Source organism: Hyphomonas sp. GM-8P, from assembly GCF_003263315.1.
In the GTDB taxonomy this organism is placed as follows: domain Bacteria; phylum Pseudomonadota; class Alphaproteobacteria; order Caulobacterales; family Hyphomonadaceae; genus Hyphomonas.
Window position 1 is genome coordinate 1 of record NZ_AWFE01000094.1, and the last position, 54,214, is coordinate 54,214.

General features: G+C 62.7%; 59 protein-coding genes, 1 other RNA gene and 1 pseudogene (1 of these 61 cut by a window edge). 32 read left to right on the top strand and 29 right to left on the bottom strand.

Going from position 1 to position 54,214, the window contains the following annotated elements; genetic code table 11:
• The 5 genes from HY26_RS14125 to HY26_RS14145 form a co-directional block, all read left to right on the top strand.
• Nucleotides 1-305, top strand: a 305-nt coding sequence (locus tag HY26_RS14125) for a low molecular weight protein tyrosine phosphatase family protein (protein WP_112073864.1), incomplete at its 5' end; no start/stop codon positions are given.
• A 46-nt stretch (nt 306-351) separates the two neighbouring features.
• Nucleotides 352-723: RNase P RNA component class A (gene rnpB, locus HY26_RS14130), an RNA gene on the top strand.
• 125 nt (nt 724-848) lie between these two features.
• Nucleotides 849-1,394 (top strand): AAA family ATPase, encoded by a 546-nt coding sequence (locus tag HY26_RS14135; protein WP_112073865.1) that lies wholly within the window; start codon nt 849-851, stop codon nt 1,392-1,394.
• 69 nt (nt 1,395-1,463) lie between these two features.
• Nucleotides 1,464-2,177, top strand: a complete 714-nt coding sequence (locus tag HY26_RS14140) for an SGNH/GDSL hydrolase family protein (RefSeq protein ID WP_112073866.1) — start codon at nt 1,464-1,466, stop codon at nt 2,175-2,177.
• Between the two features lie 422 nt (nt 2,178-2,599).
• Nucleotides 2,600-3,223 (top strand): TetR/AcrR family transcriptional regulator, encoded by a 624-nt coding sequence (locus HY26_RS14145; protein WP_112073867.1) that lies wholly within the window; start codon nt 2,600-2,602, stop codon nt 3,221-3,223.
• On the opposite strand, the gene HY26_RS14150 is transcribed toward HY26_RS14145, so the two are convergent.
• The 3 genes from HY26_RS14150 to HY26_RS14160 are packed head-to-tail and all read right to left on the bottom strand — an operon-like array spanning nt 3,220 to nt 5,983.
• A complete protein-coding gene (locus HY26_RS14150) occupies nt 3,220-4,242 on the bottom strand; it encodes a low specificity L-threonine aldolase (protein ID WP_112073868.1) in 1,023 nt (340 codons plus the stop codon). The two genes, HY26_RS14145 and HY26_RS14150, sit on opposite strands and share 4 nt — an antisense overlap.
• Nucleotides 4,239-4,991 carry an SDR family oxidoreductase gene (locus HY26_RS14155; protein ID WP_112073869.1) on the bottom strand — a complete coding sequence of 251 codons (753 nt, stop codon included), beginning with the start codon at nt 4,989-4,991 and terminating at the stop codon, nt 4,239-4,241. Before HY26_RS14155 ends, HY26_RS14150 begins: the two co-directional genes overlap by 4 nt.
• Nucleotides 4,988-5,983 carry a calcium/sodium antiporter gene (locus HY26_RS14160; RefSeq protein WP_112073870.1) on the bottom strand — a complete coding sequence of 332 codons (996 nt, stop codon included), beginning with the start codon at nt 5,981-5,983 and terminating at the stop codon, nt 4,988-4,990. The genes HY26_RS14155 and HY26_RS14160 overlap by 4 nt, the downstream gene beginning before the upstream one ends.
• Before the next feature lie 293 nt (nt 5,984-6,276).
• Here HY26_RS14160 and HY26_RS14165 point away from each other — a divergent pair, with 293 nt between their 5' ends.
• Nucleotides 6,277-6,747: an NUDIX domain-containing protein gene (locus tag HY26_RS14165; RefSeq protein ID WP_112073871.1), complete on the top strand. Its 471-nt coding sequence runs from the start codon at nt 6,277-6,279 to the stop codon at nt 6,745-6,747.
• A 33-nt stretch (nt 6,748-6,780) separates the two neighbouring features.
• On the opposite strand, the gene HY26_RS14170 is transcribed toward HY26_RS14165, so the two are convergent.
• The 4 genes from HY26_RS14170 to HY26_RS14185 form a co-directional block, all read right to left on the bottom strand.
• Complete coding sequence (locus tag HY26_RS14170; protein WP_112073872.1) at nt 6,781-7,542, bottom strand: murein L,D-transpeptidase family protein; 762 nt, start codon at nt 7,540-7,542, stop codon at nt 6,781-6,783.
• Between the two features lie 255 nt (nt 7,543-7,797).
• Nucleotides 7,798-8,466 carry a CDP-alcohol phosphatidyltransferase family protein gene (locus tag HY26_RS14175; RefSeq protein ID WP_051599557.1) on the bottom strand — a complete coding sequence of 223 codons (669 nt, stop codon included), beginning with the start codon at nt 8,464-8,466 and terminating at the stop codon, nt 7,798-7,800.
• Nucleotides 8,467-8,563: 97 nt separating this feature from the next.
• Nucleotides 8,564-9,487, bottom strand: coding sequence for an Hsp33 family molecular chaperone HslO (locus HY26_RS14180; protein WP_034761899.1), 924 nt, complete (start codon nt 9,485-9,487; stop codon nt 8,564-8,566).
• An 86-nt stretch (nt 9,488-9,573) separates the two neighbouring features.
• A complete protein-coding gene (locus tag HY26_RS14185; RefSeq protein ID WP_112073873.1) occupies nt 9,574-10,524 on the bottom strand; it encodes a radical SAM protein in 951 nt (316 codons plus the stop codon).
• Nucleotides 10,525-10,647: 123 nt separating this feature from the next.
• Between HY26_RS14185 and HY26_RS14190 the strand changes: the two genes are divergently transcribed.
• Nucleotides 10,648-11,997 carry an MFS transporter gene (locus HY26_RS14190; RefSeq protein ID WP_233351637.1) on the top strand — a complete coding sequence of 450 codons (1,350 nt, stop codon included), beginning with the start codon at nt 10,648-10,650 and terminating at the stop codon, nt 11,995-11,997.
• A 3-nt stretch (nt 11,998-12,000) separates the two neighbouring features.
• On the opposite strand, the gene argF is transcribed toward HY26_RS14190, so the two are convergent.
• Nucleotides 12,001-12,927, bottom strand: coding sequence for an ornithine carbamoyltransferase (gene argF / locus HY26_RS14195; protein ID WP_034761895.1), 927 nt, complete (start codon nt 12,925-12,927; stop codon nt 12,001-12,003).
• 111 nt (nt 12,928-13,038) lie between these two features.
• On the bottom strand, nt 13,039-13,293 hold the full coding sequence (locus HY26_RS14200; RefSeq protein WP_034761894.1) for a GlsB/YeaQ/YmgE family stress response membrane protein: 255 nt from the start codon (nt 13,291-13,293) through the stop codon (nt 13,039-13,041).
• A gap of 201 nt (nt 13,294-13,494) precedes the next feature.
• On the opposite strand from HY26_RS14200, the gene HY26_RS14205 reads away from it, so the two are divergent.
• The 3 genes from HY26_RS14205 (at nt 13,495) to nspC (ending at nt 16,205) form a co-directional block, all read left to right on the top strand.
• Nucleotides 13,495-13,686, top strand: coding sequence for a hypothetical protein (locus tag HY26_RS14205; protein WP_034761892.1), 192 nt, complete (start codon nt 13,495-13,497; stop codon nt 13,684-13,686).
• Between the two features lie 163 nt (nt 13,687-13,849).
• Entirely contained in the window at nt 13,850-15,064 is a 1,215-nt protein-coding gene (locus HY26_RS14210) for a saccharopine dehydrogenase family protein (protein ID WP_112073875.1), read from the top strand.
• A gap of 1 nt (nt 15,065) precedes the next feature.
• A complete protein-coding gene (gene nspC / locus HY26_RS14215; RefSeq protein WP_233351638.1) occupies nt 15,066-16,205 on the top strand; it encodes a carboxynorspermidine decarboxylase in 1,140 nt (379 codons plus the stop codon).
• A 158-nt stretch (nt 16,206-16,363) separates the two neighbouring features.
• On the opposite strand, the gene HY26_RS14220 is transcribed toward nspC, so the two are convergent.
• Together HY26_RS14220 and HY26_RS14225 are read right to left on the bottom strand one after the other, a co-directional pair.
• The gene (locus tag HY26_RS14220) at nt 16,364-17,200 is read right to left on the bottom strand and encodes a carbon-nitrogen hydrolase family protein (RefSeq protein WP_112073876.1); all 837 of its coding nucleotides are present in this window, start codon (nt 17,198-17,200) and stop codon (nt 16,364-16,366) included.
• A gap of 44 nt (nt 17,201-17,244) precedes the next feature.
• Entirely contained in the window at nt 17,245-17,751 is a 507-nt protein-coding gene (locus tag HY26_RS14225) for a hypothetical protein (protein ID WP_112073877.1), read from the bottom strand.
• Nucleotides 17,752-17,864: 113 nt separating this feature from the next.
• On the opposite strand from HY26_RS14225, the gene HY26_RS14230 reads away from it, so the two are divergent.
• The gene (locus tag HY26_RS14230) at nt 17,865-18,521 is read left to right on the top strand and encodes a cytochrome b/b6 domain-containing protein (protein WP_112073878.1); all 657 of its coding nucleotides are present in this window, start codon (nt 17,865-17,867) and stop codon (nt 18,519-18,521) included.
• Between the two features lie 15 nt (nt 18,522-18,536).
• On the opposite strand, the gene HY26_RS14235 is transcribed toward HY26_RS14230, so the two are convergent.
• The 3 genes from HY26_RS14235 to HY26_RS14245 form a co-directional block, all read right to left on the bottom strand.
• The gene (locus HY26_RS14235; RefSeq protein WP_112073879.1) at nt 18,537-19,373 is read right to left on the bottom strand and encodes a thioesterase family protein; all 837 of its coding nucleotides are present in this window, start codon (nt 19,371-19,373) and stop codon (nt 18,537-18,539) included.
• 86 nt (nt 19,374-19,459) lie between these two features.
• Entirely contained in the window at nt 19,460-19,873 is a 414-nt protein-coding gene (locus tag HY26_RS14240) for a GFA family protein (protein WP_112073880.1), read from the bottom strand.
• A 4-nt stretch (nt 19,874-19,877) separates the two neighbouring features.
• Entirely contained in the window at nt 19,878-21,068 is a 1,191-nt protein-coding gene (locus HY26_RS14245) for an aspartate aminotransferase family protein (RefSeq protein WP_112073881.1), read from the bottom strand.
• A gap of 148 nt (nt 21,069-21,216) precedes the next feature.
• Here HY26_RS14245 and HY26_RS14250 point away from each other — a divergent pair, with 148 nt between their 5' ends.
• The gene (locus HY26_RS14250; RefSeq protein ID WP_112073882.1) at nt 21,217-21,630 is read left to right on the top strand and encodes a hypothetical protein; all 414 of its coding nucleotides are present in this window, start codon (nt 21,217-21,219) and stop codon (nt 21,628-21,630) included.
• Nucleotides 21,631-21,898: 268 nt separating this feature from the next.
• Here the strand turns inward: HY26_RS14250 and hisG are convergent, their stop codons facing one another.
• The 8 genes from hisG to HY26_RS14290 form a co-directional block, all read right to left on the bottom strand.
• A complete protein-coding gene (gene hisG / locus HY26_RS14255; protein ID WP_112073883.1) occupies nt 21,899-22,621 on the bottom strand; it encodes an ATP phosphoribosyltransferase in 723 nt (240 codons plus the stop codon).
• Nucleotides 22,618-23,748: an ATP phosphoribosyltransferase regulatory subunit gene (locus HY26_RS14260; RefSeq protein WP_112073884.1), complete on the bottom strand. Its 1,131-nt coding sequence runs from the start codon at nt 23,746-23,748 to the stop codon at nt 22,618-22,620. Before HY26_RS14260 ends, hisG begins: the two co-directional genes overlap by 4 nt.
• Nucleotides 23,745-25,226, bottom strand: coding sequence for a histidine--tRNA ligase (gene hisS / locus HY26_RS14265; protein WP_112073885.1), 1,482 nt, complete (start codon nt 25,224-25,226; stop codon nt 23,745-23,747). Before hisS ends, HY26_RS14260 begins: the two co-directional genes overlap by 4 nt.
• A gap of 269 nt (nt 25,227-25,495) precedes the next feature.
• The gene (locus HY26_RS14270; RefSeq protein WP_034761868.1) at nt 25,496-25,972 is read right to left on the bottom strand and encodes a PaaI family thioesterase; all 477 of its coding nucleotides are present in this window, start codon (nt 25,970-25,972) and stop codon (nt 25,496-25,498) included.
• A 71-nt stretch (nt 25,973-26,043) separates the two neighbouring features.
• Complete coding sequence (locus HY26_RS14275; RefSeq protein WP_139068872.1) at nt 26,044-26,694, bottom strand: CPBP family intramembrane glutamic endopeptidase; 651 nt, start codon at nt 26,692-26,694, stop codon at nt 26,044-26,046.
• A gap of 148 nt (nt 26,695-26,842) precedes the next feature.
• A complete protein-coding gene (locus HY26_RS14280; RefSeq protein WP_112073886.1) occupies nt 26,843-27,331 on the bottom strand; it encodes a hypothetical protein in 489 nt (162 codons plus the stop codon).
• A gap of 137 nt (nt 27,332-27,468) precedes the next feature.
• On the bottom strand, nt 27,469-27,648 hold the full coding sequence (locus HY26_RS14285) for a rubredoxin (RefSeq protein ID WP_034761866.1): 180 nt from the start codon (nt 27,646-27,648) through the stop codon (nt 27,469-27,471).
• A 14-nt stretch (nt 27,649-27,662) separates the two neighbouring features.
• A complete protein-coding gene (locus tag HY26_RS14290; protein WP_158531513.1) occupies nt 27,663-28,316 on the bottom strand; it encodes a TetR/AcrR family transcriptional regulator in 654 nt (217 codons plus the stop codon).
• Between the two features lie 96 nt (nt 28,317-28,412).
• Here HY26_RS14290 and HY26_RS14295 point away from each other — a divergent pair, with 96 nt between their 5' ends.
• Nucleotides 28,413-29,687, top strand: coding sequence for a cytochrome P450 (locus tag HY26_RS14295; RefSeq protein ID WP_112073888.1), 1,275 nt, complete (start codon nt 28,413-28,415; stop codon nt 29,685-29,687).
• 18 nt (nt 29,688-29,705) lie between these two features.
• Here HY26_RS14295 and HY26_RS14300 read toward each other — a convergent pair whose 3' ends face one another.
• On the bottom strand, nt 29,706-31,070 hold the full coding sequence (locus HY26_RS14300; RefSeq protein ID WP_112073953.1) for an AarF/ABC1/UbiB kinase family protein: 1,365 nt from the start codon (nt 31,068-31,070) through the stop codon (nt 29,706-29,708).
• A 285-nt stretch (nt 31,071-31,355) separates the two neighbouring features.
• On the opposite strand from HY26_RS14300, the gene HY26_RS14305 reads away from it, so the two are divergent.
• From HY26_RS14305 to recF, 5 genes are all read left to right on the top strand, one after another.
• Nucleotides 31,356-32,138 carry an enoyl-CoA hydratase gene (locus HY26_RS14305; protein ID WP_034761858.1) on the top strand — a complete coding sequence of 261 codons (783 nt, stop codon included), beginning with the start codon at nt 31,356-31,358 and terminating at the stop codon, nt 32,136-32,138.
• Nucleotides 32,139-32,263: 125 nt separating this feature from the next.
• Nucleotides 32,264-32,527 (top strand): 30S ribosomal protein S20, encoded by a 264-nt coding sequence (gene rpsT, locus HY26_RS14310; RefSeq protein WP_034761856.1) that lies wholly within the window; start codon nt 32,264-32,266, stop codon nt 32,525-32,527.
• Nucleotides 32,528-33,162: 635 nt separating this feature from the next.
• Nucleotides 33,163-34,653, top strand: a complete 1,491-nt coding sequence (locus HY26_RS14315) for a DnaA ATPase domain-containing protein (protein ID WP_158531514.1) — start codon at nt 33,163-33,165, stop codon at nt 34,651-34,653.
• Between the two features lie 188 nt (nt 34,654-34,841).
• The gene (dnaN, locus tag HY26_RS14320; RefSeq protein WP_112073954.1) at nt 34,842-35,963 is read left to right on the top strand and encodes a DNA polymerase III subunit beta; all 1,122 of its coding nucleotides are present in this window, start codon (nt 34,842-34,844) and stop codon (nt 35,961-35,963) included.
• Nucleotides 35,964-36,000: 37 nt separating this feature from the next.
• Nucleotides 36,001-37,116: a DNA replication/repair protein RecF gene (recF, locus tag HY26_RS14325; protein WP_034761853.1), complete on the top strand. Its 1,116-nt coding sequence runs from the start codon at nt 36,001-36,003 to the stop codon at nt 37,114-37,116.
• Nucleotides 37,117-37,119: 3 nt separating this feature from the next.
• Here recF and HY26_RS14330 read toward each other — a convergent pair whose 3' ends face one another.
• Nucleotides 37,120-38,649, bottom strand: a complete 1,530-nt coding sequence (locus HY26_RS14330) for a pilus assembly protein (protein ID WP_158531515.1) — start codon at nt 38,647-38,649, stop codon at nt 37,120-37,122.
• A 266-nt stretch (nt 38,650-38,915) separates the two neighbouring features.
• On the opposite strand from HY26_RS14330, the gene HY26_RS14335 reads away from it, so the two are divergent.
• The gene (locus HY26_RS14335) at nt 38,916-39,710 is read left to right on the top strand and encodes a thymidylate synthase (RefSeq protein ID WP_112073891.1); all 795 of its coding nucleotides are present in this window, start codon (nt 38,916-38,918) and stop codon (nt 39,708-39,710) included.
• A 6-nt stretch (nt 39,711-39,716) separates the two neighbouring features.
• On the opposite strand, the gene HY26_RS14340 is transcribed toward HY26_RS14335, so the two are convergent.
• Nucleotides 39,717-40,070 carry a carboxymuconolactone decarboxylase family protein gene (locus tag HY26_RS14340; protein ID WP_233348591.1) on the bottom strand — a complete coding sequence of 118 codons (354 nt, stop codon included), beginning with the start codon at nt 40,068-40,070 and terminating at the stop codon, nt 39,717-39,719.
• A 122-nt stretch (nt 40,071-40,192) separates the two neighbouring features.
• Here HY26_RS14340 and HY26_RS14345 point away from each other — a divergent pair, with 122 nt between their 5' ends.
• From HY26_RS14345 to nadS, 4 genes and pseudogenes are all read left to right on the top strand, one after another.
• Nucleotides 40,193-40,882, top strand: coding sequence for an SOS response-associated peptidase (locus HY26_RS14345; RefSeq protein ID WP_112073892.1), 690 nt, complete (start codon nt 40,193-40,195; stop codon nt 40,880-40,882).
• A 107-nt stretch (nt 40,883-40,989) separates the two neighbouring features.
• Nucleotides 40,990-41,673, top strand: coding sequence for an aquaporin Z (aqpZ, locus tag HY26_RS14350; protein WP_112073893.1), 684 nt, complete (start codon nt 40,990-40,992; stop codon nt 41,671-41,673).
• A 52-nt stretch (nt 41,674-41,725) separates the two neighbouring features.
• A pseudogene (locus HY26_RS19440) lies at nt 41,726-42,066 on the top strand (type II toxin-antitoxin system RelE/ParE family toxin).
• The gene (gene nadS, locus HY26_RS14360) at nt 42,063-42,359 is read left to right on the top strand and encodes a NadS family protein (RefSeq protein ID WP_034761837.1); all 297 of its coding nucleotides are present in this window, start codon (nt 42,063-42,065) and stop codon (nt 42,357-42,359) included. The pseudogene HY26_RS19440 and the gene nadS overlap by 4 nt, the downstream one beginning before the upstream one ends.
• Nucleotides 42,360-42,368: 9 nt before the next feature.
• On the opposite strand, the gene HY26_RS14365 is transcribed toward nadS, so the two are convergent.
• On the bottom strand, nt 42,369-43,040 hold the full coding sequence (locus HY26_RS14365) for a hypothetical protein (protein WP_233351639.1): 672 nt from the start codon (nt 43,038-43,040) through the stop codon (nt 42,369-42,371).
• A 145-nt stretch (nt 43,041-43,185) separates the two neighbouring features.
• On the opposite strand from HY26_RS14365, the gene HY26_RS14370 reads away from it, so the two are divergent.
• The 4 genes from HY26_RS14370 (at nt 43,186) to HY26_RS14385 (ending at nt 46,955) form a co-directional block, all read left to right on the top strand.
• Nucleotides 43,186-43,725, top strand: coding sequence for a dihydrofolate reductase (locus tag HY26_RS14370; protein WP_034761835.1), 540 nt, complete (start codon nt 43,186-43,188; stop codon nt 43,723-43,725).
• Between the two features lie 95 nt (nt 43,726-43,820).
• A complete protein-coding gene (locus tag HY26_RS14375; RefSeq protein ID WP_034761833.1) occupies nt 43,821-44,729 on the top strand; it encodes an SMP-30/gluconolactonase/LRE family protein in 909 nt (302 codons plus the stop codon).
• A 22-nt stretch (nt 44,730-44,751) separates the two neighbouring features.
• Nucleotides 44,752-45,828 (top strand): MBL fold metallo-hydrolase, encoded by a 1,077-nt coding sequence (locus tag HY26_RS14380; RefSeq protein ID WP_112073894.1) that lies wholly within the window; start codon nt 44,752-44,754, stop codon nt 45,826-45,828.
• A 29-nt stretch (nt 45,829-45,857) separates the two neighbouring features.
• Complete coding sequence (locus tag HY26_RS14385; protein WP_112073895.1) at nt 45,858-46,955, top strand: serine hydrolase; 1,098 nt, start codon at nt 45,858-45,860, stop codon at nt 46,953-46,955.
• On the opposite strand, the gene HY26_RS14390 is transcribed toward HY26_RS14385, so the two are convergent.
• A complete protein-coding gene (locus HY26_RS14390) occupies nt 46,952-48,115 on the bottom strand; it encodes an Mrp/NBP35 family ATP-binding protein (protein WP_233351640.1) in 1,164 nt (387 codons plus the stop codon). The genes HY26_RS14385 and HY26_RS14390 overlap by 4 nt on opposite strands.
• A 142-nt stretch (nt 48,116-48,257) precedes the next feature.
• On the opposite strand from HY26_RS14390, the gene hflK reads away from it, so the two are divergent.
• The 4 genes from hflK to HY26_RS14410 all read left to right on the top strand — a co-directional run bounded on the left by hflK (nt 48,258) and on the right by HY26_RS14410 (nt 52,021).
• On the top strand, nt 48,258-49,361 hold the full coding sequence (hflK, locus tag HY26_RS14395; protein WP_034761825.1) for an FtsH protease activity modulator HflK: 1,104 nt from the start codon (nt 48,258-48,260) through the stop codon (nt 49,359-49,361).
• 11 nt (nt 49,362-49,372) lie between these two features.
• A complete protein-coding gene (gene hflC, locus HY26_RS14400; protein ID WP_034761823.1) occupies nt 49,373-50,266 on the top strand; it encodes a protease modulator HflC in 894 nt (297 codons plus the stop codon).
• Nucleotides 50,267-50,285: 19 nt separating this feature from the next.
• A complete protein-coding gene (locus HY26_RS14405) occupies nt 50,286-50,486 on the top strand; it encodes a DUF2065 domain-containing protein (protein ID WP_034761820.1) in 201 nt (66 codons plus the stop codon).
• Between the two features lie 83 nt (nt 50,487-50,569).
• A complete protein-coding gene (locus HY26_RS14410; RefSeq protein WP_112073897.1) occupies nt 50,570-52,021 on the top strand; it encodes a Do family serine endopeptidase in 1,452 nt (483 codons plus the stop codon).
• Nucleotides 52,022-52,023: 2 nt separating this feature from the next.
• On the opposite strand, the gene HY26_RS14415 is transcribed toward HY26_RS14410, so the two are convergent.
• Both HY26_RS14415 and serB read right to left on the bottom strand, forming a co-directional pair.
• Complete coding sequence (locus HY26_RS14415) at nt 52,024-52,437, bottom strand: biopolymer transporter ExbD (RefSeq protein ID WP_112073898.1); 414 nt, start codon at nt 52,435-52,437, stop codon at nt 52,024-52,026.
• Between the two features lie 169 nt (nt 52,438-52,606).
• Nucleotides 52,607-53,491, bottom strand: coding sequence for a phosphoserine phosphatase SerB (serB, locus tag HY26_RS14420; protein WP_112073899.1), 885 nt, complete (start codon nt 53,489-53,491; stop codon nt 52,607-52,609).
• A 71-nt stretch (nt 53,492-53,562) separates the two neighbouring features.
• Here serB and miaA point away from each other — a divergent pair, with 71 nt between their 5' ends.
• A protein-coding gene (gene miaA, locus HY26_RS14425) for a tRNA (adenosine(37)-N6)-dimethylallyltransferase MiaA (RefSeq protein WP_112073900.1) crosses the window boundary here: on the top strand, nt 53,563-54,214 show its 5' portion. Its footprint extends 299 nt past the window's final position; 652 of the gene's 951 nt are visible here — the first part of the coding sequence; its start codon is at nt 53,563-53,565; its stop codon lies beyond the right edge, outside the window.

Here is a 54,214-nt window from a genome sequence, read left to right on the forward strand (position 1 = left end):
ACAACAAATGGCGCAGCCCGACAGGCGAAGCCATGTTCTCCCGCGCCCCCGGCGTTGCCACCCGGTCTGCCGGCACGGCGCACAATGCCCGTCACAAGATCACCGTGGCGGACATCCGCTGGGCCGACATGATCCTCGTCATGGAGGACAAGCATGAACAGCGCCTGCGCGCCGATTTCCGCCAGGAAGTCGCGTACAAGGCGCTGCACGTGCTGGATATTCCGGACGACTACCAGTTCATGGAAGACGAACTGATCGACCTGCTGCGCGAAAAGTGCGAACCGCTGATCTTTGGCCAGGCGTAAACGCGGCTGGCCACGGGCGGCCCTTGGCCCTATATACCGCGCCAGACCAGACGGCCGGGCAGCCGCTGGCATGCTGGTAACGGCATGCTGGAGGAAAGTCCGGGCTCCAGGGATACAGGGCGACGGCTAACGGCCGCCCGGCGCAAGCCGAGGGAAAGTGCCACAGAAAGCAAACCGCCTCCCCTCGTGGGAGGTAAGGGTGAAAGGGTGGGGTAAGAGCCCACCGCGGGACTGGCGACAGGACCGGCACGGTAAACCCCGCCCGGAGCAAGACCGAATAGGGGGCGCGCATGGGCTGTATCCCGCCTGCGCCCCGGGTGTGTCGCGTGAGGTGCCTGGCAACAGGCATCCCAGAGGAATGGCTGCCAGACCTGAGCAATCAGGCGAACAGAACCCGGCTTACAGGCCGTCTGGTCTTTTCTTCCGGTCGCGCAATGCGCGACAATTCGATCGAGGATCGAATGAAGGAAAAAAAAAAGCCTTAAGCGCAAGCGAAGGCTTACACTCCGCACCCGCACAGATTTCACAGTGGGAGAGCCCCCCATGGACAATTTTATCCTGATTTCCGGTTGCTCCGGTGGGGGCAAGTCGACGCTGCTGACGGCGCTGAAGGCGCAGGGCCATCAGGTCGTGGAGGAACCGGGCCGGCGCGTCGTGGAGGCAGAACAGGCAAGCGGCGGCAATGCCCTGCCCTGGACGGATATCGAGGCCTTCCTGCACCGCACGCTGGACCTTGCGATCGCCGACCACAAGGCCGCACAGGACCTCACCGGGCCGGTCTTCTTCGACCGGGGTGTCTTGGATGCCGCCATGGCGCTGGCCCATGTGACCGGCAATCCTGCCGCCGCTGATCCGGCAGGCGAATACCGGTACAATCCGTCAGTGTTCCTAGCCCCGCCCTGGCCGGACATTTTCACAGGCGACGAAGCCCGTCGGCACGGCATGGGCGAGGCCGTCGCGGAGTATGCCCGCCTGGAAGCCGCCTTCCCGGCGCTTGGTTATTCCACGCACATCCTGCCCAAAGCTTCCGTGGAAGATCGAATAGCATTTGTTCTATCAGCCCTGATAATGCAGCAAAAAATGGAGTAGAGTGGCACGTACCCTGCACAGCACGAGGGTAATTTCGCGCTGGACCGGCTAAAGGAAACGGAATCCACCATGCTGAAACACATTCTTATGAGCGCGCTGCTGCTGGCATTGCCCGCCTGTGCCAATCAGGATTCGCCTCAGGGTGCCCTGCCGGACCTGCCAGGCAAGGTGTTGATCGTCGGGGATTCGATTTCCCTCGGCTTTGGCGCGATGGGACCGAATCAGAACTGCCCGCTGACCCCGGAATTCAATTCGGTCAGCCACTCCTATGGCGTTCAGGTCGCCGAAGCCCTGGGCGTTGATTATGTCATGTTCGCATGGCCGGGCATTGGGTTGGTGCACAATTATGGGGAAGATCAGACCAATACGATGTCGATACGCCTGGCCCGCGAAGATGAGACCGCGCGTCTGGACGCCGCCGACCCGGTGCAACTCGTCCTGGTGAACCTCGGCACCCACGATTTCTATCAGAATGACCCGTCTGACCAGTTTGTCCCGGCGATGGAAGACCTGCTGTCCCAGATGAGCACACGCTATCCCGATGCAACGATCTATGCCTTGACCGGACCGATGCTGAGCGGAAACGACAGGATTTTCTTCAATCATGCCGTGGAAACAGCCGTCGAGGCGGTAAATACGGAAAAAGACACGGCCATCCGCTATCTCGCGCTGGATGGCGGCGATCCGTCCGTTGCCTTTGGCTGCCAGTGGCACCCGTCCGTGCCGGCGCACGATCACATGGCGGAATTGATCCTCGACGATCTGCGCGCGCACAATAAATAGGGATACCTGCAACCAGGAATACCCGGCAGGAATCATATTCAGCCGGGGCACACACATACGGCGCAACTTACATACCGGTATATCCTTTTTCGGTCGCTGGACCGAGTGCCGCCAGATGCGCAAATATGCTAACCTGTCTGTTGGACGCCGCAACGCGGTGCAGAGACTTACGGCAATCCGTGCCGGACAGGAGGCAGCAAAGATACACGCAAAAATGGCACGCAGACTTAGTGCAGCAAACGCCGTCAGTGGTGCAAATCAAGGCAAAGTGACGCAAATTATCATGCCGCCTGACAGTATCTGACGACCGACAGCCCTTGCATCGTTGACACCATTCAGCGCATTACACTAGTTGCAACTATTGGATGAGCGCTTCGACCAGAAGTTTCCATTCAGTGTCGCTAAGAGAGGCAGGTCCATTCATGGCCCGAACACCCGGTGCCCGGAACTACAACTTTGACGCGAAGCGTTTGGCACTGCTGGACAGTGTGATCAACTTCGCCTTGTCCGGAGAGATCCATCGTCCCTCCCTTCGCCAGTTGGCGCTCGCCGCGGAAACATCCGAGCCGACTCTGCGCCATTATTTTACGGACCGCAAAGGCCTGGTGATTGCCATGATGGTCGAACTGGGCGAACGTGCCCAGCCCATCTGGCAGCAACTGGAAGAGCCGGCACCGAGCGTTGAAGAGGCCGTTGCCGCCTGTTTCCGGCATGCCTTGGCGCGGATGGAAGACGACATTTTCGTCCGGATGCACGCCTTCGGAATGGTCGAGGGCATGGCAGAGCCGGATGTCGGACAAGCCTATCTGGAACACATTCTGGAACCGTCGATGGATTGCGTGTGCCGCAAGCTCGCTGGAACGCCTGGGTCTCCAACCGATGGAAATGAAATCCGAACCGCCGCCATCGCCATGTTCTCGCCCGTCATCATGATGAGCCTGCACCAGCACCTGCTTGGCGGCCGCGCAGTCGCGCCGCTGGACAATCAGTCAGCCGTGGAACAGCTCAGCAACTGGCTGGGCGGCGCCATAGCCGAGACGGCTTAGGCCGCCAACGCCTCTGCCACGGCGGCGATCTCCGCCTCCGGTGTGCTCCAGGAACAGACGAACCGGTAAGCCCCGCCCGGCCAGGGATAGAAGACACCACCGGCTGCTTGCAGGCGGCGGGCGACCTCTTCGGTCAGCATCGGGAAGACTTCATTGCCATCAACCGGATAGGCCAGATCGAACCCGGCCCCGGTGAATACGTCCGCCAGCGCCTGCGCGCGGGCATTCGCCTGCCCTGCCAGTTGCAACCAGAGCCCGTCCTCCAGCATGGCATGGGCCTGCGCGGCCAGGAACCGCATCTTGGGCGGCATATGACCGGACCGCTTGGCGCGGGCTTTCAGCTCACCAAATTTCTTCCGGGCACCGCCGAACAGAAGAATGATTTCGCAGCCGATGGCGCCGGTCTTGGTGAGGCCGAAGGTCAGCACATCGATGCCGGCCTGCCAGGTCATTTCCGCTGCCGTCGCCTTGCCGCTGGCCAGCACATTGCCAAGCCGCGCGCCGTCGAGGTGCACGTCGAGCCCCTTCTCTTTCGCGAGGCCGGCATAGAGGGCAATCTCGGCCGCACGGTAGGCCGTGCCGCATTCGGTGAGATTGGTTAGCGACAGTGCCTCAGCCGGCGTCTCGTGCACAAAGGATGGATTGATCTGACCGAGCGCCGTTTCCAGCGCCTCACGGTCGATCCGTGCGCCGAACCCGGTCAGCAGCTGCAGCTTGCCGCCGCCTGTGAAAAACTCCGGCGCGCCGCGCTCATCCCGCGCGATGTGAGCTTCCTCATGGCAGAGCACCGCGCCGACAGACGAGCAGAAGCAGGACAGCGCCAAGGCATTGGACGCAGTGCCCGACGCGGTCAGCCAGTAATCGAAATCTTCTGTTTCGAACACGGCGGCAAGCTTATCCCGCAGAGCCGCCGTGACGGTGTCGCCGCCATAGCTCGCTTCCATGCCGCTGTTCACAGAGGCCAGCGCCTCGATCACGCGCGGATGCGCTGACGCCGACGTATCGGAGGAAAAATTCATATCTGGACGTCCGGGGTCTGCCACATCAAATGCTGGCCGCCATCGCTGGCGATCATCTGGCCGGTCACGCTGGCCGCCGAAATGAGATAACGCATTGCGCGTACGATCTCTTCCGGCGAGGAGCCCTCCCCCGTCAGCGTTGCCGCTTTCTCCGCCGCAAATTCTTCCGGTGTCTGATGAACACTGGCGAGGGTTGGTCCGGGGCCGATCCCGTTGACCCGCACATCGGGCGCGAGCGCCTGCGCCAGCGTCTGCGTCGCCTGCCACAGCGCGGCCTTGGACAGCGTGTAGGTGAAAAAGACGGGATTCAGCTTCCAGACTCGCTGGTCGATCATATTGATCACGAGACCCTTCTGCCCATCCGGCAGGTTTGATGCGAGTTGCTGGGCAAGATGGATGGGCGCGCGCAGGTTCGGCTCCATATGCGCATCCCAGTCTTCCCGGGAATGAGTCAGCGCGGTATCGTCATGGAAGGTTGAGGCTGAATTGATCAGCAGGCTGACCGGTCCGCCCAGCACCTTGGCTGCACGGGCGACAAGCTCGCCGCGGGTCTCTTCATCAGAAAGATCAGCCTGTATGGCTTCTGCGATGCCACCCGCCTTGCGGATCATCTCGCAGGTCTCATCCGCACCGTCAGAAGAGCTGTGATAGTGGACAGCGACCTTCCAGCCATCTTCGCCCAGAGCGAGGGCCATGGCGCGGCCGAGGCGGGCCCCGGCGCCGGTGACGAGCGCGATACCGGGCGTCATGTCCCGGCCGGCTGGAACAAGCCGGTGATGTTGAGCCCGGTGATCAGGCCGTAAATGTAGGCTGAGTAGACCAGCAGGAGCAGCACGGCCGTCAGGCGGCTGATACGCGCCTTGGTCAGGATCACGATCCCGATCACCAGCGTGGCGAGCGCCAGCGCCCAATGGTCATATTGCTGAAAGGTCGGCGCCATCCGGATCGGTCCGAAAAGGGAGAGGATGCCGCCTGCCCCGAGTATGTTGAACACGTTCGAGCCGAGCACGTTGCCGATCAGCACTTCGCCCTGCTTCTTCACCACGGCGACAAGGCCCGCGCCGATTTCCGGCAGCGACGTCCCGATCGCGAGCAGGGTGAGGCCGATATATTCCTCCGGCACATTCAGGAACATGGCTATGCCGACACCGCCCTCGATCACGAGGTCCGCGCCGAGGATCAGCCCAAGGATGCCGAGCGGGACATAGACAAGCGCCAGCCAGAGCGGCAGGTGCGGGTCTTCCTCCTCCGTCACGCCGGGATCCTTGCCTGCGGCCACCGCGCGGCGCGCCGCAATGAAGGTGAGGCCCGAATAGGCAATCAGAAGCGCGATGAAGCAGAGGCCGACCAGTGGCGTCAGCGGCATCAGGGCCGTGATGCCGATCCAGGCCACCGCCGCGACGACGACGGCGATCAGGCCGCGCTTTTCTCCTACACCGCCCGCCGCAATGGGTGCGATCAGGGCCGGCAGGCCCAGAACGAGGAAAACATTGGCAATATTGGATCCGACAATATTGCCGAGGGCGAGACCGGAACGGTCCGACAGGGCCGCATCGAGCGACACGATCATCTCAGGAGCGGAGGTTCCGAAACCGACAATAAAAATGCCCGCAACGAGGGGCGAAACCCCCATGCGGGCAGCAAGGGACACAGCTCCGCTGACCAGCGCATTTCCCGCCAGTGCCATGATCACAAGTCCCCCGACGAGGGCTGCGATCAGAGAGAGCTCCGGGATGGGCAAGCCTAGCGTTTAGTCCAGTCGCTTGAATTCAATCAGATTCAGAACGCCGAAGACGACGACGATGGCAGCAATGGCAAGCAGGGACGGATGGATCATGTCGCTTTCTCGCTTGTGTTATCTTTGTCACGTGATTGTGTTCGTTGGCGTGTGCATAGCGCGGTGCGCCGCGCATGGCGAGCCCAATTCGGCAGGGTTTCCACCCGATTTTTCGCCGAAATACCGTATTTTGGTCCGATTGCAGGAAAATTTTTGCATTCACGTCTTCTTGGGACGATTTCGCTAGGAGGAACGCCATGGCCCGCATCCGCACCCGCGTCTTCCAGTCCTGGTTCCGCCTGTCCCGGCCAATGACCCTGGGCGTGCGCGCCGTGGTGGAGAATCAGGACGGAAAAGTCTTCATGATCCGCCACACATACACGCCGGGCTGGTACCTGCCGGGCGGCGGCGTGGAGAAGGCTGAAACCAGCCTGGAATCGCTTGAGCGGGAATTGCTGGAGGAAGGCGGTTTCCAGCTGACGGCCTCGCCGGACCTGATCGGCATCTATTCCAACCATTTCGTGTTTCCGAATGATCATGTCGTGCTTTACCGGGCCTGCCCCGGCACCTGGACACAGGGCGAAGCGACCTCTCGCGGCGAAATCGCGGAAGCCGTCTGGGCGGACCCGCTCGCCCCGCCGGAAGGCACAACGCCGGGCACATTCAGCAAACTTCAGGAAATCTATGCCGGGACCCCGCCCTCACCCTACTGGGCGCCGGGACGCTAGGACCAGAATGCCGGTATGAGGCGCTGAGCCAGATCAGCTGGCCGGGGAGATTTCGTACTTCCCGCCGGAGACCTGCACCACAGGCACGTGACCTGTCTTTTCGAATGCTTCCCAGGCCGGGGCGAGCGATCGCCAGAAGGCGGCGTTCGGGTCCCCGGCATGACGCTGCAGGTTCGCCGCCGTCATCGGGAACGGATAGATGTGCACCGGAACGGATTTCTGCCCCTCGCCCATCGCCGCCTGCATCAGGGTCCAGATCTCCTCGATCGCTTCATCGGTCATGGCGTAGCATCCGATCGAAACGCAGTCTCCATGCACCATGAGGTAGGAGCCCGTGCGGTCGTGGGCGCGGTCATAGGCGTTCGGATAACCGAGATTGAAGGCGAGGTGATAGTCCGATGCCGCATTCATCTGGCCCGGGGCGACCGAATAGAAGCCTTCCGGCGCCTGCATGTCGCCTTCGGCCAGTTTTGGCCCAAGCTTTCCGGAATAGGCACACACCGGCCAGGAACGGAACGGTTCGTACACCCCTTCTTCATTCGCCACATAGGCCGTCAGGACAGCAGGATCCTTGGTAAGCCGGAGGTAAACGGGCGCGCCAAGGTGAGAGTCCTGTTCCGCCAGCGCTTCGCTGAGTGCCTCGGTATGCGCTTCGACAACGGCACGCGAGCGCGGGGTTTCACGCACGTCGTCCACCCCCGCCACGGCCAGAACGGCCGGCAGGCAGAGGAACGCCATCGCCGCGCTGAAGACGGCCACAAGCTTCCAGGCATCGACGGGGCGTTTACGTTTCATAAACTCAGTGGTCTGCCTCGAATGCGGCAGCACAGAGGCCAGTCTCGTGGCAGTTTCGTGGAAATGGCGCCCCATTTCCGCCCCGAGCATTAAGTTGCTTTTAATTTACCGGTGAGACGCTTTTGTCGTGACGGGGGAGTGAACCAGTTCTCGTCATCAACAGACAATCGGTGCAGCGGGTTTCCCTTTGCCCTGCGCGCCGGTGACGCAAACGGAACGCCGGCTCTTTTTCCCCTAGGGCCGGCGTTCTTGCGTTCAGCCCTTCCGGCTGCCCACCGCCGCCACCATGTACCGCCAGCCGGTCCACAGGGAAAGGAACGCCGCGATCCAGAGCAGGCCGACCAGCGCAACCGCAGCAAGTTCCGCCAGATTCGCTGTCGTGGCGCCTTGCGTCACGGCATTCTGCGGAATGGCCGCCAGCGGCAGCATCAGGCCGATAATCGCGGCCATCTCGAACGCGGTTTTCCATTTGGCGAGGTTGGATGGATCCACCACCGCCTTGCCGGCCGGTGTCGTGCGCAGCCAGGTCATGAAGGCATCGCGGGCAATGATCGCTGCGGCCGGAATGTAGATCAGCCAGGTGTGGAAGATCAGCGCGAGACCGAGCAAGGCGAAGCCGACCAGGAATTTGTCCGCAATCGGATCGAGCCAGACGCCGAAACGGGACTGGGCCTGAAGTTTGCGGGCCAGCCAGCCGTCAAGAAAATCCGTCAGTGCCCCGGACAAAAAGGACAGGAGGGCAAACTGGTACCAGAGCTGCTGCACCGCGATCCGGTTTTCCTGATCCGTTGCGGCGATCTCCTGCGTCGTGCCGAGGTCGATCAGGTCCTGCACGCGCAGGGCCTGAACAATGCCGCCAAGGCAGAGCAGCGCGAACACGCAGCGCGCAACCGTCAGCGCATTGGGGAGCCATTTGAAGTTCATCCGCGCGGTGTGCCAGCGAGCGGGCGCCGAGGCAATGCGGAATGTAGGCAGGGCCCCATCTCCCGCCGCAATTGCGGAGGGAGATGGGGCGGCTATTCTAGTTCGACGCGCCGGTCACCTTTTCGATCGGCACAGTGTAGTGCCGGCCGCAGAACTGGCAGTCGATGGACAGATTGCCGTCGTCTTCGACGAGATCCCGCAGGCCATCGTCGGGCATGTTCTGCAGCGTCGCAATGAGGCGCTCCTCATTGCAGGTACAGCGGTCGTCCAGCACCTGTGGCGGCTCCATCCGCACTCCCTGCTCATGGAACAGGCGGAAAAGCAGCTGTTCCATCGGCAGGTCCGGATCGGCAAGTTCGGCATCGGTGATCGTGGCGAACAGGGCCTGCGCCTCGTCCCACGCCTCTTCCGTGTCGCCTCGGGCTTCATCCCCGGCGATCCGCTGGATCATCATGCCGCCTGACACCCAGAGCGCCGGATCGCCCGGCCGCTCAAACTCTGCCAGCGACAGGCGGATGCGTGTCGGGACCTGTTCGGACTGGTCGAAGTAATCCTCCGCGCATTCCGCCAGCGTCCCTTTCACGAGCGGGACGATGCCCTGATAAGGCTGGATCGCCGGATTGTCCTGAATGATGATCAGGCCAAGCCGACCGGCAGGGCCGAATAGCTGGGGCATGTGCGGGGCTGCGCCCTTGTTCAGCTTGTCGAGATGCGCCCAGGCGTCGGCATCGAAGCGTGCATAGCCGCGCACACCCCCGTCGGAGCGGTATTCGCCGACCAGCATCTTCACCGGTCCGTCGCCCTCGGCTTGCACCAGAAGGCGCCCCTCGAACTTGAGGGACGACCCGACCAGCGCCGCAAGCGTAACCGCCTCGCCCAGGATGCGGGCGAGATTGTCGGGATAGTCATGCCGGTGAAGGATCGGCGAAATGCTCGCCGGGCCCATGCGCACGGCCCGGCCGCGTACGGGCCGGTTCTCGATCTGGAAATTTGCGACGAAATCGCTGGAGGTAATAGACATGGCGGGAGTCCTTGTAGCGCCCCCATGTGGCAGTCCACCCCCCTTGCATCAAGAGCAGGCTCTGCGATCGCGCGCGGCCTCGTGAATCAGGCCGAGCAGCTGCCGCCGCCAAGGACGCAGAAACTGGCGCACCAGGGGTGGTTCAGCTTCACCGGCTCGGCGGTCGCCTGCTTCAGCGTGTGCCCCAGCTCAAACGCCGGATCGTCCACAAGAAGCGTGCAGGCCGTCACGCTCGCCCGTCCCGCGCCCTTGCGGCGGATCACCATGCGCTGGTCTGCGCACATGATGCTGTCGGGTGACTTGCCCAGGATTCCCCAGCACGCGGTGGTGATTTCCGGCGGATCATCCTGCGGGATCATCTCCGGGAACAGGACCAGCTGTTTCGGATCGGCCGGGTCCAGCGACAGGCCGAGCGAGGCAGCCAGCGCGCCATAGCCGGCGCGGGCCTCGGTCTCGTCTTCGTGCAGGGACTGGCGTCCGGCAATGGCGACCTGAAAGCCCTCCTCCGCCAGCCAGCGCAGGCCGGTGCAGGCCTCCTCAAAGGCCCCTTCCCCGCGTTCGGCTTCGTGCAGGGCCTGGTCATGACTGTCGAGGGAAACCCGGAGGATCAGTTTGTCCGCCAGGCCGTTCTTGCGCAGGCGCCGGAGGCCTTCCTGGATGCGGGGCCGCATCATCGGGCGCATCGCATTGGTCAGGAACAGCAGGCTGTGCCCGCGGAACAGGATGGCCTCCATGATCGGCAGGATGTCCGGGCACATGAAGGGCTCGCCGCCCGTGATGCCGATCTCCACCTCGCCTGAGGTCATCCGGTCGACCTCATCCAGGTAGGGCATGACATCGGCGAGCGTCAGGTAGACCAGCCGGTCATTCTTCGGGGACGAGAGAATGTAGCAGTTCCGGCACTCGATATTGCAGAGCGTTCCGGTGTTGAACCACAGTGTTTTCAGCCCCGTCCACGCCACGGTGGCACGGGTCTCACCCTTCGCCGTGATGTCCGGATGAGAAAATTTCTGCGCGGGAAAAAGTGTGTCTGGCATGTCCGCACCCTACCCGTGTGCGCGATGCATTCCAGCGGGAAAATACCGATCTGACAAAGGTTTGATCGGCGCGTGTGGCGGAACTGTCGGCGTGCCTTTGCAATTGCCTTTTATGCACGAAACATGATCCTTTCGGGGTCCGAACGGCTGAGGGCAATCCGGGCGATGGCGCAAGACAAGAAGAGGGCGGTCTTCCGCCTGTTGACCTCAACGAGCGAAACGCCCGGCAATCTGGATATTTCCGATATCGCCCGCGAACATGAGCCGGACAATTTCTTCCGGCACGTCACCAGCCTGTCGGCCAGCAAGATCGCCGATGGCCTGATCGATCCGAAACTCGTACTGAGCTGGCTGCTGACCGCGCTGGGCGCGCCGGCCGGCCTGCTGGGTCTTCTGGTGCCGATCCGCGAAGCTGGCGCGCTCTTCCCGCAAATGTTCACCGCCGGGGCGCTGCGCCAATTGAAGCGCCGGAAATGGGCCTGGGCAGGCGGCGCGCTGGTGGAAGGCATGGCCGCCATCGCCATGGGACTGGCGGCCCTGCTGCTGACCGGTGCGGTGGCGGGCTGGGTCATCCTCGGCGCACTGGCCATGCTGGCGCTCGCCCGGTCGGTCTGTTCGGTCACCTACAAGGACGTGCTCGGCAAGACGATTGCGAAATCCCGGCGCGGCACTGCGACCGGCACGGCGGGCACGATCGGCGCGGGCGCGGTGCTGGCCTATGGCGTCCTGTTGGCCTTTGCGGGGGAAGACCGGCTGGCGCTGGTGACCGGCGGTCTCGTTCTGGCTGGCGTCCTCTGGATCGCAGGCGCCGTGGTGTTTGCCAGCATCGCCGAAGAGGCAAGCGAGCAGGAAACGGGCTCCGGCCCGGCTCGGCGCCTTGCGGAAGATCTCGGCCTGCTGGCCCGCGATGCCCAGCTGCGCCGGTTCATCCTTGTGCGGGCCCTGCTCACGTCCACCGCGCTGGCCCCACCCTTCATGGTGGCGCTGGGGACGCAGGCGCAGTCGGCGCGCAACATGTTCGGCGGCCTTGGCCTTCTGGTCGTCGCCTCGGCAGGCGCAGGCCTGCTCAGCTCCTATGTCTGGGGCCGCCTGGCCGACCGGTCGAGCCGCAAAGTCCTGATCCTGACGGGACTTGCCGGGGCGCTTGCCCTGTTCGGCACGCTGGGCCTGAATGTTGCTGGCCTGCTTGCCGCGAATGCTGGACTGCCGGTGATGATCTTTATCCTGATGATTGCCTATCAGGGCGTGCGGCTTGGACGCTCCACCCATCTTGTCGACATGGCAACAGCGGAAACGCGCGCGGCCTATACTGCACTCTCCAACACAATCATCGGCATGGTGCTGATCCTCGGCGGGGGCTTCAGCCTTGTGGCGAGCTATGCCGGATTGGCGACCGTCATCGCCATTCTCGGCGTCATGAGCGCGCTCGCGGCCGTATCTGCGCTGGGGCTGGAAGAGGTCCAGTCCGGCTGAGGCTTATTTTTCGAGGCACCAGCGCAGCACGGCCTTCTGGGCGTGCAGGCGGTTTTCCGCTTCGTCGAAGACAAGGCTTTGCGGGCCGTCGATCACTTCGGCATCGACTTCCTCGCCCCGGTGCGCCGGCAGGCAGTGCAGAAAGTATGCGCCCTTGTTCGCCAGATCCATCAGGTCTTCGGTGACGGCATAAGGCTCCAGGATTTCGAGGCGGCGCTCGGCATCCTTGTCACCCATCGAGACGAACGTGTCGGCGATGACGACGTCTGCCCCTGCAACGGCTTCTTCGGCTGTTTCATAAAGATCGATCTTGCCCTGCAATTCGCGGGCAATGTCGAGATCCTCATCGTCCGGCGCAAACCGGGCGGGCGTGCCGACGGCCAGCGAGAAGCCGAACTTTGCCGCCGCATGAATGAAGCTCGCGCAGACATTGTTGCCGTCGCCGACCCAGGCGAGGCGCGCGCCGCGCAGCTCCAGCCCCTTCTCTTCCAGCGTCTGCAGGTCCGCCATGATCTGGCAGGGGTGCGAGCGGTCGGTCAGGCCGTTGATGACGGGGACGGAGGAAAACTCTGCAAATGCCTCGACATCTGAATGGTCATTCGCCCTGATCATCACCGCGTCGACATAGCGGGAGATCACGCGGGCCGTATCCTCGATCGTCTCGCCCCGGCCGAGCTGCATGTCACCGGACGATGTGGTGATCGACGAGCCGCCCAGCTGGCGCATCGCCATGTCGAAGGAATAGCGCGTCCGGGTCGAGGATTTCTCGAAGATCATCGCCAGCGTATGGCCTTCCAGCGGGGCGCCGTCATCGACGCGGCCCTTCGGCCAGCCGGCGCGCGCTTTCTTCATGGCGTGGGCCATGTCGAGAATTTCGCGCAGTTCGACATGGTCGAGATGCCAGAGATCGATGAAGTGACGGCCTGCCATGGAGAGTCTCCCCGTTAAAGGGCCTGGAAAAGGAAGCGCGGGCCATAGCGCATTATGGCCCGCGGTACCAGTCTGTTGCAGGAATTGCTGGTTTACACCTGTCGGAGCAGATCAGGCGCGCTTCAGCACACGCACAATCAGGAGCAGGACCACTGCGCCGATCGTGGCATGCACGATGGACCCGACAATGCCGCCGGCGAGGCTGATGCCGATAACCGGGAAAAGGAACCCGGCAATGAACGCGCCGACGATGCCTACGGCAATATTGCCCACGATGCCAAAGCCGCCACCGCGCACGATCAGCCCGGCCAGCCAGCCAGCCACGCCGCCGACCAGCAGAAAAATGATAAGCCCTTCAAGGGTCATCTGGTGTCTCCTCATGGTTTTCCGGCACCGGGAACAGGCCGGACTGTTAAGCGTACAACCCTCAGGACCGGCATTCGTTCCCCCTCGCAAGGCAGGTCATCGCATCCGCCATCTATGACATTTTTGAGAATGACTTGCAAAGAAGGGTGGCTTATGCATATTCATTTCTGCGAATGCTTCGCAGTTGCAAGGAATTGTGTCATGTGTGTTCCAGTCGATGACTCCGCCATGCTGTGCTGGCTGCAGACGCAGCTGCGTGTGATCGAAGCCTGGCAGGCCGAGCTGTCCAGCCGGCCCGACGCCGATCTACAGCAGGTTGAGCGGCTGGCCCGCCATTATGACTGGTTAAACGAGGAGCTCTCCCGCCTGTCGACCTACCGGCAGGCTGCCTGAGCCTTCTCACGGCCGCAGCGCGGGCGGAGCCTTGTTTCCTCCCCCTAAAGCGATCTGCCTGCGCTGCGCCACCCCTTCATGTCTCCACTGGCGAAGCCCCCCGGTTTGCCCTATGTGACGGGTCAATTCAGGAACCCCGCAGAGTTTTGGAGGCCCTCCCATCATGGACCGCGTTCTCATCATCGGTGCCGGCGCTGCCGGTTCGGTCGTCGCCCAGAAATGCGCGATGGACCGCGACACCTTCAAGCACATCACGCTCGCCTCGCGCCGCCTCGAAAGTTGCGAGAAGGTGGCGACGCTCTGCAAGACGCCGATCGAGATCGCGCAAGTCGATGCTGACAATGTGCCGGAAGTCGTCGCCCTGATCGAAAAGGTGAAACCGGACCTGCTGATCAACATGGCCCTGCCCTATCAGGACCTGCCGATCATGGACGCCTGCCTCGATACCGGCTGCAACTATATGGACACGGCGAACTATGAGCCGCGCGATGTGGCCAAGTTCGAATATCATTGGCAGTGGGCCTATCACGACCGCTTCAAGGAGAAGGGCATCACCGCCATTCTCGGCTGCGGCTTCGACCCCGGCGTGACCAACGTCTACTGCGCCTATGCGCAGGAGCACCTGTTCGACGAGATCGAATATATCGACATTGTGGATTGCAATGCCGGCGACCATGGCAAGACCTTCGCCACGAACTTCAATCCGGAGATCAACCTGCGCGAAGTCACGCAGGACGGAAAATACTGGAAGAATGGCGAGTGGATCGAGATTCCCGCCCTCTCCATCAATTGCGACATCGACTATCCGGAAGTCGGTCCGAAGGATTCCTACCTCATCTATCACGAGGAAGAGGAAAGCCTTGTGAAGAACATCAAGGGCCTGAAGCAGATCCGCTTCTGGATGACGTTCGGCGCGGAATATATCAAGCACCTTCAGGTGTTCAAAAGCATTGGCCTGATCGGCCTCGAACCGATCAAGCACAAGGGCATGGACATCATTCCGATGGAGTTCCTGAAGGACTTGCTGCCGCCGCCGTCCTCCCTCGCCGAAAACTATACCGGCAAGACCAGCATTGGCGTGATCTTCCGTGGCAAGAAGGATGGCAAGCCGCTGACCAAGATGATCTACAACGTCTCGGACCATGCCGAGACGAACAAGGAAGTCTCCGCCCAGGCCGTCTCCTACACGACGGGCGTGCCGCCTGTGTCCGGCGCGGCCATGTTCTTCCGCGGTGAATGGGCCGGCAAGGGCGTGTTCAATGTGGAGCAATTCCCGGCGAAACCCTTCCTCGAAGACGTCGCCAAGCGCGGCCTGCCTTGGCACGTCATCGACGTGAAGCCGGGCGACCAGGAAGAGCTGTTTGCGGTGGAGACCTGATTTGACCACCTTGCCGTCGGACATTCCAACTCCCATTTTCGTCCTCGACATTGCCCGCCTCCGGAAGAATCTGGAGACGGCAAAGCGCGTGCGGGAGGAGGCTGGCTGCAAGGTGCTGCTGGCCACCAAGGCCTTCGCCATGCCGGCGGCTTTCCCGGTGATGACCGACTATCTCGACGGCACCACGGCCAGCGGCGAGCATGAAGCCATCATGGGGCATGAGAGCTTCGGAAAGGAAGTGCATGTCTACTCCCCGGCCTATACGGAGGATGAAGTCCGCCGCCTGACGAAAATTGCGGAGCACATCTATTTCAACTCGGCCGAACAGCTTGCGTGCTTTGGCGACATCGCCCGCGATGCAGGCGCCCATGTCGGCCTGCGCGTAAACCCCGGCTATTCCAACGCGACCCTCGGCGGCGATCTCTACGATCCCTGCGCACCGGGCAGCCGGTTTGGCGAAGTCCCCGCAAAGCTGGCCGATGTCGACTGGTCCGGCGTCGACATCTTCCATGTCCACGCCCTGTGCGAGAGTCTGCACGGCGGCTCCGCCGGACTGATCCAGCATGTGGCCGACAAGTTCGGACAATATATCGAGCAAGTCTCTGCCGTGAATTTCGGCGGCGGGCACTTCATGAACAAGCCGGGTTATGATGTCGACGTCCTCATCGAGGCGATCAAGGCCTTCAAGGCGCGCTTCGGCGTCGACGTCATCCTCGAGCCGGGCGCTGGCCTCGTCGTCAACACGGGCGAACTTTATTCGACGGTGCTCGCCCTGCACTGGAACGAGATGGATCTCGCCATTCTGGATGCCTCCGCCTCCACGCACATGCCGGACGTTCTGGAAGTCCCCTACCGGCCGGACATTGTCGGCGCAGGCCAGCCGGGCGAGAAACCGCACACTTACCGCCTCGGCGGCAAGACCTGCATGACGGGTGACGTGATCGGGGATTACTCCTTCCACAAACCATTGCAGCCGGGCGACCAGATCGTCTTCACAGACCAGATGCACTACAGCTTCGTGAAGACAAACACATTCAACGGCACGCCGCTCGCCAATCTCGCCATCCGCTGGGAAGACGGCCGCGTCGAACAGGTCTCGCATTTCGGCTACGAAGAATTCCGCCGCCGCCTCGGCAGGTAGAATTCCTTTAAATTTCCCAGAACTCTTTCACCGGATCTTCCTCACTTCGTGCCAGTCTAAGGGCTCGGAGGAATGCGCATGGCTGGGCGTATCGCACTCGGATGTCTTGTACTCTGCCTTCTGGCAGTGTGCCTGCTCGCGCCGGGTGCCGCGACCATTTAACCGCCCATCCGTGTAACGTCTATTTCCCGGTCGTTCCCGAGCGACGGAATGCGCGCGCGGGCCTTCGCCACCTCATCAAGGTCCAGCTCCGCCAGTACGATACCGGGCTCGGCGCCTTTGGCCTCTGCGATCTCCTCGCCCCAGGGTGAGACGATCAGGGAATGGCCGAAGGTTTCTCGCCCGTCCTCATGCTTGCCACCCTGCGCCGGGGCAACGACGAAACAGCCCGTCTCGATCGCCCGCGCCCGGACCAGCACGTGCCAATGCGCCTCGCCCGTCACGCGGGTGAAGGCCGCCGGGATGGTCAGGATGTCCGCCCCCGCCTGCGCGAGCTTCCGGTAAAGATGCGGGAAGCGAAGGTCGTAGCAGATCGTCATGCCGACCTCGCCGAACGGCGCCTTGGCCAGCACAGCCGTCTCGCCCGGTCGGTAAGCCCGACTCTCGCGATAGTTCTGCCCGTCGCCGACCTCCACATCGAACATGTGGATCTTGTCGTAGCGGGCAATCACGCCGCCATCCGGCCCGATCAGGAAGGAGCGGTTGGCGAAGCGCTCTTCGCTCTCCAGCGTCACCGCAAGCGAGCCGATCAGAAGGGTCACGCCGAGCTCCACAGCCAGCGCCTGGAAGGCATGCAGGGGAATATCGTCCTGTTCCACAATCTTCGGTCGCGCCATGCCGGGGCGGATGTCGAGCAGGTTCGTCATCTCCGGGGTCGCGATGAATTTCGCGCCGTTCCCGGCCGCTTCACGGATGAGCGCGGACGCCGCCGCAATGTTCGGGGCAACTTCCACACCAGAACGCATCTGGACACAGGCAGCAGTAATCTTGGTCATGTTCCGATCCTAGCGCCGCGCGCGAAGAGCGCCAGCCGACATCCTTATCCACCGCTTCCGGGAAGCAAGTCTTCCAGAAAATAGGCAGACAGCGCGTTTCGCCCGGCAAGACTGCTCTTGCGGTAAACGGCCCGCGCCTGTTCGCGAACCGTGCGTTCACTTGTCTCGCGCAGGTCGGCGATCTCCTGCAGCGAAAGCCCCTTCAACAGCAACAGGCCAACGTCGGACTCGGCATCCGTCAGCCCCCAGGCCGAAAACTGGCGCGCGATGGCGATGCCCAGTCCTTGCACAAGCTCACGGTTTTCCGCCTGCCAGCGCCCGGCGTCCTGCCGCGCATCGGCCAGTGCACGGCGCAGGCGTCCGAGACGCCACAGCATGGCCCCCAGCCCGAAGGATGCGGCGACCAGTACGACCAGTTCGGTCGCAAGATGCCCTGCGCCTGCGCCTTCTCCACTGTCGGTGATCAGGTCTGCCCCGATGAACAGGGCAATCGCGCCAAACAGCGCGGCGATGCCCAGAAGGCCTCTGCGTCCGGATACGTCATCTGACATACGCCCTTCTCCCCCAAAGCGCGGGCAAAGGGAATGCGTCAATTGACGGATGGTTTTGGCACCATGTTTCCGCCAGGTTTTCCCGGTCAGCAGGTAGCGACGGAGACATTCGCATGAGCCAGACCAATACCTCCACTCGTCCGGCCCCCACCCGCCCGGTATGGGACCCCCTTGTCCGTATCGGGCACTGGACGCTGGTGATCGCGTTTTTCACCGCCTACCTGTCTGGCGACGACCTGTTCAACATCCACAAATGGGCCGGCTATGTCGTGGCGGGCTATGTGCTGGTCCGCATCGTCTGGGGCGTGATCGGCACAAGGCATGCGCGGTTTACAGATTTCGTGCGCGGCCCCGGCGCCGTCCTCGGATACCTGCGCAGCCTTTTCTCAGGCAAAGCGAAGGACTATGCCGGCCACAATCCGGCGGGCGGCGCCATGGTCATCGCCCTGCTCTTCAGCCTGCTGGTCACAACATCGGCCGGCATGGCGCTCTACGCAGTTGAAGACAATGCCGGGCCGCTGGCCGGGATCGTGACGGAAGAAACCTTCGCGCCGCTCGCTTCTGCCTTCGGAGAGGAAGGCGAGCATGGAGGCCATGAGGAATCCGGGGCCGAGGAATTGCTCGAAGGCGTGCACAAGGCCTTCGTCTACATCACGCTGGCCCTGGTCGGCCTGCACCTTGCCGGTGTCGTCGCCTCAAGCCTCGCCCACAAGGAAAACCTCGCCCGCGCCATGGTGACCGGCCGCAAGCAGGTGCACGAGGAGGCCTGAACTTCAGGCCTCTTTTCACCCTCCTGGCCGGGGCAGGCACATCAGCTGTGATGATCCGGTCACCAGCAGCCTGCCCTGCGCATCCCGGATTTCCCCATCGGTTGCCATCAGCCCGTTTTCCGCGACCGGCGCCCGCACCCGCATGTGCAGCCAGTCTGCATGACTGGTGGGACGGTGAAAGCGGTAGTGATAGTCGATGTTCGGCGCGATCCAGGGCGATGGGCCGTCGGTCGGATGGGCCGGATACTGGGCCAGCCAGCCGAACGTATCCAACAGGATGATCGCGCGCCCGGCATCAGCGAAGGCATCCTCCGCCACGGCTCGCGGCGTGAAGCGGTAAAAGCCGGTCAGTTCCGGATCGCGGGCCGCTTCACCCTTGCGCGGCGTCCCCCGGATCGGGCGCTGTTCGAAATGCCGGAAGAATGGATGCGAAGGTTCGTCGGGATACTGTTCTTCAAAAGTGGGTACGCTTTCCGGGTCCGGCAGCTCTTCCTGCGTATCGTCATGTACCAGCCCGGGCAGCATGTCGGATACGGTCCAAACATGACACAGCAGAAGCGTCTTACCCTCCTGAACCAGCTCAGCTCTCAGTAGCTCGCTCCGCTTGCCCGCCTTCACAGGCTCGACGCGGATTTCCGCCGGGGCATATTTGCCCATGCGGAGGAAATGACAGGACATGCTGGCCGGGCGGGACAGGCTGCTCGCCTCACCGGTCGCCCGCAAGGCAAGCGTGGTGATGAATCCGCCCGCCGGGCTCCACAGGCTCCAGCTTTCCGGAAGGTCGACAGCCCAATGCCCTTTTCCGATCGGCTGAAGCCGCGTCGCCTGTTCGAAATCGTCCGACGCCTGCATGAAAGTTCCTCCCGGACATTCTGTCTTCTGACCGCCAGATTAGCCGCGCGGCACAAAGACAGAACCCCCAAAGGGAGAATTTCACATCAATCTTTGCGGGTGGCCGCGTCTGTTCTCGGTCCCGGCCAGATAGCGCGGTCGCCGTCGGGATTGACGGTCATGCCCTGGCCTTCGGTCTGGCGGATCTTGATGGCGCTCACGTCGAAGCCCTTCAGGCAGTTCACGTTGACGCCGTAATGGTCCGGCATCGCCCGCTTGCTGTGAAACGGATAGATGCCGCAGGTCGAGCAGAAATAGTGCCGGGCCACGCCGGTGTTCCAGCGATATTCGCTGAGTGACTCTTCACCGGAGACCAGCGTGAAGCGATCCTTCGGAACGCTGGTCATGGTCGCGCCCTTCATGGCGCAAAGGGAACAGTCGCACTGGTAGACATCCGTGATGTCAGCCTCGAAGCGGAACCGGACGGCCCCGCAATGACAAGACCCTTCCCAGTGCGTCATGATCCTATGCCGGGTCCCATTCGCCGATGGCCTCGTCCATGATGCGGGTAGCTTCGCGGACGTTTTCATCCGTGATCACCAGCGGCGGCGCGAGACGCAGCACATTATTTCCGGCAACACCGGTCAGAAGGTTCTTGTCGCGGCAGACGCCCTGCAGGCCTTTTGGATCAGCCTTCATCTTCAGGCCAGTCAGCAGGCCCTTGCCGGTCACGCCTTCCACCTTGTCGGGATGGCTGTCGGCGATGCTCTTCAGGCTTTGCGCCATGGTGCCGGACACGCGGCGCACTTCTGCCAGGAAGTCCTCGTCCGAGATGATGTCCCAGACGACATTGCCGACGGCCATGGCCAGCGGGTTGCCGCCATAGGTCGAGCCGTGGCTGCCCGGCTGCATATGTTCGCCGCAAGCCTCTGTCGTCAGGCACGCGCCGAACGGGAATCCGCCGCCGATGCCCTTGGCCGAGCATAGGATGTCCGGCGCCGCGCCTTCGGCCCATTCATGGGCGAACAGCTTGCCGGTCCGGCCCATGCCGCACTGGACCTCGTCAAAGATCAGCAGCACGCCGTGTTCGTCGCACAGGTCACGCAGGCCCTTCAGGCACTGTTCCGGCATGGCGCGCACGCCACCTTCGCCTTGAACCGGCTCGACCAGGACAGCCGCAGCGGTCGGCCGGGCCACGGCTTCCTTCAGCGCGTCGTGGTCGCCCCATTCGAGATGGACGAAACCAGGCAGCGCCGGGCCGAAGCCTTCCAGGTATTTGGGATTGCCGCCGGCATTGATCGCGCCCAGCGAACGGCCGTGGAAGGCGCCTGTGAAAGTGATGATGTCGATCCGGTCTTCATGGCCATTGGCCCACTGATACTTGCGCGCGGACTTGATCGCGCACTCGATCGCTTCGGTGCCGGAGTTCGTGAAAAAGACGCGGTCGGCGAAGGTGTCGCGGCAGATCTTGTCGGCCAGCTCTTCGGCGCCGCGTACACGGAACATGTTGGACGTATGCCACAGCTTGCCCGCCTGCTCGCGCAGGGCGTCCACCATGGCCGGGTGCGAATGGCCAAGCGCGTTGACCGCAATGCCTGCAATGAAGTCCAGATATCGCGTGCCGTCTTCGGTGTAGAGGTAGACACCCTCCCCTTTGTCGAAGACCTGTTCCGGCGGCCGGTAGACCGGCATGATATGCTGGCGGGGATCGCTCATCTTTTGCCCTTCCGATGTCGCGAGGATTTCTCTCAGGGCGCCACGCATGACGGGGGGCTGACCGGAAGTCAACACACAGCGCACCTGTGCATGTGACAGTGGGTTCGATTCACGCTTATGTACGGCTGAAATGAACGGGAGTCAGAGGATGAAGACGCTCGCCAGCCTGGCCACGGGGCTCGGCCTGCTTGTGCTGCCGACAGCCGCCCAGTCGGTTGGAGGACGGCTGTCTCCGCCCCTGAATGTCGTGCAGGCCCCGGCCGTTCCGGAGAGGTCTGACAGCCCGGAAGTGTCGCAGCGTCAATCCATGGTGATCGAGGAAGACGGAACGGTCCGGTTCCTCACACCGGCTGAAGCTGCAGAGCTGTTTGTGCCGTCCGACCGGGCCAGCGAATTCAATGTCGAGCTCGATCAGCCGGATGACGCACCCGATTCCCTGAAGATCGAAGTGTCGGGCGCAGAGATCAGCGAAACCCTCACGCCCGACGGCGACACGCGAATCCTGAGGGTCGTTCCGGAAGACGGAAGCCCTAGCTGGCTGATCACTATTACAAAAGATTAATCGAAAAACGATAATAGAACTTGACGATAAACGATAAGTACTTATTGTTAATCGTGAAGCCGGGCGGGACGGATGTGATGTCCAAACGCCCCCTACCTCACCTGAGCCGTTGCTCCGGTCTGCCCGGTCTTCACTTACCCTGAGTTATACCCACCAAACGGAAGAGGCGCGGACCCTTGGTCCGCGCCTCCCACCGTTTGCAGCGTTTCCTCCCAGAAACTTGCTGGGACATAAGGCCGCGCATTTCCGGATGTGTCAAGATTGTGTCCTAGATTTTTTCTAGTAATTCCTTACCTTTAATTGCTGCACCTGCGAACAAGACCTCCAGGCTGGCCTTGGCTTCAGCTGACCATACGGCACCCGGTGACACCGCAAAGACCGCCTCGCTTTTCAGAATCAGCCCGTCTGACAGGATCTTCAGCCCGTTGGCCTTCAGCGTCGCCCCGGTGGAGGTGATATCCACGATCACGTCGGCCGAACCTGTCGTTGGGGCAGCTTCAGTCGCTCCCGCGCTCTCGACGAGGCGGTATTCGCCGACCGACCGCGCCGCGAAGAAGCGCCGGGTCAGGCGCATATATTTGGTCGCAACCCGCAGGCGGCGGTGGTGCGCCTTGCGGAACGCAGCCCCGGCGGCTTCAAGGTCGGACATCGTGTCGACATCCACCCAGGCCTGCGGCACGGCGACGATCACGTCTGCCCCACCGAAGCCCAGCCGTTTCACGACGTCGAAATCGCTCTCCCCGGTCGGGGCGAGGTCATGCAGCAGGTCTTCGCCGGTTACGCCCGCATGCAGGCTGCCATCGACAAGGCCTTGCGCGATCTCCCGCGCCGACAGGAGACGCATCTCCACATCGCCAAGCCCTTCGATCTGGGCCTGGTAGCCGCGCTCGCCGCCAATCTGGGTGACGGGGAAGCCTGCGGAGGCCAGCCATGCCTCGGATTTTTCCTTCAGCCGCCCCTTGGACGGAATGGCGAGTGACAGACGGGTCATGCGCCCCTCCCCTTTGCACGCAGCACGCGGTCGGGCCGCACAACGCCGCCAATGGCGGTGGCGTTCGCCTTGCCGTTCGAGAGACCGGAGACGAGACCGTCATACCGCCCGCCGGAAGCGATGGGCTGGCGCTCGCTCAAATTCGGCCCCAGCGTCTCGAACAGGAAGCCGTCATAATAGGTGAACCGCCGCCCGAAGCCGGACCGGAAGCGGCAGATCGCCTTCACCTCAGGCAGCAATTCCCGGATCAGTTCCATGCGCCGGGCCACACGGTCGATCGCACTGGAGGTGCGTGACAGGCTGTATTTCACAGCGATTGCGTCCAACTGGTCAGCGGCCTCGGCAGCGGTGCAGTTCACCGCCGCCAGCGCGCCGATGACCTCTCGCACTTTTTCCGGCACCCCGCCTGCAGCAAGCGCCGCGGCCCGGGCACGCAGCCCAGCGATGATTTCCGGAACGCTCCGTGTCCCGATCAAGGGGATGCCCCGCTCGGCCAGTGCTGCCCGGAAGGCCGTTTCGGCTTCTTCCGGCGTGGCAGCTTCCAGCGTCGGCAAAAGGTCTGCCTCGATCGGCGCTGGCGATGCCTCGACCAGCGCCCGTACGCCGCCTTCCTGCCGGAACGCGCGCTTCAACAGGTCTGCCGTGACGCGCGGCAGGCCCAGCGCATCGATGAACGCCGGGAAGATTGCGAGGTCTCCGGTGGCAATTGCCACAGGCACCACACCGCAATCGCGAACGGCTTCGTGCACCAGCGCAAAGGCCTCGGCATCCTCGACCGGATCGGAGTCCCGCCCGAAGCGTTCAAAGCCGACCTGCGTGAATTCCATCGGGTCGCCAGCGGCTGCTGGCAGTCGGAAGGCCTCAGCGGCATAGCAATAGGCCTTCGGGCCGTTGGTCCCGCCGGCGAGCCGGTCTGCTTCCAGCCCCGCCACCGGCAGGGTCAGGTCCGGGCGCATGACCATTTCGTTTCCGCGATGATCCGTAAACACGCAAAGCCGCGCGCGGACCGCCTCGCCTGACAATTCCAGCGGAATGTCGGACGGCAGGATATAGGCCGGGTTCACCGGTTCGGCACCGGAGGCCTCGAACCGGGACCGGGCCGCCTTCACGACAGCTGCATAGGTCATGCCTGAGCCTCGACGATGCGGCGGATGGCTTCAACCATCTCTGCGCGCGGTACTTCGATCTGGCCCGGGCGGGCTTCGCGGTATTCCTCATTGGACTTGATGGCCTTCGCTTTAAGCGCGCCCATTTCAAGGTCCTTGATCGTCACCGTGCCCTTGGCCATCTCGTCCTCGCCGACGATGACGACGGCGGGTGCGTTGCGGCGGTCAGCATATTTCATTTGCGGCCGCATGCCGGAGGCGCCCATGTACGCCTCAGCCCGGATGCCTGCGCGGCGGAGGTCCGTCGCGATGGAGAGTGCCGTGGACGGATTTTCCTTGTCGAGGTTCAACACCACAACCGGGCCGTCCAGCTTGCCTGTCTCGCCCATGATCTGCAGGGCGGACGCGAGGCGGGATATTCCGATGGAGAAGCCCGTCGCCGGAACCGTCTCGCCGGTGAAGCGCGCGACGAGGTCGTCATACCGCCCGCCGCCGCCAATGGAGCCAATGCGATAGGTCTTGCCATCTTCGCCGGTCACTTCTCGCAGCAGCTCGGCCTCATAGACCGGGCCGGTATAGTATTCGAGGCCGCGCACGACCGACGGGTCGATCACGACATCGCCTTCCGGCGCGCCCAGCGCATCGAGCGCGAGCGCGATGGCTTCCAGTTCGGCAAGGCCCGCCTTGCCCTCTTCCGTCGAACCTGTGGCTTTCGAAAGATTGGCCAGCGTTTCGGCCCGCGTTGCCGCACCGGCTTCCGCGAAGGCGAGCACCGTCTTCACCTTGTCCGCATCCAGCCCGGCACCCTTGGTGAAGTCGCCGCTCTCATCCATGCGGCCCTTGCCCAGCAGGTCGGCAACGCCGGAAGACCCGAGCCGGTCCAGCTTGTCGAGCGCGCGCAGGATGGCGAGGCGCGTCTCAGCGCTGGAGGCACCCACCCCGTCCAGCACACCATTCAGCAGGCGGCGCGTGTTCACGCGGAGCACGAACTCGCCCGTCTCCATGCCCACGGCGCGGAGGGCTTCGGCGCCCATGGCGATCATCTCGGCATCGGCATGGAAGCCCGGTGCGCCAACTGTGTCCGCATCGCACTGCCAGAATTCTCGGAATCGGCCCGGCCCTGGCTTCTCGTTGCGCCAGACAGGCCCGGCAGCATAACGGCGGAACGGCTTGCCGAGCGACTGGCCAGCCTCTGCCACAAAACGCGCGAGCGGCGCCGTCAGGTCATAGCGCAGCGAGATCCACTGCTCGTCATCGTCCTGAAGCGAAAAGACGCCGGCATTCGGTCGATCGTCGTCGGGAAGGAACTTGCCCAACGCATCGGCATATTCGAACGCGCCGGTGTCGAGCGCCTCGAAACCCCACTGGCGGTAAACCGCGGTGACCTTGCCGACCAGCTCTGCCTGGGCATGGATCAGGCCCTCGCGCTTGTCGGGAAAGCCGCGCGGCTTGCGGGCGAGGTCTTTACCGGAGAGAGGCTGGCTGTCTTTGTCGCTCATGTTTCGCTCTTGGGGTCGCTCTTAGTCGTGTTTGCGCACCGCATAGTCGGTGCTGGTCCGGATTGGAAGGCGACACGTCAACATCAGGCACGCCCCGGCGGTGGCCTGCCTCGTCTGGTCTGGTTCTTGGGGAGAACACTTTGGCAGAGGCGCAGCCGGACCGGTTCGCGCCTCGTCAGCGCGTCACGAATGATGGTGATGGTGGTGCAGTGCAGTGTTCATTACGAAATGGCCGATACGGGGGCGGCCCGGCAAAGTCAACCGAAAGCTCAAGCGTTCTGTTCCTGCCGTGTGAACGGCTTCTGCTGCCCGTCCCGGCGCTCGATCACCTTGAAGATGCCCGTGCCCCGCATCAGCAGCTTGTCACCGGCCCAGATCTTCCCCTCGACCGTGAAGACATCGTCCTGCCGGCCGATTACATGGCCCTTGCCTTCGACGAAGCTGCCCATGCTGGCGCCCGACAGGAAGTCGCACATCAGGCGGACCGTCACCCACCAGGTGTCGTCATCCTTCTCCACCGCCGCGCCCCAGGCCATGTCGGCAAAGGTCATGAGCATGCCGCCATGGGCATTCATCATGCCGTTGGTGTGATGCTCCTCGACACGGAAGGCGCGGGTCAGGCCGCCCGTCTCGTCCCGCTTCTCGAACAGCGGACCCACCTGGCGGCCAAAGCCCCGGTGCCAGGGCAGCATCTGGTAGCCTTCCGGCAGGTCGAATGTCTGGTTGCGTGAAAGATCGTCAGTCATGGCGACCGCTTAGCGCTGTCCGCCGGGATTTGCCAGCCCTCCCCCAACGAAGGGGCGCTGCACTGGGCGCGTCACATCGTCAGCGAGATAAGGTTGATGAACAAATGCGCCATGATCGGCAGGAACAGGCCGCCGCTCGCCACACGCAGTAGGCCCAGCACCATGCCGTACATCATCACCATCAGGATGCCGATCCAGCCATACTGGATATGCTGGATGGCAAAGATCGCAGCCGAGAGGCCTGCCGCCGAAAACGGCGACCAGCCGCGGGCGAGCAGGACGCCCATGACCAGACCTCGATAGACGAACTCTTCCGCAAAAGGGGCGACCAGAACCACAGCAAACAGGATTTCCGCCCGCCGGCCGGTCTGCAGTTGTTGCGTAAAACTGTCACTGACGCTCAGCCCCCCTGGTCCGAACATCGTGGCCAGAAGGTCAGCCATGAAGGTGGCAAGGGCAACCGCGATCATGGCCACCACGACGGCGAATAGCACGATCATCAGGTTCATGTCGCCGGGCTCGGCCACTTCGTCAGCCACCCCCTGAACCTTGAGATAGCCATAGATCGCCATCACGGTCAGGACATTGGCAATGCCGGACAGCGTGATGATCGACATGCCCGGCATCAGGCCATGGACAACGATCGCCGGCAGGATGACCAGGAACTGGTAAGCGACGGCGACAATGATTGCCGTCCAGACCATCGAGCGAAGCCTGGTCACTTGTGTCGCCCGTCCCTGCTGTATGCCAAATTGAACCGCACCCGTAGAACTCCCGGCCCCGGGGATCAAGCATACACTGGAACACAAATATGGCAGACAACGGAAAGCCGCCGGCGCAAACCGGCGGCTTCTGTCGATGGCCCAATACCTAGTCGCGGAAATTCATTTCCTGCAGAAGGGTCGTTCCGGTGATTTCACGGAACTCCGCCCGGTCGGCATTTTCCGAAACAAGCTGTTCCGTAGACGCTTCGGCCCACTCCCGGAACGCCGCATACTGCGCTTCGGATTCCGGCCCGCTCGGGATCTTCTCCATGATGGTCACGAGATAAAGGTCCGGCTCGCCAGCCCGGTTATAATAGTTGCCGAAGACCATGTAGCCCTTGATCCAGCCCTGCGATTTGGCGAACTCCTGCGAAGCACGCCAGCGGTCCGCCAGATGATTGGCATAATAGAGGCCGCCACCGGGTTTGATGTCGACGCCCGTGATTTCCCAGAAGTCGCCGCTGACCAGCGGATAACCATCATCGGCTGTGGCAGCCTCTGCGGCCGGCTCCTGTGCGGTCGCACTGGTGATACAGCTCGCCAGTGCGACGGTGAGCGCCACGCCGGTGATTTTCAGTGAATGGATCAAACGCATTATATTTCCTCCCTTATTTTTTATTCGACATAGTTAACACAAATTAACTATTTCGCATATCACTTGATTTTGGGGATGATTTTTCTGCGTAGTCCTAATCAGTGTAGAAAATAATTCGCCTGTTTTGACGCTATTCTTCAGAGCTCGATCATGTCGAAATCGGATTTGGGCGTGCCGCAGAGCGGGCAGACCCAATCCTCCGGAATGTCGGCCCAGCGCGTGCCGGGCGCCAGCCCTTCTGTCGGGTCGCCATGTTCTTCTTCGTAAATGTAGCCGCAGGTGCGGCACTGCCAGACCTTGTAAGGTGCCTCGCTCATTCCTTCCCTCCTCCTCAGACCGGTGCCAGGCGCGCGCGCAATGACTGGACCAGCGCATCCTTGATGGGTGCGATGTCCGTGCACGGGTCGATCATGTTCTGCATGCGAATGCCGATCAGCGCGCAGCCCGCCATCAGGGCGGTCGCGTCGGCGTCGGCATCTTTGCGGATGCTGCCTTCGGCTTGCCCGCGCTCAATGAGGCTGCGGATCAGCACGCGTTCCACCTCGTGGGACTCGGCGAAGGCCGCGCGGGTTTCCAGCCGGTCGGCAACTGCTGCGGCCAGCAGCATGTAATAGGCCTTGTCTTCTTCCCGCCCGTCCAGCGACCGGCAGTGCAGCTCGACAAAGGCGCACAGGGCCGCGAGGCCATCCATGCGCTCCACGTCTGCCGCCTCCAGCGCTTTGCGCTGCCAGCCGTGCAGGGCAGCGATGAGACTGCGGATCAGCCCGTCCTTGGACCCGAAGCGCTGCGTGACGAGGCCGCGGGAATAGCCCGCCTCCTTGCCGATCGCATCAAACGTCGCGGCTGCCACACCGTTGGCGGACACGACCCGCATCGTCGCTTCCAGCAATTCCTGTTCGGACCGTTCACGCCGCTCAGCCTGCGTGAGCCGTCCGCCCTGGGCGGCGGCAGGATCGGTCGATGAGGCTGTGGACGCTTGGGACATAATACCGCCTAACATATTTGTTGGCTGTATAGCAAGTATATGTTAAATGCTGTTCCAACCGGGAGCCGGGAGCTGCTCCCACCACCGGAGGAAAGCATGACCATACCCGCCCATATCGCCGAAGCCGTTGTCGATCCGAAGGCCTATGCCGACTGGGATCGCTCGCACGAGGCCTTTGCCTGGCTGCGCAAGAACGCGCCGCTGGATGTCGCCGAGATCGAGGGCTTCGATCCATTCTGGGTGGTCAGCAAACATGCCGACATCCAGAACATCGAGAAGCAGAACGACCTCTTCCACAATGAAGACCGCTCGGCGACGCTGACCAATATCGAGACCGACAAGAAGGTCCGCGAGATGATGGGCGGCTCGCCCAACCTGCTCCGCTCGCTGGTGCAGATGGATAATCCGGACCACATGCAGTACCGCCGCCTGACGCAGGCCTGGTTCATGCCGCAGAACCTCCGAAAGCTGGAAGACCGGATCCGGGAGATCGCCCGCGGCTTCATCGACAAGATGGCCGACAAGGGCACTGAGTGCGACTTCGCCCGCGACGTGGCTTTCCTCTATCCTCTGCACGTCATCATGGAAGTGCTGGGCGTGCCGGAGATCGACGAGCCGCGCATGCTGAAACTGACGCAGGAACTGTTCGGCGCGCAGGATCCGGAAGTGAACCGTTCCGGCGCAGAAGTCACCGACTCCGATACCGGCCTCGCCAACATCCAGGCCACTGTCGCAGACTTCTTCACCTATTTCGTGGAGATGACCGAAGACCGCCGCAAGAACCCGCGCGAAGACCTCGCCAGCGTGATCGCGAACGGCGAAGTGTATGGCAAGCCGCTCGGCCACCTTGAAGCCATGTCCTACTATATCATCGCCGCCACGGCCGGGCATGACACGACATCAAACACGACAGGCGGCGCCCTCTGGGCCCTCGCCGAGAACCAGGACCAGTTCCGTAAACTGAAGGACGATCTCTCGCTGATCCCGTCCATGGTGGAAGAATCCATCCGCTGGGAAACGCCGGTGAAACACTTCATGCGGACCGCGACCGCCGACACGGAGATCCACGGCAAGAAGATCAAGAAAAATGACTGGCTGTTCCTGTCCTATCCGTCCGGCAACCGCGATGAGGATGTGTTCGACGATCCCTATTCCTTCAAGATCGACCGCACACCGAACAAGCACGTCGCCTTCGGCTATGGCGCGCATGTCTGCCTCGGCCAGCACCTCGGCCGGATGGAAATGCGCATCCTGTGGGAAGAGCTACTGCCGCGCCTCCAGTCGGTCGAACTGAACGGCAAACCGAGCCGCGTCCAGGCGAACTTCGTCTCCGGCCCGAAATCGATCCCGATCAAATTCAAGATGAACTAGGGCCTTCGCCCACAAGCTTCAGTTCAGGCCGACCGCTGCCAGCGCGTCGGCCTGTCTTTTTGCAACAGTCTCCACCGAGAAGCCTTCGAGGCTCTCTTCGAACAGGCGGCAATAATTGAGCTCTGCGCCAAGGCGCAGATAGGCGGCGCCGAGGCCGATGGCGGCCCGGTCCATGAAGACGAACTCGCGCGGGATCTTCACCGGGCCTTTTTCCTTGAGCAGCTTACGGACCGTGAAGGCCTCCTTGCGGCCATACTCCCCGGCGGTGACCCCATCGGCGACAGAACGCACGCGGTCGTCCAGCAGCGGGCCATAGATAAAGCGCGCCCAGATGTTCAGCACCTCGACCAGCTCTTTCGAGAGGCCGACAAAGCCCCACTTTTCATAAGCGGCATAGGCCGCATCGAAGTCATCCCGCTGGAGGGCGCGGTAGAGATCGACCACGCCTTCGACAAAGGTTGGCGGGAAGATGCGGATGCAGCCGAAGTCGAGCAGGTTCAGCCCCGTGCCCTCCCCGGTCACCTGATAGTTCCCGAGATGCGGGTCGCCATGAATCACGGCGTGAGAGTTGAATGGCCCCCACCAGGTCCAGAACAGCATTTCGGCGATATGATTGCGCGTCGCCTGCGGCGCGTCCTCGAAAGCGGTGAGGCGCCGGCCGGTCAGCCAGGTCATGGTGAGCAGGCGGTCGGTGGAGAGGTCCTCGACCGGTTCCGGCACCTGCACGAAGTCCTTCTCCGCCAGCATCAGGGCGTAGAGCTCCATATGCTTGGCCTCGCGGGCATAATCGAGCTCCTCGCGCAAGCGGTCGGTGATCTCCTCCACCATGGCGGTCGGGTCGATCGAGCCGTCCATGCGCTTGAACAGGCCGAGCACCGTCTTCAACTGGCCGACATCGCTCTCCACGGCGCTGGCCATGTCCGGATATTGCAGCTTGCAGGCAACCTTGCGCCCGTCATGCAGCGTCGCGGCATGCACTTGCCCCAGCGAGGCAGCGTGAGAGGCCCCGTGCCCGAACGTCGCGAACCTGCCCTGCCAGTCCCCGCCAAGCTCTGCCCGCATGCGCCGGCGCACAAAGGGCCAGCCCATGGCGGGCGCCTCGGCCTGCAGCTGCGCGAATTCGGCAGCGTATTTCTCCGGCAACAGGTCCGGCACGGTGGACAGCATCTGCGCCACCTTCATCAACGGGCCTTTGGACTTGCCGAGCGCGGCGGCCAGCGCGCGGGCGATCTTCTCGTCGCCCTGGTCGCCGCCGAACAGGCTCTGCGCGGCGAAGGTCAGCCCTGCCCCGGACAGGTTCGCGCCAACCTTTGCCGTACGGCTGAGGCGCCCGGTCAGGCGGTTGCGTTCAGGATCTTGCGGGCGGTCAGGCGTGTCGCTCATGTCACTCATATAGAGTGTACGCACGAGACTGGCACAGGGTTTGCGGCGCCGCAGGCCAGAATACAGGTCTCAACAGCTTTCTGACTCCACGGGGTGACAAGCCCATCAGGCGGCGTTATAGCGCGCCGCTCGAATTCATGACCGGCCTGTAATGCACGGTTAACCACAAGAGGTACCCGCCGGCGCGTCCGGCCATGCCAATCCCTTCTTAACCAAGATACTCTCATACTGGGCCCTTGTGCTGTCCTGAGGACAGTTCGCGGCCACCGAAAGGATACCCTTTCCATGCCCTACGAAACACTTCTGACAGAGTTCGACGAGGATACCGGCGTTGCCGTGATCCAGATGAACCGCCCGGATGCGCTGAATGCGCTGTCCGAAGCCATGATGAACGACCTGACCAGCGCGCTCGACCGCTGCGACCAGGAAGACAAGGTCGGCTGTGTCATCCTGACCGGCTCCAAAAAGGCCTTCTCCGGCGGTGCCGACATCAAGGAAATCAAGGACAAGACCTTCCCGGAGTCCTATTATGAGGACTTCATCTCCCGGAACTGGGAGCGGACAGCCCGCCTGCGCAAGCCGATTATCGCCGCTGTGTCGGGCTATGCCGTCGGCGGGGGCTGTGAGCTCGCCCTGATGTGTGACATCATCCTGGCGGCCGACAATGCCAAGTTCGGCCAGCCGGAAGTCCGCCTCGGCGTGATGCCAGGCGCCGGCGGCACCCAGCGCCTGACGCGGGCCATCGGCAAGTCGAAAACGATGGAACTCTGCCTGACAGGCCGCCTGATGGACGCCGGTGAAGCCGAGCGCTTTGGCCTCGTCAGCCGCGTGGTGAAGGCCGAGGACCTGATGGACGAAGCCCGCAGCCTCGCCCGCACGATCGCTTCCATGCCCATGGCCGGCGCCATGATGACCAAGGAGGCCGTCAATTATGCCTACGAGACCCCACTCTCGCAGGGCATCCAGTTCGAACGGCGCCTGTTCCAGTCCCTCTTCTCGACCTCGGACCAGAAAGAAGGCATGGCCGCCTATATCGAAAAACGTTCGGCCCATTTCCGCGACAAGTAAGGACAACAGCGCGCAGGTGCATTTTTCCCGCATTGGACGGGACTCTCCGGTTGACGCCCAACCGGCCTTTATGTATCTCCGCGCCTTCAGCCTGAGGGTCGCCCCTCGGGCAACAGGAGTTTGATATGGCTAATACCCGTTCCGCCAAGAAAATGGTCCGCAAGATCGCGCGCCGCACCGAGGTCAACAAGGCCCGTCGCTCGCGCGTGCGCACTTTCGTCCGCCAGGTCGAAGAAGCCATTGCTTCGGGCGACAAGACCGCTGCCGCAGATGCGCTCAAGGCTGCCCAGCCGGAGCTGATGCGTGCCGTCACCAAAGGCGTCATGCACAAGAACACATCTTCGCGCAAAGTCTCGCGCCTTGCGGCTCGCGTGAAGGCAATGGCGTAACGCCAAAACCTTCCGGACCACCGGCAAGAAACAAACCCACCTGGCGCCTCGTCCGGTGGGTTTTTTCTTGCCTGGAATCCGGCCTGGAATTTGCCCCGAAATCCTGTCTTCGAATATTCTTGCCCTGCGCTCAATTCGCAGTCAGTGTTTGCCTGATTACGTGTCACATAATTGCGGGAAGAACCTACAGAAATGCGATATTGCAGACCTCGCCCCGTCCGCCCCGCATGAATGCGCAGCAAAGACCGGTGTTCAAAACCGTTCCAAAATTTTTCCTGTTTTTGGCACGAATTTCACAGCCAATATTGATGAGGTGATGTTGACAGAACAAAAGTGAACTTTTGTGTGCAAGAGCTCACTTCAAAAAAAATGCAGGTCCATACACGCGCAAAAAACCATTGAGCCATATAGGTTTTTTTCGCCTCTCTGGGGTGCTGTGGAAAGAGTCAACACGCCAATCACGGCTGTCCGAAAAAAGATACACTTGTGTTTGATCACCCCCGTCGGTACCTTGAGTTTACCAACGATAAACATCCCTGTACGGAGTATTTTCGGGGCCAGTTTCGGGTGACTGGACAGGGGTGTTGCGTGCCGGTTTGGTGGCTGAAACAGATAACAAAAAAATGGGGCTCGGCATGGACCGAAATACACTCTTTGACACTCCAGCCAGCGTAGATTCCAAAACCAACAAGAAGATCTCCAGCCTTCCCGGCCAGGCCATCTGGCAGGCCGTCCGGGAACATCTGAAGGAGGTCCTCTCCACCGCGGATTTCGAACGGTGGATCGCCGATCTGAAGCTGATCGCAGAAGTTGACGGGAAGATCGTGATCGCCGCGCGTGATCGCCTTTCCTACGACCGTGTGTCAGCGGATCATCGCCATATCCTCCAGCGTATCTGGAAGGAGCATGACGATGCCCGGCGCGACATCCGGCTCGTCTGCTGGAAGGAAGCAGGGGCTGACCTGCGCGCCATCGTCGAGGATCCGTGGGCCAATGCAGAGCCGGAAGCGGCAGCGGGCGGCGCAGGCAACGGGCCTGGCGGAGACGATGGCGGGGCAGCTCAGACACCCCGTCCCTCCTCCGGCGCACCGGAAATGACGTTCGGCACGCTGGTGACCGGAAAATCCAATGCGATTTCCGTGGAACTGGCCAAGCGTGTGGCCGATGGCCAGCCAGTCGGGACACAGGTTCACCTGATTTCCGGCCCGCAGGGCACCGGCAAGACCCACACGCTGCTGGCGCTGCGTACCCGCGCCCTGGAAACCAATGCCGACGCGACGGTCGTGTACCTGACGGCGGAGGAATTCCTGTCGGCCTATACGGACGGCGTGAAGGCGAAGGACACCAGCGCCCTGAAGAAGCGCCTGCGGGCTGCCTCGATCCTGCTGATCGACGACCTGCACCGCATCTCGGGTAAGCCGGGCACGGAGACCGAGTTGTTCCAGAACATCCGCGAAGTCACCGGACAGGGCGGCAATGTCGTCCTCGCAGGCGACAAGACGCCGGGCGAACTGGCCGGCTTCTCCCCGCGCATGATGAGCGAGCTGAAAGGCGCGACCGTCGTCGAGGTGGAGCTGCCGGACGAAGATATGCGGCGCGAGATCATTCGCCGTCTGGCCCGTCACATCGCGGAGGCTCATCCGGAGTTCGTGCTGGACGAGGCGCTGATCGAGCGGATCCACACCGGTATCCGCGGCCCCGGCCGGGAACTGACTGGCGCAGTCTGGAACCTCTTCACCGAGGCAGGCTTCGGCTCGATGGCGCCGACCTCCGACATGCTGGAACGGGTTATCCGCCGCATGGAAGGGGAAGTGCGGGCGCCGACGATCGAACTGGTGAAAAAGGCAACGATGAAGGTCTTCAATGTCTCGAAGACCGACCTCGAAAGCCCGTCCAAGGCCCGCACAGTCGTCTATCCGCGCCAGATCGCAATGTATCTTTGCCGGGAGCAGACCCATAAGTCGTTCCCGCAGATCGGACGGGCCTTCGGCCGGCGCGATCACACGACCGTGCTCTATGCCCACCGGAAGCTGACCAAGGCCCTGCCGAAGGACACGGAACTGGCCGCAGACATTGCGCGCGTGGCGGCTGCGATCCTCGAACTGCAGGCGGCCGGCGGCCATTAACGAACTGATTAAGCCGGGACCGCGATCAACGCTTGGCTTTTTCGCATGGATGTTTAAGTGTTCTCAGCCCGTTCCCTTCCTGGGGGCGGGCTGATTCCGTTGGCGTGTACCGGCGGGACAGACCAGCAGGCAGACGCAACAGGGTTTAACGGACAGCGGCAGCGCTGTCCGGGATGGACGGAAACACGATGAAACTGACGATCGAACGCGGCGACCTCCTCAATGCGCTCTCTCACGTGCAGAACGTGGTCGAGCGGCGCAACACGATTCCGATCCTGTCCAACGTGCTGCTTCAGGCGTCCGGCGGCGAGCTTCGCCTCACCGCGACGGACCTCGACATCGAAGCGGTCGACAGCGCCCCGGCCAAGGTGGCCAGCGAAGGCGCGGTGACGGCCCCGGCCGGCACCCTGTTCGACGTCGTCCGCAAACTGCCTGCCGGCGCCGAGGTCGAGCTTGAGCTGCAACCGGAAAACCAGCGCCTGTCCATCCAGGCCGGCCGCTCCCATTTCGAACTGCCGACCCTGCCGGCTTCCGATTTCCAGACCATGACCACCGACGACAGCGCCATCAAGTTCGCGCTGGACGCCAAGGACCTGGCCCGCTTGATCGACAAGACCCGTTTCGCGATCTCGACCGAGGAAACGCGCTATTACCTGAACGGTGTCTTCCTGCATGCCACTGACGATGCCGACGGCAAGCCGGTGCTGCGTGCTGTCGCAACCGACGGGCACCGCCTGGCGCTTGCCGACACGAAGGCGCCGGAAGGCTCTGCCGGGCTGGAAGGCGTGATCGTGCCGCGCAAGGCCGTGGGCGAAGCCCGCCGCCTGATCGATGGTCTGGACGGTCCGGTCGATGTCGAAGTCTCCGACACCAAGATCATCGTCCGCGCCGGCCGCGCGACGCTGACCTCAAAACTGATCGATGGTGCGTTCCCGGACTATGCCCGCGTGATCCCGAAGGGCAACACGCGCAGGCTGTCGATCGACAACAAGGCCTTCGAAGCCGCTGTCGACCGCGTGTCCACCGTCTCGGCGGAGCGCTCGCGCTCGGTGAAACTGTCCCTGTCGGACGGCAAGCTGGTGCTGGCGGTGAACCATGCCGAAACCGGTGTCGGAAACGAGGAACTCGAAGCCGAGTATGGCGACGAGCCGATGGAGATCGGCTTCAACGCGAAATACCTGCTCGACATTGCCGGCCAGATCGAAGCGCCGGATGCCGAATTCATGTTCAATGACCCGGCCTCCCCTGCCCTCGTCCTGGACCCGTCCGACGACTCCGCCCGCTACGTGCTGATGCCACTGCGCGTCTGATCCAGGAGGCCAGGCGGCGCAGAGCCCGCATGACGACATGACCGCACTTACGAGACTGTCGCTTACGGACTTCCGCAATTATGAGTCCCTGACCCTGCCGCTGGATGGCCGGCATGTCTGCCTCTATGGCGCCAATGGCGCAGGCAAGACCAATCTGCTGGAAGCCGTCAGCCAGCTTGGACCGGGCCGGGGGCTTCGTTCCTCCACCCTGCCCGACATGGCGCGATCCGGCTCAGCCGGAAGCTGGACCGTTGCCGCGACACTCGCCGACGAGCACAGGATCGGCGTGACGCTGGACACATCTGGCGGCGGATCGAAGCGGATCGTGCGGCTCGACGGCGCGCCGTCGACGGCAACGGAACTGGCAGAGATCGTCCGCATCGTCTGGCTGACCCCGAACATGGACGGCGTCTTCCGCGGCAGCGCCAGCGACCGGCGGCGCTTCTATGACCGGCTCGTTCTGGCCCATACGCCGTCGCATGCCAGCGCCTCGAGCCGGTATGAGCGCGCGATGCGCGAACGCAATGCCCTGCTGGAGCGCGGCCATGTCGACCCGGCCTGGGCCGATGCGATCGAGACGCGCCTCGCCGAAAGCGGGGCCGAGATCGCCATCAACCGCGCGCATGTCCTGGAGTCCCTGCAGGCCGCGATCGAAGCCCGCCCGGAGGGGCATTTTCCGAAGGCGGATGTTTCCCTCGAAGGCAAGGCCGAAGAGGCCGCCATGCGCGGCGAGGATTTCAAATTCATTTTCGAAATGCTGGCCGAGACCTGGCGCACATCCCGCCGGCGTGACATGGCCGCCGGGCGCACGCTGGAAGGCCCGCACCGCTCAGACCTCGCCGTTATTCACCGCCCGACCGGAGCACCCGCCAAGGATGCCTCCACCGGGCAGCAGAAAGCGTTGCTGATCGGTCTGATCCTCGCCTCCGCCACCGCGCTGAAAGCCGAGCGCGACGGGCCGCCGCCCCTGCTGCTGCTGGATGAGGCCGCCGCGCATCTCGATCCTGATCGGCGCGCCGCCCTGTTCGATGAGATCTGCGCCCTCGGCGGCCAGGCCTGGCTGACCGGCACGGAGAAATTCCTGTTCGACAGTTTCGGCGACCGCGCCCAGGCCCTGCACGTGCAGGACGGTACGGTCACCTTTGACGACTAGGGCTTACTGCTTGATGCGCAGGTCGGCGATCGACTGGGCGATTTCCTTGTAAACCTGCAACAGCTCATCCCCGTCGGCCGCCGAATAGGCGAAGGCCGGGCTGGTGGCGCAGTATTCGAGAATCGTCCGCCCGTCGCCGGTTTTCTGTACCGAATCCGGCACCTGGAAGCCGACCGTGTAGATCGTCACCTTGGACGGCGAAGCCTTCATCTGGTCACAGAGGTCCATGGATTGCTGGAAAGAGCCTTTGGACGCAGAGAAGTGCTGCGAGTTGAAGTCACCATCGGTCATCAGGATGAGGGCCTTGGTGGCGTTTACCTCGTCATAGTTCCACGGCTTGGACTCCACCGGCCAGATCGATGACCAGTTCGGCGAGATGAGATACCAGCCCCACGCAATGCCGAGATGGCCGGCCGTACCGCCGCCTGCCGTCAGGCTGTTCACATGCGCCTTGAGCGCAGCCTTGTTGTCCGTCAACGGTACCGGGCCGGAATCGCGGCAGGTGGCATAGTTGTTACGGAACGCGCCGGTATTGGAATTGGCACCGCCATAGGCGACCTCCTGCCAGCCCCGGTATTTGTTCCGGTCATTGTAGCTGAAATACCATTCCGGGTTCGCCGCGCCGATCCAGGCGAGTGAGCCGGGCGCGACATCGGTGTCGGCCTGGCTGCCGGTGCGCTCATAGACGCAGCTGGACGTAACCGACACATCTGAATAGTAGCGCCGCGCCGGATCCCAGTCCCAGTTGGAATTCTGATCACAAGACCCATAATCGAGGCAGGTACCGGTCTGGTAGTAGAAGAAACGCTTGCCGGTCGCGGAATCGTACATCCGCTTGCCATTGTAAGAATTGAAATTGGCAGAAGCGGCGAGGTTCGAAGCATCTGCCGGCAGGGACACACCGTCGGTCACCGCATTGATGTAGGATCCGGCATTGACGGAATTGTTGTAGGTGGTGACCGCGATACGGATCGTCTTGTCGTCCGGCATGTCGTCCGGCAGCAGGGTGTCGAAGGCGGCATTGGCCGCCGTCTTCAGAAGCGACAGGCGGTTATAGCTGTTCATCGAGCCCGAGACGTCGAACACGAAGGCCACGTCCACTTTGCCGACCGAATAGGTCGACGTGGTCGACACGCTGAAATCCAGATGGTCCTGGCCGAGGATCTGCGAAATAAATGTCGGCTGCGTACAGGTGATGTTGGCTGTGATGTCTTCACTGACATCATCGAGCACCACGCCAATGCCCGTACAGGTCATGCCGCCGCCCTGCATGCCGATCAACGAGTTGGCATAATTGCGGACTTCCGCCTTCACCTCTTCGTCGGTCTTGCCTTTCTGGCGTTCCAGGGCTCCCGCAAGCACGGCGGAATCCATGGCGTACTGGACCTTCTCCTTTTGGGAGATCGTGAACCGCAAATCGATGGCGAACCCGGCCAGGCCCATGATCGCCACGATAATCAGTGCCATCAGCACCATGATATTGCCGCGCGTATCCTGACGATACCGCTGCACTAGTTGCTGAACAGTCTTCATTCGAGAAAGCATTTTCCCAGCTCCGCCACCCGGAATCATCCTGCAGAATGCACACTTTGAGTTGCGCTACCGTTCTACCCGAGGATCGAATTTCTGTCGGGCAGGTATAACTGCATTAACTTTTGTGGGTCGCCCGGTCCCGCCGCTTCGTTCAATGCCCGACGAGGGAGGCGCGCAAAAAGGAATCGCGCTAGAAACGGGTCGTTTGTGACACGCCAGAGAAGCTGGCCAGATGAAATGCCCTGAGAAGCTGAGGAGCCGGATCCATGCAACAGTATCTCGATCTTCTGCGCGATGCGCTCGAAAATGGCTTTGAGCGGGGCGACCGGACCGGGACCGGCACGCGGGCGGTGTTCGGCCGCCAGATGCGCTTCAATCTCGAAGACGGCTTCCCGATGGTCACGACCAAGAAGCTGCACCTGCGCTCGATCATCATCGAGCTTCTGTGGTTCCTGAAGGGCGATACCAACATCAAGTACCTGAAGGACAACAAGGTCTCGATCTGGGATGAGTGGGCCGACGAGAATGGCGACCTTGGCCCCGTCTACGGCAAGCAGTGGCGCAGCTGGGCCGCGCCGGACGGGCGCACGATCGACCAGATCCAGTGGGTGCTGGACGAAATCAAGACCAATCCGAATTCGCGCCGCCTGATCGTGTCAGCCTGGAACCCTGCAGACGTGAACGAGATGGCCCTGCCGCCTTGCCACTGCCTTTTCCAGTTCAATGTCATGGACGGCAAGCTGAACTGCCAGCTCTACCAGCGCTCGGCCGACATCTTCCTCGGCGTGCCGTTCAATATCGCCTCCTACGCGCTGCTGACCATGATGATGGCGCGCGCCACGGGCCTGAAGCCCGGTGAGTTCATCCATACGTTCGGCGATGCGCACCTCTACCTGAACCATGTCGAGCAGGCCGAGCTTCAGCTCTCGCGCCAGCCCCTGCCCCTGCCGACCATGCGCATGACCCCGGACAAGACGGACCTGTTCGGCTGGGAGTATGAAGACTTCCAGCTCGAGAACTACCAGGCCCACGCCCACATCAAGGCGCCGGTGGCTGTCTAAACGAGACTAGTCCTTCAGGGCCTGCCAGGCGTTCCAGGCGTCGGCGGCGTACATGAGGCTTGGGCCACCGCCCATATAGACGGTCATGCCGAGCGCTTCAGCCACTTCCTCGTCCGTCGCGCCGAGACGCTTCAGCGCCTTGGTGTGAAAGCCGATACAGCCATCGCAATGCGTCGCGACCCCGATGGAGAGCGCGATCAGTTCCTTCATCTTCTTGTCGAGCGCGCCATCGGACAGGGCGGCTTTCGACATGGCGGCAAACTGGTTCAGCGTTTCCACCGCGCCGGTCTCGCGCAGGCCCTTGATGCCTTCATTGATGGAACCGGTAATGGCGGCATAGTCCTTGGTACCCATGCTCATGATCGCTCCTGTCGTTTGTGCTGGTGTCTAGCTGGCGGTATAAAGTCTCCCCTTCAATAAGGGTTTAACCGGATAGAGAGATCGCGATTGGCAGGGGGCGCGCTGGCCTCTACGCTGGCTCAATGTGCGGACGGTTTTTCAGGCATGGCGTCACCTGGGCGGAGTATCACGCGGCCCTGTCGCTGATCCCGCCGGCAGGCGTGGAGCCGCCCGAGCCGGCCTATAATATCGCGCCGACGCAATACGTGCCCATCATCCGCCTGACGCCGGAGGGCGAGGCACAGGCGGCGGGTACGGTGCAGATGGCGCCCGCCATGTGGGGCCTTGTGCCCAGCTGGTGGCACCAGCCGCTGAAGGAGAAGAAATTCTCCACCTTCAATGCCCGCGCCGAAGGCCTGCAGGAATCGAACACGTTTCGCGGATCGTTCCGCCACCGGCGCTGCCTCATCCCGGCGAGCGGCTTCTATGAATGGACCGGACCAAAAGGCAGCAAGACACCTTTTGCCATCGGTCTGCGCAACCGGCGCTGGTTCTGCTTTGCGGGGCTCTGGGACCGGGCCATGATCGATGGGTCGGAACTGGACAGCTTCACCATAATCACGACCAGGCCAAACGATCTGATGGCCGGGCTGCACACACGCATGCCGGTGATCCTGGACTCGCAGGACTATACCCGCTGGCTGACCGCCTCGACGAAAGAGGTGGAAGACCTGTTCGAGCCCTTCCCCACCGATGCCATGCACGCCTGGCCCGTCGGCGCAGCGGTCGGCAATGTCCGTAATCAGGGCCCGCAGCTCATCGAGGAAGTCTGACCAGCGGTTTCTCCCGGAACGCGCAACCGATTGCCGCATAAAGCGAATTCGATCACTCTTAGACGATCCACCGGGGAGAACCCGGGGACTATCTGGGAGGGTACCCAATGAAAATCTTTATCGCGGAACTCATCGGCACGTTCACGCTGGTCCTGTTCGGGTGCGGCGCAGCCGTGCTGGCGGGCGAGTTTGTCGGCCAGCTGGGCATTGCACTCGCCTTCGGTCTGTCCATCGTGGCCATGGCCTATGGCATCGGGCCGATTTCGGGCTGTCACATCAATCCGGCGGTCAGCTTCGGTGCCTTTGTCGCCGGGCGCCTCGGCATGAAGGACATGTTCCTCTACTGGGCGGCCCAGTTCGTCGGCGCCCTGATCGCAGCCGGCGTGCTCTACATGCTCGCCAGCGGCAAGCCGGGCTATGACATCGCTGTCAACGGCCTCGGCCAGAACGGCTATGATGCCGGCTCACCCGGCGGCTACAGCCTCGCGGCAGGTTTCGTCTTCGAAGTCGTGGCGACCTTCCTGTTCCTGGTGGTCATTCTCGGCTCGACCGCGAAGAACGCCCCCGCAGGCTTTGCCGGTATCTCCATCGGCCTGACACTGGCCATGATCCACATTGCGGGCATCCAGGTGACGGGCGTGTCGGTGAACCCGGCGCGCAGCTTCGGCCCGGCCGTGTTCGTGGGCGCCGAAGCGTTAACCCAGCTCTGGCTGTTCATCGTGGCCCCGCTGATCGGCGCCGGCCTCGCTGGTTTCCTCGCCACGCTGAACCTCACCGTCAGCGAGGATTAAAGGTGTGCGTCATTGACTTATACGTCAATGACGTTCATATACGAGGCAGAATATGGCTCATCAGACCGTTGTCGAAACGCCCGAATTCTTGCGCCGGGCGGCTGACATCGGTCTGACGGACAAGGACCGGGAAGATCTGGTTTCGCATCTGGCCCTGAACCCGGAGGCTGGCGTGTCTCTGGGTGGCGGGCTCAGAAAAGTCCGCATGGCCAGGCAAGGTGGCGGAAAGAGTGGCGGCTATCGCGTACTCCACTTTTCCGGGCACCTGACATGCCGCTGTTCCTGCCGACGGTGTTTGCGAAGAACGAGAAGGCAAACCTGTCCCGCAAGGAACAGGCGGACTTAATCAAGTTGTGCGACCTGATCGCGCAAACCTATGGAGGCGGCAAATGACCAAAGCCTATGACAGCATCCGGAAAGGCCTCGAAGACGCCCTTGCCCATGCCAAGGGTGAGAAAACCGGCGCCCGCGTACATCAGATCGACGTACCGGAACCGGATGTCACCGCCATCCGGACACGCTCTGGCCTATCTCAAGCGGAGTTCGCGCGCAGCATTGGCGTGGCGGTCGGAACGGTTCGCGGCTGGGAACAGGGCCGCAGGCGCCCCGAAGGCCCCGCCCGCGTGCTGCTGGCGCTGATCGAGAAGCGGCCGTCCATCGTGCAGGAAGAACTGCGCGCGGGCTGAAAGGCCCCCTCACAATTCGGCAGGATTGGTCAGGCCAAGATCTTCGCGCCGCCGGATCACGGCGGACACGATGACCGCGCCGACCATCTTGCCGATGACGAAAACGATCCAGTTCCAGACATGGAGCGAGTTGCCGAGCTCGGCGCCGAGCTCGATCTGCTTGGCGAGGTCTGCGCCATAGAGGAAGACGGTCGTGTCCACCGGCGCCGCGAACAGGCTGGACAGCAGGATCCGCGTCGACAGGCGGTACTTGGTGAAGGTGAACATCAGCCAGTCCACGCCTTCGGAAATGGCGAAGGCGACGCCGCTGGCCAGCGCGATCACGGGCCAAGCATAGTAGAACGACCAGCCCACCGCGAGCGCCATCACGATCAGCACGCGGTGGTGCATCTCGCGCTGCACGAAATCGCGCACCACGAACACCATGCCGGTCACCATCGTCATCGGGTGCAGCGAGACCCCGTGCGGGAACATCTCACTCGTATGCGGGGTGACGACCTGGAACTCCGGAATGACCCCGAACGACCAGTTCAGGAAGGGAATCAGGGCGACATAGATGATCGCCCAGAAGCGACCCTGGAGGTACCAGATTGCCCCGAATGTCAGCGCCAGCGCCAGAAGCGCAGGCAGCAGCTGCTCTGCGTGCCCATTGGTAAGCACTGAAATCAAAGTATTAATCACGAAGCTCCCCGGCTGACTGGCATTATTGGCAGACGCCACTGAGTTGCAAGTCTTGTCATTACCCGGGTGTAATGGCCACTACATCACCTGCACGGGGCTGCCCCCGTCACCCCGACAGGAAATCAGCAACAAAGGTGTTGCCCCCATGCCGGACAGTCTGAACGTCTGCCTTATTGCCGCCCGCGGCAAGAACAATGTGATCGGAAATGAGGGCGACCTGCCATGGCGCCTGAAAGACGATCTGACCTTCTTCAAGAAGGTGACGATGGGCTGCCCCATCCTGATGGGCCGCAAGACCTGGGAAAGCCTGCCGGTACGCCCGCTGAAGGGCCGCGAGAACATCGTGATGACGCGTGACTGGACCTATAGCGCCCCCGGCGCGCGGGTCTATTCCAGCTTTCCGGCCGCCATCAATGCGGCTCGCGCCGTGGCCGCACGGCAGGGCGCCGGCTGCGTCTTCGTCATCGGCGGCGCTACGATCTATGATCTCGCCCTGCCCTATGTGGACCGCATCTTCATGACCGAAGTCGACGCCAGCCCCGACGGCGATGTCCATTTCCCGGAGCTGCACGCGAAGGATTGGTCCAGCGAAACGCTTGCCACCTATCCGGCCGGGAATGGGAACGATCACGCCTTCTCCATTGTCCGGATGGATCGTCAGGTAGCCACCGCGCCGCGCGCCTGACAGGGCCGCACGCAAAAAGTATTGACACCCTAACTGCCAGATTGCAGTTTCGCCCGGTCGCGCCTAGGGTGACCTCCATCTATGGGAGGAAAAACATGGAATTTGAAACAATCGCCAGCGGCCTGCGCTTTCCGGAAGGCCCCGTCGTCATGGCTGACGGCTCCATCATCGTGGTGGAGATCGAGAAGAAGTGCATCACGCGCTGCTGGGACGGCGGCAAGACCGAAGTGATCGCGACGCCCGGCGGCGGCCCCAACGGCCTGGCCATCGGACCGGACGGCGCACTCTGGGTCTGCAACAATGGCGGCTTCATCTATCACGAGCAGGACGGCATGCTGATCCCCGGCAACTGCCCACCGGACTATGATGGCGGCCGCATCGAGCGCGTGGACCTGTCTACCGGCAAGGTCGAGCGCGTGATCGAAGAAGTCGACGGCAAACCGTTGAAAGGTCCGAACGACCTCGTCTTCGACAAAGACGGCAACATGTATTTCACCGACCACGGCAAGACCTATGACCGCCACCGCGATTTCGGCGGTCTGTACTTCCTCGCCAATGGCGCAAGCGCCGCAAAGGAACTGGACTACCACTATTCCAGCCCGAATGGCGTCGGCCTTTCGCCCGACGAGAAGACGGTCTTCATGGCAGATACGATGACCGGCCGCATGTGGGCGTTCGACCTGGAGAGCCCCGGCGTCATCAAGCCGGCCACGCCTTTCAATGGCGGGCGGGTCGTGGCGACCATGCCGGGTCTGCAATATTTCGACAGCCTCGGCATGACCGCTGCGGGAAATGTCTGTGTGGCAACCATCCTGAACGGCGGCATCACGACGATCACGCCCGAGGGCGAGTTCAGCCATATCGCCTTTCCGGACATCCTCGTCACCAATATCGCCTTCGGCGGGGACGACATGCGCGATGCCTACATCACGCTGTCGGGAACCGGAAACCTGATCAAGTGCCGCTGGCCGGAACCCGGCCTGAAGCTCAACTTCAACGCCTGATCCATCAGGCAGGGGGACAACAATGCGATTTCTGAAGCCGGTTCTTGTTATCCTGGCGCTGTTGCTTGTGGCCGGGGCCGTTGCCCGCACAGTCTTCAGTGTGCAGATCGGAGAGGCGGTCTTCAGTTCCGCGCTGAAGAAGAATGTCGGCAGGAGCGCACTTTCTGGTGTGCCTGACGGCCTGATGGTCGTTCTGGTCGGCACCGGCTCCCCCCTGCCGGATGCGAAGCGGGCCGGTCCGATGACGGTCGTCACAGCGGGCAACCGCGTCTTCATCGTCGATGCGGGCGCGGGGTCCGGCCGGAGGTTCGGCGAGCTTGCCCTGCCCTGGGGCCGGGTGGAAGCAGCCTTCCTGACGCATTTCCATTCCGACCATATCGACGGCCTTGGCGAAGTGATGCTGCAGCACTGGGCCGCCGGCGGGGCCGACACGCCGCTTGCCCTCTACGGTCCGGAAGGCGTGGAACGTGTCGCAGCCGGCTTCAACGAGGCCTACGCACAGGATGCGATCTACCGGATCGCCCATCACGGCGCGGATGTCGTGCCGCCCTCCGGTGCGGGCGCGGAGGCCTTTCCTTTCGCCACCGATGGCGGCGCGGTGCGCGTCTATGAGCGGGACGGCCTCACCATCACCGCCGTGCCGGTGGACCACAGCCCGGTGCATCCGGCGGTCGCCTACCGGTTTGACTACAAGGGCCGTTCGGTCACGATTTCGGGCGACACGAAGAAAGACCAGGCCCTGATCGATCTCGCCCGCACCACAGATGTCCTGGTCCACGAGGCCCTGAATGACGAGATGGTGGGCGCGATCGCCGGCCGGTTGGACACGCTCGGTGCCAAACGGCTCGAAAAGATCATGCACGACATTCCGGACTATCACACCAGCCCCGTGCAGGCGGCGGAAGTGGCAAGCGAAGCCGGCGCCGGTCTTCTGGTCTTCACCCATATCGTGCCCGCCCAGCCGAGCCGCATTCTTTACCCTGCCTTCCTGAAAGGCACGAAGAAAGCCTTCGACGGCCCCATCGTCATGGGCGAAGACGGCATGGCCTTCGTCCTGCCGGCCGGATCAAGCAAAATTGAGCGCAAGCGGCTGGACTAGGTTGTCAACGCTCCTTACCTGCGGCCGTCATGAAACAAAGCCTGATCGCGGCGCTTGCCGCAGCCCTGCTGGCGTGCGGCTGCACTGCCGAACGCCCAACCCCTGACACGCCTGCCGCGACGCATAGCGCCGAAGCAGCAAATACGGACGCGCTTTCCACCCTGCTCGACGAGTTGGCCTTCTCCGGCACGCTGCTTGTCAGCAAGGGGGACGACATCCTTCTGCGCGAAGCCGTGAATGCGTCCCCGATAGCGGACGCTGTGGACGTCACGCCCGAAACCCGTTTCCCAATCGCCTCCATGACCAAGAGCTTCACGGCGGCGCTGGTGCTGAAGCTGGTGGATGAGGGAAAGCTCGGGCTGGACCAGACGCTGGCTGAACTTCTGCCCGAATTCGATGTGCCGTATGCGGGCGAGGTTACGCTGCGCCAGCTGCTGCAGAACCGGTCAGGCATTCCGCATTACATCGATATCCCCGGCTGGTTCGACAATGATGTGAAGCGCGCCTTCACGGATGCGTCCTTTATGGAGGCGCTTGAAGGGCTGGACCTGAAATTCGCCCCCGGCAGCGATTATCTGTATTCGAACGTAAATTACTATCTTCTGGCGCTCATTATCGACCGCTATTCCGGCATGGATTACGAGACCTGTCTGCAGACGCAAATCCTGGGCCCGCTTGGTATGACTGCGACCGGCCAGCTCTACCGGGACACAGACGGCCTCGCCGTAAACTACCTGAAGAATGATGACCGCACTTACGAAGCCATCCCCGTCGTGAACCCGGTCCTGTTCCGCGGCACGGCCTCCATGGTCTCGACCGCGGATGACCTGAACGCCTGGGGACACGCCGTCATCGATGGCGAGATCTATTCAGACGCTGCCGCCGCAGAAGCCTTCAACGCCGACACGCCCATGGCCTGGAGCGTGGCGGACCTCCCCGTCACGGACGACCAGAGCGTTGGCGTCACCTATTATAATGGCCGCCTGATCGGGTATCTCAGCCTGATCATGCTGGTGCCGGAAGAAAACGGCGTGATCGTCATCCTGAACAACAATACGGCCGGCTATGAAAACATGATCGGCCTCGCAGCGACGCTGGCCGCAGAGCATTTCGGCGGCGAGAACTAATCCTCGAACACGATTTCCGGCGGCGCCTTGGTTTCAAGCTTGTCGAGGCCGATGGCGACCTTGCGGGCCAGCTCATGGAAGGCTTTGGCCGTTTCCTCGTCGCCGATGGCCGCGGGCACGCCTGCATCGCCGCCCTCGCGGATGGCCTGCAGCATCGGCACTTCCGCCAGCAGGGGCAGCCCCAGCGCATCGGCCATGCGTTTGCCGCCGCCATGGCCCATCAGGTAATGCTTCTGGCCCGCCGGGTCCTGGAAATAGCTCATCGTTTCGACCAGGCCGATCACGGGCACGGCGGTCTTGGTGAACATGGCCGCGCCGCGGCGCACGTCTGCAAGGGCGACTTCCTGCGGCGTTGTCACGATCAGCGCGGCGGTCACCGGTACTTTCTGTGCGATGGTCAGCTGCGCGTCGCCCGTGCCCGGCGGCGTGTCGATCACCAGCACGTCCAGCGGGTCTTCCGGCGTGCCCCATTCGGCATCGTTCAGCATCTGCGTGATCGCCGACATGACGATCGGCCCGCGCCAGATCATCGGCGCATCCGGGTCTGACAGATAGCCGATGGAGAGCGTCTTCATCCCGTGCGCCTCGACCGGGATCAGCTTCTTGTTCTTCGAGCCCTTCGGCTCAGCCCCCTGCGTGCCCAGCATGGTGGGGATGGAGGGGCCATAGATGTCTGCGTCCAGCAGGCCGACCTTCATGCCGGTCTTGGCGAGGGCGGCGGCGAGGTTCACCGCAACGGTCGACTTGCCCACCCCGCCCTTGGCGCTGGCGACGACGAGGATGCGGGAGATGCCGGGGATTTTCGCGACGCTCCCCTGCTGGCGCTGGGGCGCGCCCTGCTGCATTGCCTCATCCGACAGGCGGGCGCCTTTCTGCACCCGGCGCGGCGATGGGGTGAGATTCAGCAGCTCGGTCCTTCCTTTTGGCTGGCCTTTCGGTGCCACCGGCGCAGGGTTGTGGCTGTGATTATGACGCACGGCTGTCAGCACCGTGGTGACCTTTTCGATGCCCGGAACGAGGCCTGCCTTGCCTTCGGCTTCCATCCGCAGGGCCTCTGCGGCCGCCGTATCGGCCGGATCGGCCTCGATCACCAGCACGGCCCGACCGTTCTCGTCCACGCTGACTGACTCCAGCCAGGCCGGGCTGCCAAGCGCTTTCATGACAGCATCCGCCTGTTTTTGCCGGGTTTTCCCCTTAGAACCGAACATGACCGCGACCCTCTATCCCTTGATGCCCCGAAAAGGGCATGCATCTATTAGCAAAGCACCTATATGGAAGCGAACACGCGCAACAGGAGGGGCCATGCCCTGGGATGATAAAACAAAAGGTAGCGGCCCGTGGGGCGGCGGTGGCGGCGACAAAGGGGGGGACGATGGCAACTCTCCCTGGAAACGCCCATCCGGCGGCAGCGGAGGCGGTGACCTCGAGGATCAGATGCGCCGGATGCAGGAACGTTTCCGCAATCGCGGCAATGGCGGCGGCGGTGGCCGGCGCCGTGGCGGCGGGTCCGGCCCGAATTTCGGCCCGCTCGGCATCCTTGTTCTCGCCGGCATCGCGCTCGTAGCTTGGCTGATGACGGGTGTCGTCGTGGTCGACGAAGGCTCGCGCGCCGCTGTGTTCCGTTTCGGCCAGTGGCAGACTAATTTCACGCCCGGCCTGCACTTCCACCTGCCTGCCCCGATCGAGACGCATGTCGTCATGCCGTCCGAGAAGCAGCAGGAAACCCAGATCGGCAACAACTCCAACGAAGCCCTGATGCTGACCGGCGACGAGAACATCGTCGATGTCCGCTTCCGCGTCTTCTGGTTCTACGATCCGGCCAATCCGGAAAACTTCATCCTCAACGTGGATGGCGGCAGCGAGCTGCTGAAAGCCTCCGCCGAGAGCGTGATGCGCGAAGTGGTTGGCAAGTCGAAACTCGACGATGTCATCACCACGGGCCGGACTACGATCTCCGAACAGGTGAAGACCCAGCTCCAGGCCCTGATGAACGACTATCGCGCCGGTATCCAGGTGCAGAACGTCGAGATCCAGGAAGCGGCCGCCCCTGCGCAGGTGCGCCAGGCCTTCATCGACGTGGTCAATGCCGGCCAGGACGCTGAAAAGGCCATCCAGGAAGCCAACAAGTACGCCAACGACATCATCCCGCGTGCTGAAGGCCAGGCCCAGCAGGTGCTGCAGAACGCCGAAGCCTATCGCGAGCAGGTGATCGCCAACTCAACCGGTGAAGCCGCACGCTTTACCTCCATCCTCGACGAATACCGCAAGGCACCGCAGGTGACCCGCGAGCGGATGTATCTCGAGACGATGGAGCGGGTCCTCGGCAATGCCGACAAGGTGATCCTCGACTCCGACTCCGGCGCAGTGCCTTACCTGCCGGTCAACCCCAACCGCAGCAGCCAATAGGAGCGATCATCATGCGTGGACTTGGTATCTTCGCCCTCGTCATCGCCGCCGCGGCGCTGATTGTCGGCATGAACAGCTTTTTCATCGTCAACCAGACCGAACAGGCGCTCGTCCTGCAGGTCGGTAAGGCACAGGCCGCCTATAACGCCCCCGGGCAGAACCAGGCCGGCCTGAAAGCGAAAATGCCGTTCATCCAGAACGTCATCAAATACGACCGCCGCAATATCGGCCTCGACATTCCGAACATCGAAGTGCTGGCCTCAAACCAGGAACAGCTGATCGTGGACGCGTTCGTGCGCTACCAGATCTCTGATCCCCTCGCCTTCTACCAGCGCCTGCAGACGCAGCGCGTGGCCGAGAACCAGCTGTCGCAGTTCACGAACACGGCCATCCGTAACGCGCTGGCCAACAAGCTGCCGGAAGAGATCATTTCCGGCCAGCGGGCTACGCTGATGGACGAGATCCGCGAAAACCTGTCGGACTCCATCGCCGGGCGCGGCATCGACATCATCGATGTGCGTATCCGTCGGGCCGACCTGCCGGCTGACGTCTCCGAACGCGTCTTCCGCCGCATGGAAGCGGCCCGGAACCAGGAAGCCGAGCTGATCCGCGCCAATGGCGACAAGCAGGCCCAGGCGGTTCGTGCCAAGGCTGATCGCGACAAGACGGTCATCCTCGCCGAGGCAAACCAGCGGTCAGAAGAGATCCGCGGTGAAGGCGACGCCAAGCGGAACGAGATCTATGCCAGCGCCTATGGCCGCGATCCGGAATTCTTCCGCTTCCAGCGCGCCCTGATCGCCTGCGAACAGTCGCTGAAGAAGGGCAATACGCAGATCGTGGTTGCCCCGGACAGTCTTGGCCTGTGCGACGAGTTCATCGCCGCCGCGCGCAAGAACTCGAAGTAAGCTTGGGGAGCTTTCAGCGATGTCTCTGCCACTGATCCTGCTGGCGGGTATCGGCATGTGGTTTCTGCTGGAAGGGGCGGCCTATGCGGTCGCCCCCGACTTCATGCGCCGCCTCGCCGTCCTTGTGACGCAGATGAGCACACGTGAGCTGACCATGGCAGGCCTGGGCGGCGGCGCGGTCGGCATCGTGCTGATATGGCTTGCAGTTCACTTGGGCTGAATCTGTTGCACCTTGCCCGCAAAGCGCCATAGTCTGCGGTAAAATCACTTCCATGATCCGCCCGCAGAGGAAGCCGTAGTCACATGCGATTCCCGGCTCTTGCCGCCCTTGCCCTTCTCGTCTCTGTTCCGGTCGCTGCCCCTGCCGCAGCGCAGCAGAGCCTGTCCCGACCGGTCGAGGGCCTCGACCAGAAAGACCGCCCGGCAAGTTTCCGCGACCTGTCGAAGCGGCTGATGCCGGCCGTGGTGAACATTTCCACGTCCAAAACGGTTGCCCCGGAAGGCATGCCGACCTTCCCGGAAGGGTCTCCGATGGAGCGGTTCAACGATTTCTTCGGCCGCGATGATGACGGTTTCCGCCGCGAGGGCTCGCTCGGGTCCGGCTTCGTGATCAGCGCCGACGGCTATGTCGTCACCAACAATCACGTCATCGAAGGCGCTGACGAGATCGAAGTGAATTTCGCCAATGGCCGCGTGCTGGATGCCGAACTGGTCGGGCGCGACCAGGATACGGACCTCGCCGTGCTGAAGGTAAAGTCCGACACGCCCCTGCCCTTTGTCAGCTTCGCCGACAGCGACGCGGCAGAAGTGGGCGACTGGGTGATCGCCATCGGCAACCCGTTCGGCTTTGGCGGCTCTGTGTCCGCCGGCATCATCTCGGCCCGCAACAGAGACCTGAACGCAGGCCGCTCCGATGATTTCATCCAGACCGACGCGGCCATCAACCGCGGCAATTCCGGTGGCCCGCTGTTCAATCTCGGCGGTGAAGTCGTCGGCGTGAACACGGCCATCATCTCGCCGACCGGCGGCTCCGTCGGCATCGGCTTTTCAGTGCCGTCGAACCTCGTTGACCGGATCACTGGCGAACTGATCAAGTCCGGCCGCATCCGCCGCTCCTGGCTGGGCGTCAATGTTCAGGATGCGGATGAATCCCTTGTCCGCGCCTACCGCGCCAGCGGCAAGGGCGGCGTCATCGTCACCCGCATCACCGATGACGGCCCGGCCGACAAGGCGAAACTGGAAGTTGGCGACCTGATCCTGACCTTCGACGGCCAGCCGGTCTCCAGCGTGCGGGAACTGACCCGCGTCATCGCCGACACACCGATCGGCAAGGATGTGCCTGTGCGCCTCGTGCGCGACGGCCGCGCGCGCACGTTCACCGTCACCATGGGCGAGCTCCAGGAACAGGCCGATGAAGACGCCGCCCAGCTGCCGGACCTGCCCGCCAGCGCCAACGATCTCGGCGCCGACCTCTCCAGCCTGGATGACGATATCCGCCGCCGCTATGGCGTGCCGAAAGACGTCGAAGGCGTCGTCGTCACCTCCGTCTCGGCCCGCGGCCCGGCCTATGGCAAACTGGTACGCGGCGATGTGATCATCGAAATCAATTTCGAGCGCGTCTCGACGGTCACCGATACGCTGGAAAAAGTGAAAGCCGCCCGCGCCACCCCGGCAGAGCCGCTGCTGGTCCGCGTCAAACGCCGCGGCGAAGCCGGCTGGTTCGACCAGTTCCTCAGCGTCGATCTCGCGAAGTAGGTTCAGATCGCCTCGGCGGACTGCGCCATTCCGATACTGACCCCTTCTGTGTACCCCGCATCATAGGCGGCGTCGCGGATCAGGGTGACCAGGCCGGATTTTGCCTTTGGCTCAACTTCGATGGCGATCTGGATGTCCGGCGTTTCTGCCTTCTTGCGTTCTATGGCCGCGAGGACGGCACCGATATCGGTCGTCCGGCCATCGACGCGGACTACGGCATCCTCGCTGATCCGGATCAGCATGGCCTTGCCAGAGCTGGCGCCCGTGCCGGTGGCGGGCGGCTCCAGCCTGATCGCCTGCTCCTGCGTGAAGGTCGATGTGACCATGAAGAAAATGAGCAGGATGAACACCACGTCCAGCATCGGCGTCAGTGACACCTCCACTGTCCCTGCCCGGGTCTGGTGTCTGCCTCTCATATTGGCCTCCCTCTGTTCTATTTTCCGGAGACCATACACGTAATGTAATGACGTTACAAATAAATACCGGCCGGAACCGAAATTGGACGTCAGGGCCGCACCATACATGGTCCATACATGGTGTATTCACGGTGTTGTTCACGGTCTGAAGGACCGCTTATCCAACACCTCAGCTGACGAATTCCTTCGCCTCATAGCCCTGGAAGAAGAGCGCGGCGCGAAGGTCTGTGTGCTCGATCGCGGCATGCGCTTCGGCGGCCACGACAGGCTTGGCGTGATAGGCGACGCCGAGGCCGGACGCCTTGATCATGGCAAGATCATTCGCCCCGTCGCCCATCGCGATCACGTCTTCCCGGCGAATGCCGCCGGATGCAGCAAACTCGTCCAGCGCGGCGAGTTTTGCTTCGCGGCCCAGAATTGGCCGGCCGACCTCTCCGGTCAACGCCGTGCCATCATCGATCAGCGTGTTGCCGCGATGTGTGTGGAAGCCGGCAGCCGCAGCGACGCGGGAGGTGAAATAGGTGAAACCGCCTGAAACCAGGACAGTTTCAGCCCCGTCTGCCTTCATCGTCTCGACCAGGGTTTTCGCGCCGGGATTCAGCGTGATCCGCTCTGAATAAGCGTGATCGAGCGCATCGAGGCCGAGGCCTTTCAGCATCGCCACACGGGTGGTGAGCGCGCCTTCAAAGTCCAGTTCGCCGCGCATGGCGCGTTCGGTGATGGCGGAAACCTCGGCTTTCAGGCCCGCGAAATCTGCCAGCTCATCGAGGCATTCCTGCCCGATGATGGTGGAATCCATGTCCGAGATCAGGAGGCGCTTGCGGCCGCTTGAGGCGGGCAGCACAGCGGTGTCGACGGGGTGCCCCTTCTCCGCAAGCCGGGCCCGCAGGCGCGCGGCTTCGTCCTCTGTGCCCGGCACCTGCCATTCCAGCGCGACGAGCCCGTCCACACTGCCAAGCGAACGCGACGGCGCGACCCGGCCGAGTTCTGGCGAGACTTCCGCTTCCAGTTTCGCGGCATCCATGGCGGCGACGGCGACAATCCTGAGGCTCATGACAGTATTCCCGGGTTTTCCCGCGTCATCATGGGTTTCCTCTTGGATGACAACCCCTTACCTCTATTGGCATGCACCCGGCCATCCTGATCCACGGCCCTACGGCCAGCGGCAAGACCGCCCTCGCCATCGAAGTCGCCCGGCGGCTCGACGGGGAGGTGATCAATGCCGATTCCATGCAGGTTTACCGGGACCTGAAAGTCATCTCTGCCCGCCCGGACGAGGAAGAGATGCAGGGCGTGCCGCATCACCTGTTCGGCCACGTCAACGCGGCCGAGCGCTATTCCACCGGCCAGTGGCTGGAGGAGGCTCGCGCCAAGATCCGCGTACTCCAGAAGAAGAACAAACGCGCCGTGATCGTCGGCGGCACCGGGCTTTACCTGCTGGCGCTGACACAGGGCCTGTCGGCCATCCCGCCCGTGCCGGAAGAGGTCCGCGCCGAAGTGCGCGACATCGCCGAGGCCGAGGGTGCCGAGGGGCTGCGCGCCCGGCTTGCGCCGCACGACCCGGAAACCGCCGAACGCCTCGGCACCGGCGACAGGCAGCGCCTCGCCCGGGCCTATGAGATCTGGCTCGCAACCGGGCGTCCGATCACCGACTTCCACAATGAGCGCCAGCCCCCTGTCCTACTGGACCGGGAATGGATGGGCTTCGCCCTCACTCCGCCGCGCGCCAAGCTGTATGCCAAGATCGACCGGCGCTTCGAAGGCATGCTGATGCAGG

What these genes read in the sequence shown, in the direction of transcription:
- hflC (WP_034761823.1), top strand. Translation starts at nt 49,373, where the DNA reads ATGCGTGGACTTGGTATCTTCGCCCTCGTCATCGCCGCCGCGGCGCTG.
- HY26_RS14250 (WP_112073882.1), top strand. Translation starts at nt 21,217, where the DNA reads ATGAAGACGCTCGCCAGCCTGGCCACGGGGCTCGGCCTGCTTGTGCTG.
- serB (WP_112073899.1), bottom strand. Translation starts at nt 53,491, where the DNA reads ATGAGCCTCAGGATTGTCGCCGTCGCCGCCATGGATGCCGCGAAACTG.
- recF (WP_034761853.1), top strand. Translation starts at nt 36,001, where the DNA reads ATGACCGCACTTACGAGACTGTCGCTTACGGACTTCCGCAATTATGAG.
- HY26_RS14295 (WP_112073888.1), top strand. Translation starts at nt 28,413, where the DNA reads ATGACCATACCCGCCCATATCGCCGAAGCCGTTGTCGATCCGAAGGCC.
- nadS (WP_034761837.1), top strand. Translation starts at nt 42,063, where the DNA reads ATGACCAAAGCCTATGACAGCATCCGGAAAGGCCTCGAAGACGCCCTT.
- argF (WP_034761895.1), bottom strand. Translation starts at nt 12,927, where the DNA reads ATGGCAGGCCGTCACTTCATCGATCTCTGGCATCTCGACCATGTCGAA.
- HY26_RS14380 (WP_112073894.1), top strand. Translation starts at nt 44,752, where the DNA reads ATGCGATTTCTGAAGCCGGTTCTTGTTATCCTGGCGCTGTTGCTTGTG.
- HY26_RS14200 (WP_034761894.1), bottom strand. Translation starts at nt 13,293, where the DNA reads ATGACCCTTGAAGGGCTTATCATTTTTCTGCTGGTCGGCGGCGTGGCT.
- HY26_RS14175 (WP_051599557.1), bottom strand. Translation starts at nt 8,466, where the DNA reads ATGAACTTCAAATGGCTCCCCAATGCGCTGACGGTTGCGCGCTGCGTG.
- HY26_RS14180 (WP_034761899.1), bottom strand. Translation starts at nt 9,487, where the DNA reads ATGTCTATTACCTCCAGCGATTTCGTCGCAAATTTCCAGATCGAGAAC.
- HY26_RS14145 (WP_112073867.1), top strand. Translation starts at nt 2,600, where the DNA reads ATGGCCCGAACACCCGGTGCCCGGAACTACAACTTTGACGCGAAGCGT.
- HY26_RS14245 (WP_112073881.1), bottom strand. Translation starts at nt 21,068, where the DNA reads ATGAGCGATCCCCGCCAGCATATCATGCCGGTCTACCGGCCGCCGGAA.
- HY26_RS14340 (WP_233348591.1), bottom strand. Translation starts at nt 40,070, where the DNA reads ATGAGCATGGGTACCAAGGACTATGCCGCCATTACCGGTTCCATCAAT.
- HY26_RS14190 (WP_233351637.1), top strand. Translation starts at nt 10,648, where the DNA reads ATGATCCTTTCGGGGTCCGAACGGCTGAGGGCAATCCGGGCGATGGCG.
- HY26_RS14225 (WP_112073877.1), bottom strand. Translation starts at nt 17,751, where the DNA reads ATGTCAGATGACGTATCCGGACGCAGAGGCCTTCTGGGCATCGCCGCG.
- HY26_RS14210 (WP_112073875.1), top strand. Translation starts at nt 13,850, where the DNA reads ATGGACCGCGTTCTCATCATCGGTGCCGGCGCTGCCGGTTCGGTCGTC.
- HY26_RS14370 (WP_034761835.1), top strand. Translation starts at nt 43,186, where the DNA reads ATGCCGGACAGTCTGAACGTCTGCCTTATTGCCGCCCGCGGCAAGAAC.
- HY26_RS14155 (WP_112073869.1), bottom strand. Translation starts at nt 4,991, where the DNA reads ATGACGCCCGGTATCGCGCTCGTCACCGGCGCCGGGGCCCGCCTCGGC.
- hisS (WP_112073885.1), bottom strand. Translation starts at nt 25,226, where the DNA reads ATGAGCGACAAAGACAGCCAGCCTCTCTCCGGTAAAGACCTCGCCCGC.
- HY26_RS14375 (WP_034761833.1), top strand. Translation starts at nt 43,821, where the DNA reads ATGGAATTTGAAACAATCGCCAGCGGCCTGCGCTTTCCGGAAGGCCCC.
- hisG (WP_112073883.1), bottom strand. Translation starts at nt 22,621, where the DNA reads ATGACCCGTCTGTCACTCGCCATTCCGTCCAAGGGGCGGCTGAAGGAA.
- HY26_RS14260 (WP_112073884.1), bottom strand. Translation starts at nt 23,748, where the DNA reads ATGACCTATGCAGCTGTCGTGAAGGCGGCCCGGTCCCGGTTCGAGGCC.
- aqpZ (WP_112073893.1), top strand. Translation starts at nt 40,990, where the DNA reads ATGAAAATCTTTATCGCGGAACTCATCGGCACGTTCACGCTGGTCCTG.
- HY26_RS14345 (WP_112073892.1), top strand. Translation starts at nt 40,193, where the DNA reads ATGTGCGGACGGTTTTTCAGGCATGGCGTCACCTGGGCGGAGTATCAC.
- HY26_RS14410 (WP_112073897.1), top strand. Translation starts at nt 50,570, where the DNA reads ATGCGATTCCCGGCTCTTGCCGCCCTTGCCCTTCTCGTCTCTGTTCCG.
- dnaN (WP_112073954.1), top strand. Translation starts at nt 34,842, where the DNA reads ATGAAACTGACGATCGAACGCGGCGACCTCCTCAATGCGCTCTCTCAC.
- HY26_RS14150 (WP_112073868.1), bottom strand. Translation starts at nt 4,242, where the DNA reads ATGAATTTTTCCTCCGATACGTCGGCGTCAGCGCATCCGCGCGTGATC.
- HY26_RS14165 (WP_112073871.1), top strand. Translation starts at nt 6,277, where the DNA reads ATGGCCCGCATCCGCACCCGCGTCTTCCAGTCCTGGTTCCGCCTGTCC.
- HY26_RS14290 (WP_158531513.1), bottom strand. Translation starts at nt 28,316, where the DNA reads ATGTCCCAAGCGTCCACAGCCTCATCGACCGATCCTGCCGCCGCCCAG.
- HY26_RS14315 (WP_158531514.1), top strand. Translation starts at nt 33,163, where the DNA reads ATGGACCGAAATACACTCTTTGACACTCCAGCCAGCGTAGATTCCAAA.
- HY26_RS14205 (WP_034761892.1), top strand. Translation starts at nt 13,495, where the DNA reads ATGTGTGTTCCAGTCGATGACTCCGCCATGCTGTGCTGGCTGCAGACG.
- HY26_RS14220 (WP_112073876.1), bottom strand. Translation starts at nt 17,200, where the DNA reads ATGACCAAGATTACTGCTGCCTGTGTCCAGATGCGTTCTGGTGTGGAA.
- HY26_RS14280 (WP_112073886.1), bottom strand. Translation starts at nt 27,331, where the DNA reads ATGCGTTTGATCCATTCACTGAAAATCACCGGCGTGGCGCTCACCGTC.
- HY26_RS14240 (WP_112073880.1), bottom strand. Translation starts at nt 19,873, where the DNA reads ATGACGCACTGGGAAGGGTCTTGTCATTGCGGGGCCGTCCGGTTCCGC.
- hflK (WP_034761825.1), top strand. Translation starts at nt 48,258, where the DNA reads ATGCCCTGGGATGATAAAACAAAAGGTAGCGGCCCGTGGGGCGGCGGT.
- HY26_RS14270 (WP_034761868.1), bottom strand. Translation starts at nt 25,972, where the DNA reads ATGACTGACGATCTTTCACGCAACCAGACATTCGACCTGCCGGAAGGC.
- HY26_RS14235 (WP_112073879.1), bottom strand. Translation starts at nt 19,373, where the DNA reads ATGCAGGCGTCGGACGATTTCGAACAGGCGACGCGGCTTCAGCCGATC.
- HY26_RS14305 (WP_034761858.1), top strand. Translation starts at nt 31,356, where the DNA reads ATGCCCTACGAAACACTTCTGACAGAGTTCGACGAGGATACCGGCGTT.
- HY26_RS14170 (WP_112073872.1), bottom strand. Translation starts at nt 7,542, where the DNA reads ATGAAACGTAAACGCCCCGTCGATGCCTGGAAGCTTGTGGCCGTCTTC.
- HY26_RS14285 (WP_034761866.1), bottom strand. Translation starts at nt 27,648, where the DNA reads ATGAGCGAGGCACCTTACAAGGTCTGGCAGTGCCGCACCTGCGGCTAC.
- HY26_RS14140 (WP_112073866.1), top strand. Translation starts at nt 1,464, where the DNA reads ATGCTGAAACACATTCTTATGAGCGCGCTGCTGCTGGCATTGCCCGCC.
- HY26_RS14385 (WP_112073895.1), top strand. Translation starts at nt 45,858, where the DNA reads ATGAAACAAAGCCTGATCGCGGCGCTTGCCGCAGCCCTGCTGGCGTGC.
- HY26_RS14405 (WP_034761820.1), top strand. Translation starts at nt 50,286, where the DNA reads ATGTCTCTGCCACTGATCCTGCTGGCGGGTATCGGCATGTGGTTTCTG.
- HY26_RS14335 (WP_112073891.1), top strand. Translation starts at nt 38,916, where the DNA reads ATGCAACAGTATCTCGATCTTCTGCGCGATGCGCTCGAAAATGGCTTT.
- HY26_RS14230 (WP_112073878.1), top strand. Translation starts at nt 17,865, where the DNA reads ATGAGCCAGACCAATACCTCCACTCGTCCGGCCCCCACCCGCCCGGTA.
- HY26_RS14185 (WP_112073873.1), bottom strand. Translation starts at nt 10,524, where the DNA reads ATGCCAGACACACTTTTTCCCGCGCAGAAATTTTCTCATCCGGACATC.
- HY26_RS14300 (WP_112073953.1), bottom strand. Translation starts at nt 31,070, where the DNA reads ATGAGCGACACGCCTGACCGCCCGCAAGATCCTGAACGCAACCGCCTG.
- rpsT (WP_034761856.1), top strand. Translation starts at nt 32,264, where the DNA reads ATGGCTAATACCCGTTCCGCCAAGAAAATGGTCCGCAAGATCGCGCGC.
- HY26_RS14390 (WP_233351640.1), bottom strand. Translation starts at nt 48,115, where the DNA reads ATGAAAGCGCTTGGCAGCCCGGCCTGGCTGGAGTCAGTCAGCGTGGAC.
- HY26_RS14415 (WP_112073898.1), bottom strand. Translation starts at nt 52,437, where the DNA reads ATGAGAGGCAGACACCAGACCCGGGCAGGGACAGTGGAGGTGTCACTG.
- HY26_RS14135 (WP_112073865.1), top strand. Translation starts at nt 849, where the DNA reads ATGGACAATTTTATCCTGATTTCCGGTTGCTCCGGTGGGGGCAAGTCG.
- HY26_RS14330 (WP_158531515.1), bottom strand. Translation starts at nt 38,649, where the DNA reads ATGAAGACTGTTCAGCAACTAGTGCAGCGGTATCGTCAGGATACGCGC.